The organism is Rhodoplanes sp. (genome assembly GCF_013377085.1).
In the GTDB taxonomy this organism is placed as follows: Bacteria; Pseudomonadota; Alphaproteobacteria; order Rhizobiales; family Xanthobacteraceae; genus Rhodoplanes.
In genome coordinates this window covers 1-56,310 of the sequence record NZ_JACAAX010000025.1, presented here as the reverse complement: position 1 = coordinate 56,310, position 56,310 = coordinate 1, and the positions used below count along the sequence as shown (strand labels likewise).

Here is a 56,310-nt window from a genome sequence, read left to right as displayed (position 1 = left end):
GGTTCTGTCGCTAAAGGAATCGTCAGGCTGAAGACGGCGCCGCCCGAGTCCCGTTCCGTCGCGCTGAGCTCGCCGCCGAAGTCGCGCACGATGCCGACCGAGATCGCCAGCCCGAGACCGAGCCCGGTGCCCGGCGCCTTGGTGGTGAAGAACGGCTCGAAGGCGTGCTGCCGCCAGGCCTCCGAGAGGCCCGGTCCGTTGTCGCAAATGTACAGCCGCGCAAAGCCGTCGGCATAGGCGGCCGCGACGAGGTCGAGCCGGCTGTTGTCGCGACCGTCCATGGCGTCGAGGGCGTTGCCGATCAGGTTGACCAGCACCTGGTCCAATCGGTTCGGATCGCAGCGCACGACGAGATTTGCATCGATATCCTCGACCACCTCGACCTTGCCGTACGCCACCCGGTGGTGCAACAGGAACAACGCGTTGTCGAACGACTTGCGGACCCTGATGGGCCCCGCCTCGCCCGACGATTTGCGGGCGAAGCCTTTCAGCTCGCCGGTCAGCCTGCCCATGCGCTCGACGAGCGGGCGGATGCGCTCCAGATTGCCGCTGGCCGTGGCGATGTCGCCACGCTCGAGGAACTTGACGGCATTGCCGGACAGGGCCGCAATCGCCGCCAGCGGCCGGTTCAACTCGTGCACGATGCCGGTGGAGAACTGTCCGATCGCGGCGAGCTTGCCGGCTTGGATCATCGCCGTTTGGGCGTCGCGCAGCGCCTCCTCGGCACGGCTGCGCTCCTCCACCTCCTCCACGAGGCGGGCATTGGTGGCGGTCAGCTCCGACGTCCGATCGGTGACCTTCTGCTCCAGCTCGTCGTGGGCGCGCTGCAGCGCCGCCCGGGCCGCGACGATCTCCCGGAGGTGATGCTGGCGCTGGACCAGCGCCACCAACGCGCCACTGAGCAGGAGGACCCCGAGGCTGGCGAGCACGGCGCGGGTCCGGGCGAGGTCGACCGCCTCCTTCAGGTCCGAGAAGACGGTGAGCCGCCAGGGCACCTCCGTCAGCATCCGGGCTTGGGCGAGGAAAAGGCCGCTGATCGAAAAGACGCGGCCACCCGTGCCGGCGTGACCGGGAAGACGAACGATCTGGGCCGTATCATCGAGGTTGCGCACCACCTCCATGCCGATCGGGGCGAGCGTGCGGTCGTTGTACTGCTGTGCCTCGGCAATGTCCCGACGAGCGGCCGAGTCGAGCGGCTGCAGCGTTCCGTATTTCCACGCCGGCACCGATGACAGGCTGATGACGCCGTGCTCGTCGGTCAGAATCGCCGGCGACTCGGCCGACGACCACGACAGCTCCAATTGCTCGAGGTCGATCTTGACCACGCCCGTGCCGACGATGACGCCGTTCTCGTGCAGAGCCGTGGCGAGATAGTAGCCCGGCCTGTTGCCGATCGTGCCGATCCCATAGAACCGTTCCACACGGTCGATCACGGCATTGCGGTAATACGGCCGGTAGGACAAATCGAGGCCGACGAAGCTGTCGGGCTCGTTCCAATTGGAGGAGGCGCCGACCCGGCCCTTCCGGTCGAGAATATAGACGACGGCCGTGCCGATTCGATGATTCAACGTCTCGAGATAGATGTTGACCTTGTGCAAGAGCGTGGCATCGGACGGGTCGCGCAAGCGCGCGATGACGTCGGGATGAAAGCCTATCACATAGGGGAACTTGGCATATTTCTCGATCTCGCGCTCGAGGCTGGCCGCGTAGAGATCGAGCCGGTGGTCGGCACTGCCGCGCAACTTGCGGATCGACCCATCGAGCTCCAGGTTGTACACGAGATAAGCGACTGCTGCCGCGGCGGCGACGACAACGACGGCGACTGTCAGCCGACGCCGCATGGCGCCCGGACGGGTGGCGCGCGGCACGCCCAGTGACGAGAACGCTTTCGACATCGCCATCCCGACCCCGCGAACGGCACGTGATTACCTGCGCGGGGGCACCGTCCTTGACGCAGCGCATCCGATCGACACAGGGCCGAGGCCGGCGGGGGCCGACTCCAAGCCGCGCCTGCAGCCGGCCCTGTGCTTCGCCATTTCACTGTACAGGAGCCTGGGCCGCGCGGCTGTTCGTGTTGCTACGGTCCCGCGACGACAGGCGCCCACGACGTTGCGGGCGCGTCTCGCGACGCGCCCGCAACCGCCTCGTCTCCGCTCGTGTGCTGCGGGGGTCCCGAGTTCGGCGTCTCAAAGACCGAGCAGGCCGAAGAACACGTAGCAGAGGAGCGCGCCGACCACCGACATCGAGAAGCCCCAGATGAGCAGCTTGCGGAACAGCTTGCCCTTGTCCTCGTGTGCGGCGGCGCAGGCCAGGCAGACGGCGCCGAACAGCGACAGCGGCGAGGTGTCGACCATGTGCGAGCCGACATTGATCGAGGAGATCATCGCCACGGGATCACCGCCCACGACCTTGACGAGGCCGGGAACCAGCGGCAGGAACATCGGCATGACGACGCCCGACGAGCTCGAATAGGCCGAGATGATGCCGGTGACGAAGCCGAGCACGCCCGTGACCGTGACCGGGCCCGAGACGGTGGCGATGATGTCGACCAGGGCGCCGAGGCCGCCGGCCTTGTCCATGATCTCGATCAGGATGCCCATGCCGCCGACCATGATGATCACCGACCACGGCATCGACCTCACCACCGTCTTGCTGTCGCCGGCGTTGAGGACCAGCAGGACGGTCGCCAGGATGAAGGAGAGGGCGCCGACATTCGGGGCCTTGCCGTTGCCGAGCACGTTCATCACCGTCGGCGTGAAGATCGGCTTCATGATCGACAGACCGGGCAGGATGACCAGCAGGACGAGCAGCAAGACGGCGCCGAGCGTCATCCACTGATGGGTCGTGAAGGGCTCCGGCTTGGCCGCGACCTCGTCGATGCTGAGCGTCGAATGCTTCTGCTGGATCATCCAGGCGGCGCCACCGAGCAGGAAGAAGCCGCCCATGTTGCCGATCATCTGCGCGAGCTCGCAGTCGAGATAGACGCGCCACGCCATCACGTCGAGGTCGCCGAGCGGCTTGCCGATGGCCGCCATCTCCGGCGCCATCTTGGTCACGAAGAACTGCGAGATGATGCCGGTCGGGGCGATCGGCGAGAACGCCGCGCCGTTGGCCGCGCCCACCACGAGGAGAGTCATCAGGAAGGCGGACAGCTTGATCCGGCCGGCGATCGCCATGGCGACCGGCGCCATCAGGGTGACGGTGGCGATGTTACCGGGGCCGATCGTGGTGATGACGGTGATCAGCGCGAAGACGATGAACGGGATCAGCGCGGTGTTGCCGCCGGCGAGCCGTATCGAGTTGGCCGTCACCTTGTCCATGGTTCCGTTGGTCGTCGCGATCCCGAACAGGAAGGTGACGCCGCTCAGGATCATGAACAGGTCGATCGGCCAAGATTGCAGAACCTTGGAGGCCGGGATGCCGGCGAAGACGGCACCGATCAGGATGGCGAAAGCGATCGCCACGACTCCGACATTGAGTTCCTCATTGTACATCGAGATGCCGACCACGATGACAATGCCGAGCAGCGAGACGAACGCTGCAATTGACATTCCTAGTATCACATGACCCTCCTGCCTGTAGGGATTTCGCTGAGCCGAACCGGAAACTGCCGGTGGATCGCATCCGGGCCGGCGGCTGGCGTCGGGGCTTGATCAGGAAGACATCGGCAGGCCGACCAGAGCGCATGCCGGCTCGGAGACCGAGACGGCGCAGGCGACACGCTGTCCGACGCGATGGTCGACGGCGCCGTCGGCACCGGGGACGTCTCGCCAGCGGCGGGATGTGGAAGCTCTGGAAGCGGCGCAAAGCCGTCGGGTGCGTGAGCCGAAGTCAGCACCCGTCGGACGGCGAAGATCGCCGGAGGTCGATGCATTTGTCAGCCCCGTGCGCTGTCGTGCGTTCGTCGCGGCGAATGAGACAGCCTGTACGGGGGCTACGGTTGGTCGTTCGGCGCAGACCTGGTCAGGCACGGAACGTGCCGGTTTCAGTCTCATCGAATTGAACTAATCTGCCGTCGTTTTTCGGCGCTGTTCGCTTGTTTCGTCCGGAATCCCGTATCGGGCGAATGATCGTCGTTCGGAAATCCGAACGAACCCGCCGGCGAACCGGCGCGGCAGATCATCAGCTCGGATGACCGGGTCCGACCTGCCTCCGTCTTCCCGGATCGCTCTTGCTGGAAAGCTCCAGTTCGGCGGCGCCAGCCGTGCGGGCCGCTGCCGGACGATGTCGATCTGGCGCGGCTGCTTCGAGGTGGCGTCGGCGAGCCTGTTCTCGGCCGAGGACCGGAACCGGGCCGAGTTCTGAGCGGAGGCGGCTCCGCCGGCCGTCACGAGTCCGCCCGCCATCGTGAGAGAGACGGTGACGGGCGCGCGGAACGACAGCAGGATCCTCTGCCGATCACGCCGATGTCCTGCTCCCGGCCTGTCCCCCCCGACCCGGAGCCTGTCGATTCAGATCACGTCACAACCTTGGATTTTATCGCAGCCGATTGTGCGCGCCATCGCGCGCGCTACATGCGGGCATGACGATGCTCGCTGACGTTGCGGTCTCGTCGATCTCGGCCATCACGCCGGCGAGCTCGTCGAACGCCGCCGAGAGCGCCCGGACCTGGTCGTCGAGGTTGCGGTCGCGGCCGGCCTTGGCGTCCTGCTCGAGTTGCCGGGCGATCTCGGCCAAGCAGGCGAAGCCGAGCGTCCCGGCCGCCCCCTTCAGGGTATGCGCCTCATGCTCGACGTCGCCGGCCGCGCGCGCCGCGACGTGCTCGCGCAGCGCCGCGACGCGGGCCCGGGAGTCGGACATGAAGGTCGCCAGCACCTGGCGGGCGCCATCGGGGCCGATCTCCTCGCCGAGCAGGGCGAAGGTGCCGCGGTCGAAGGTCGCCGCCACGTCGGCGCCCGTCCCCACGGCAGCCGGCTCGCGGACCCGCAGGCCGAGATAGCGGCGGATCGCGGCCTCCAGCCGGTCGCGGGTGATCGGCTTGCCGACGAAATCATTCATGCCGGCGATCCGACAGGTCTCGGCATCGTGCTTGAAGGCATTGGCCGTCAGGGCGACGACATGCACGCGCCGCTCCGGCTCCGGCAGCGCCCGGATGGCGCGCGTCGCCTGCAGGCCGTCCATGCCCGGCATCATCATGTCCATGAAGACGAGGTCGTAGGGCGCCGCCTTCACGGCCGCCAGCGCGGCAGCACCGTCGGGGACGAGGTCGATCGCGTAGCCCAGCCCCTCGAGCAGCTTCTGGACGACGAGCTGGTTGGTCGGATTGTCCTCGGCGACCAGGATACGCAGCGGGTGGACGGTGCCCAGTGGCGGCTGGCCGACGCCGGCCCGCGTGTCGAATGCCTCGGCCCCGGTGCTGCCCTCGACGATCGCGCCGCGCACCGCGGCGTAGCCGAGCGGCTTGCCGAGCACCGCGTCGAAGGTCTCGTCCGCGCCGGCGACCCGCTCGTGCGCCGCCGCCGAGGTCAGCAACACCAGCCGGGTCGTGGCCATGCAGGGCTCGGCCTGCAGCGAGGCGATGATGTCGCCGCTCGCAACCGTCTCGTCCAAGGCGATGCAGGTGAAAGGCTGCGCCGTGACGGCGGCGTCCCAAGCCATGGAGACGCCGAGATCGCGGGTATCGGCGGCACTCACCTCCGCCCCGAGCAGCGCGAGCTGGCGCACCAGGGCGCTGCGTGACACCCCATTGCGGTCGATCACCAGGACGCGGGGCGCCGTCGTCGCCACGCCGCCGAGCAGCGGCGCCTCCGCGTCCGGAAGGCCGACATCGACGACGACCCGGAACGCCGTGCCACGGCCGACGGCGCTGTCCACCGTGATGGTGCCGCCCATGCGCTCGATCAGCCGCTTGCAGATCGCCAGCCCGAGACCGGTGCCGCCGAACCGCCGCGACACCGAGGAGTCGGCCTGTTGGAACTCGGCGAACAGACCGCCCATCGCCTCCGGCGCGATGCCGATGCCGGAATCGACGACATCGACGGCGATGCCTATACGGCGCGGCGCGCGCGAGGCCACCACGACCACGTCGACCGTGATGCCGCCCGTCTCGGTGAACTTGATTCCGTTCGTGAGCATGTTCAGCAGCACCTGCCGGAGCCGCCCCGGATCGCCGACGACGGTGCGCGGCAACTCGGGTGACAGCACGGCGGCGAGCGCCAGCCCCTTGGCGGCGGCGCGCTGGCCGACGCCCCGCAGCGTACCCTCGACGAGGGCGGCGAGGTCGAACGGAATCTCCTCGAGCACGACACAGCCGGCGTCGAGCTTGGAAAAGTCCAGCACGTCGTCGACGAGGTGCAGGAGATGCTCGGCGGAGTCGCGCAGCGTTCCGGCGAAGCGCGCCTGCTCGCCGGTGAGACCGCTCTCGGTCAACAGCCCGGCCATCCCGATCACGCCGTTGAGCGGCGTGCGGATCTCGTGGCTGATCACGGCGATGAAGTCCGAGCGGGCCCGCACCGCCGCCTCGGCCGCCGCGGCCGCGCGCTGCAGACCGCGCTGATAGCGCTGGATCATCACAATGACGATCACGAGGCCGATGCTCAGCACCAGAGCCCCACCGAGATACATCGCCCGGTTGCGCCCGAAGGTCGCGTAGACCTCCTCGTCGGCGAGACCGACCAGGACGATCAGCGGCAGGTCCTTGACCTTGCGGTAGCTGAAGGTGCGCTGGACTCCGTCGACCGAGCTCTGGGCCTCGACCACGCCGGCCGGCGCCCGCGAGAACGCCGCGAACAGCGGGCTGCCGGCCAGCCGCTTGCCGATCACCTCGGAGCCGTTGCCGACCCGGATGCGCACCACCGCGTCGGTGCCGACCAGCGAGATGATGCCTTTGCGGCCGACATCGATCGAATCGTAGAAGCGCGCCAGATAGGTCGGGTCGACCGACACCACGGCGATGCCGAGCAGCCTGCCGTCCGGCCCCTCGATCCGGCGCGAGATGTTGATCGACCACTTGTTGCTCACCCGTCCCAGCACCGGCTCGCTGATGAACAGGATGTCGTCGTCGCGCCGAAGATGAACCCGGATGTGGTCGCGGTCGCTCAGATCCACCCCGTTGGTGCCGAGCGGATCGAGGCTGCTGGTGACGAGCCGGCCGTTGCGATCGATGACCGAGAGCTGGAAGGCAAAATCGTTGGCGACCTCGCTCGCCCGCGCCCACGGCCGGACATCGAAGCCTTGCGGGTCGCGGCTGTAGATTTCGCGGACATACAGGAGCGTCTGGTCGACGCCGCGCACCGAGCGGATGATGTGCTCCTCGAAGGCGCGGGCCAGGTTCGACGTCGTCTGATGGGCGTCCTGAGCGACGAACCGACGCTCCTCGTGGATCTCGTAGATGGCCCCGGCCCAGATCACGGCGATGCAGGCGAGCCCGAGCAGGATCACCCCGTGCGGACCGAGCGGCCGGCGCACGACGCCGCGGGCCGCCGCAAAAGTCCGCGACAAGGCGTTCGAGAAGGGGATCGACACAGTGGGCATTTCGGGTTCTGCCGGGTCCCGGCCCGAACGGCGGGCGAGGCGCCGAGTTTCTCTCGGCTGATGGCACCCAACATGCGCTCTGCGACGCACACGGCTGGTTAACGGGGCCTCACGCGGGAACGATTCGCTTTTCATAAGATTGACGGCGCGTTGATCTTCGAGCGAGCAACAATCCTCCCCGGGACAATGCTTAATCCAAACGTCTTAGGAAGCGCCGCCGCAGGCCGACGACGTCGGACGCGAGACGCAAAGCTTTGGTTTCACCACCCTCGACTGGGCAGGCGGCGCATCAGTCCAGCCGCTCGACGACCACCCTTGTGCCGGCCGGCACCGACGTGAGCATGCTCACGTCGCCGTCGGCGCGGGCAAACAGGTTGCAGGGCGCGGCGAGCCTCGTCTCGCCGTCCTGGCTGATCGGCGTGCGGCCCCAACCGATGGCGATGGCGGGTCCCTCGGGCCAGTAGACGATCTCGCCCGGCGTGACGACGGCGCGGGCCTGGGGCTCGCGCGGCGTCCGCACCGGCACCTCGAAATAGAGCTCCTCGCCCCAGGTGAGCACCGAGGCGGTAAACGGCAGCGCGGCCAGGACCGCCTCGGCGGTCGGGCCGTCGAGCAACGTGGCATCGAGGGTCAGCAATCCGAAATCGAAGCGGATACGGGCCATGGCGGTTCTCGCTGGCTGCAATGCCACGACCATACCACGCCCGCGCGCTCCCGCACGCGCGACAAGCCCCCGGGCGAACGGCCGGCGCCATGGCCGGCCTCGCTGCGCTGCGGTATGAAAATCCGCCCCTGGCGCACGATTCCTGCATGGCGGGACGACCCCGAACCGGAGAGCCCGATGGCCGACGTCCTGCCGCACCTGCAATCGGCTGCCGGGCTCATGGTCCTGCTCGGCCTCGCCTGGCTGATCGGCGAGGACCGCCGCGCCGTGCGGCCCCGGACCGTGGCGGTGGCGCTCGCCCTGACGATCGCCCTCGCATTGCTGCTCCTCGAAGTGCCGGGCGTCACGGCGGATTTCGCCGGGGCAGCGGCGGCCGTCGATGCGGTCGCGGCCGCGACCCGGGCCGGCACCGCCTTCGTGTTCGGCTATCTGGGCGGCGGCGCCCTGCCCTTCGATCCAAAGATGCCTGGCGGAGCGTTCGTGCTGGCCTTCCAGGCTCTGCCGATCGTGCTGGTGGTGAGCGCCCTGACCACGCTCCTGTTTCATTGGGGCGTGCTGCAGCCGGTGGTGCGGGGCTTTTCGGCCGTGCTGGAGCGCACGCTCGGCATCGGCGGCGCCGTCGGGCTGTCGACCGCCGCGAACATTTTCGTCGGCATGGTCGAGGCGCCGCTGTTCATCCGCCCCTATCTGGCCGGGCTCACCCGCGGCGAGCTGTTCATGGTGATGACGGGCGGCATGGCCGGTATCGCCGGCACGGTCTTCGTCCTCTATGCGACGCTGCTGCGCGACGTGATCCCGGACGTCGCCGGCCATCTCGCCGTCGCCTCGATCCTCGGGGCGCCGGCCGCCATCCTGGTCAGCCACCTGATGGTGCCGGATCGCGTCACCGGCACCACCGCGGCTCCCGCGGTCGCGCCGGCAAGGATCGCCGAAAGCACCATGGACGCCATCGTGCGCGGCACCACGGTCGGGCTCGAGCTGCTGCTCGCCATCGTCGCCATGCTGATCGTGCTGGTGGCGCTGGTCCATCTCGCCAACGCCGTGCTGGGCCTGCTCCCCGACATATGGGGCGCCCCCGTGACGCTGCAGCGGGCTCTGGGCGCCGCCATGGCGCCGGTGTGCTGGCTGATGGGCATCCCGTGGAGCGAGGCGCCGACCGCCGGCGGCCTGATGGGGATCAAGACCGTGCTCAACGAGCTGATCGCCTATGTGGAGCTGTCGAAGCTGCCGCCCGACGCGCTCGCCCCCCGCTCCCGCCTGATCCTCACCTATGCGATGTGCGGCTTCGCCAATTTCGGCAGCCTCGGCATCATGATCGGCGGGCTCTCGGCGATGGCGCCGGAGCGCCGCGACGAGATCGTCGGGCTCGGCCTCAAGTCGGTGGTCTCCGGCACGCTGTCGACCTGCGTGATCGGCGCCGTGGTCGGCATGCTGGTGTGACGGCGTGCCTTCACCCTCGTAGCCTGGATGGCGCCTGCGCCATCCAGGGTTTTATGGGCGCAGGATCCCGGGTTTCGTTTCACTCAACCCGGGCTACGCGATCGGTACTACGCGATCGGTACCGCTCAGTGGAGCTGGAACATCCCGTCGACCGCCTTGATCTCGGCCGGCTTGATCAGCCGCGAATGGGCGACCGTGACCGAGTGCAGGGGCCCTTCGAGCTTCTCCCGCCAGAAGCCGAGAAACTTGTTCAGCTCCGGAAAATGCGGGTGGAGATCGTAGTCCTGCCAGAGATAGGTCTGCAGGAGCCAGGGATGATCGGGCCGCCTATACAGGATATGAGCGGTCGTCAAGCCGTAGCCGTGTAGTTGCTTCAAGAACTCCTGAGAGGCCATGGTGTCCCCCATCCGTGTCGGACCGGAAGTCTTTCATTCCACCTCCAATCATTGCAAGCTCATTTGGTAAACAAAGTGTTCACGGAACAGGCTTGGCAGCCTAGCTCCGACAGTGCTATCAAGCCTCTACCTTTCGCACTGCAGAAAAGCTTGGGCTAAGCTTCGAGGAACGGTCGCGGCCAATCCGGCGCCTGCCGCTCGGCGGCTGGCAGTCGGGATGCCGGAGTGCCAATTATTTTCGGCCCCCCTCTTGAACCCGGTTCCACCGAGCACCAAGTCGCAACCGGGCGCCCGGGGCCCACCGCCCCGCCGGCCGACCTGCATTCCAATTCAGCACTCTGCTTCAAAAACTTAGGAGGACAGCATGAAGTTCCGTCCGCTTCACGACCGCGTCGTCGTCAAGCGCGTCGAGGCCGAGCAAAAAACGGCCGGCGGCATCATCATCCCCGACACCGTCAAGGAGAAGCCCCAGCAGGGCGAGATCATCGCGGTCGGCCCGGGTGGCCGCGACGAGGCCGGCAAGCTGGTCCCGCTCGACGTGAAGGAAGGCGACCGGGTGCTGTTCGGCAAGTGGTCCGGCACCGAGGTCAAGCTCGACGGCGTCGAGTATCTGATCATGAAGGAGAGCGACATCATGGGCGTTCTCACCGACACCGAGGCCAAGAAGAAGGCCGCCTGACCTCACATTTCGGATTCGCCAACCTGATAGGGCCCTGCCGGATTTTTGGATCGGCACCGTGGTCTCGCCGGGTCGGGAGAACGCAACGGTTTCATTCAGGAGCTGACGACAAATGGCTGCCAAGGACGTGAAATTTTCGACGGACGCGCGCGACAAGATGCTGCGCGGCGTCGACGTGCTCGCCAATGCCGTGAAGGTGACGCTCGGCCCCAAGGGCCGCAACGTCGTGCTCGACAAGAGCTACGGCGCGCCGCGCATCACCAAGGACGGCGTGACGGTGGCGAAGGAGATCGAGCTCGAGGACAAGTTCGAGAACATGGGCGCCCAGATGGTGCGCGAAGTGGCCTCGAAGTCGTCCGACATCGCCGGTGACGGCACCACGACGGCCACGGTTCTGGCCCAGGCGATCGTGCGCGAAGGCGCCAAGTCGGTCGCCGCCGGCATGAACCCGATGGACCTCAAGCGCGGCATCGATCTCGCGGTCGAGGCGATCGTCGCCGACCTCAAGAAGAACTCCAAGAAGGTCACCTCGAACGACGAGATCGCCCAGGTCGGCACCATCTCGGCCAACGGCGACTCCGAGATCGGCCGCTTCCTCGCCGAGGCGATGAAGAAGGTCGGCAACGAGGGCGTCATCACGGTCGAGGAGGCCAAGAGCCTGGAGACCGAGCTCGACGTCGTCGAGGGCATGCAGTTCGACCGCGGCTACATCTCGCCCTACTTCATCACCAACGCCGACAAGATGCGGGTCGAGCTCGAGGATCCCTACATCCTCATCTACGAGAAGAAGCTCTCCGGCCTGCAGGAGCTGCTGCCCCTGCTCGAGTCCGTGGTGCAGACCGGCAAGCCCCTCCTCATCGTCGCCGAGGACGTCGAGGGCGAGGCGCTGGCCACGCTCGTCGTCAACAAGCTGCGCGGCGGTCTGAAGGTGGCGGCTGTGAAGGCGCCGGGCTTCGGTGACCGTCGCAAGGCCATGCTGCAGGACATCTCGATCCTGACCGGCGGCCAGGCGATCTCGGAAGACCTCGGCATCAAGCTCGACAGCGTGACGCTGCAAATGCTGGGTCGTGCCAAGAAGGTGACGATCGAGAAGGAGAACACCACGATCGTCGACGGCGCCGGCAAGAAGGAGGAGATCGAGGCCCGGATCTCGCAGATCAAGGCCCAGATCGAGGAGACCACCTCCGACTACGACCGCGAGAAGCTGCAGGAGCGGCTCGCCAAGCTGGCCGGCGGCGTCGCGGTGATCCGCGTCGGCGGCGCCACCGAGATCGAGGTGAAGGAGCGCAAGGACCGCGTCGACGACGCCATGCACGCCACCCGCGCGGCCGTCGAGGAAGGCATCCTGCCGGGCGGCGGCGTCGCCCTGCTGCGCGCCACCGAGTCCCTCAAGGTGCTCAAGCCCGAGAACGACGACCAGAAGACCGGCATCGAGATCGTCCGCAAGGCGCTCTCGGCTCCGGCCCGCCAGATCGTCCTCAATGCGGGCGACGACGGCTCGGTCGTGGTCGGCAAGATCCTGGAGAACGCCGAGTACGCGTTCGGCTACGATGCCCAGAACGGCCAGTACGGCAACCTGGTGAGCAAGGGCATCATCGACCCGACCAAGGTCGTTCGCGCCGCGCTCCAGAACGCCGCCTCGATCGCCGGCCTGCTGATCACCACCGAGGCCATGATCGCCGAGCTGCCGAAGAAGAACCAGCCGGCCATGCCGGGTGGCGGCATGCCGGGCGGCGGCATGGACTTCTGATCGGACTTTTCGGTCGCCGACCCTCGGGTCGGATCAACGTCGCAAACACGAAGGCCCGGGAGCGATCCCGGGCCTTTTTTGCTTGTTCACCCTCCCCTGGAGGGGGAGGGTCGACCGCCGAAGGCGGGCGGGGTGGGGTGAAACCCCACGCACCGGCAGCGCTGTCACCCCACCCCGGCGCGCTACGCGCGCCGACCCTCCCCCTCCAGGGGAGGGTGAACGGGCCTCGATTCGGCGCATGCTTCGCGGCCACCGCTCCCACCTCGCCTGAAGACCCATTAGACTGGTGTCGACGAACGAGGCCGTCATGACCGTTCAGACCCCCGTACAGATGGACAAGTCCGCCTTCCTGACCTGGGCCGAGGGTCAGGAGGAGAATTTTGAACTTGTGCGGGGGCACGTCGTAATAATGACCGGCGGCGTAAGAGCCGAGCGGCAAATCGTCCTCAATCTCTTCAGAGTTCTGGATGCGTGGGTCGATCCGGAGACGTGGGCCGTCCTGCCGAAGTTCGGCGTCGATGTCGGGCCGGCGACCATCCGGTTTCCGGACATCGTCGTCGACGTCCCGGCGCTCGGGATCACGCTGCCGCTCGACGAGATTTATCGACGCGTCGGCGTGGGCTGAGACTCGGCACGGCCGGCATCCCGGCGACACGAGTGCGTGTGCGATCCGCACACACCGACCCCGGATACGAAAAAAGGCCCGGGCATGGGCCCGGGCCTTTCGTCGTCGGCGCCGAAGAAGGCGCCCGTCCCCCAAGCCCGCCCCCGTGCGGGATTAAGTCAACGACCACGCAGTCCACAGTGCGCGTTCATCCGGCGTCACCGTGAGCGCCGTGGTCGTCGGCGCCTGAACGCCTTTGTCCTGATCATGATGCGCCGTCACGGTTAACGACCCGTTAACGCGTAAAAGATTTTCTGAGCGTCGTGATTCGGACCCGGTTACCGCTGTCGCGCCACCGGGCGACGCCACCGCTCGGCGACGTGAGAACGCCACCGCCCTACTCGGCCGGCGCCGCGCCGGGCGCGACCGCGATCCGCGGGCTCGCCAGCGTCACCACCGCGACGAGGCCGAGCACGGCGGCGAGAAACAGCCCTGCCACCACGACCAGCGCCACCAGCACCAGGTCGAAGCCGCCGCGCGCATGCAGCACGGCGATCACGGGCACGGCGACGCCCGACGAGGCGAACGACAAAAAGTACCGCACCGCATAGACGCGGCCGCGCCAGGCATCGGCCGTGTAGCGAGCGATCACCATGTCGCCGACCGTCACCTGCCCGTACAGCGCCGCCATCACCACAGCGAGCGCGGCGATCAGCACCATGCCGTTCGCCTGCACGGCCCAGGCAGCGCCGACGAACAACAGCGCCACCACCAGCGCGAACAGCAGATGCGGCGCCACCCGCTCGGCGATGCGGCCGACCACCAGTTGCGCCACCGCGCCGCACAGGAACACCGTCGTCGCCAGCCCGCCCACCGCGGCGAGCGCGACGCCGCCGCCGAGCCGCTCGTCGACGATCTTGGGCAGCGCCACCACGATGGTGTTGAAGGTGAGCCCGCCGCAGAACGAGATGATCACGTAGAGGCTGAAGAAGGCGATCGCGGCACCGCGCGGCAGCACGATCTCGGCGACGCGCTTGCGGCTGCCGGTCTCGTGGCGATCGTCGGCGACCATCGCCAGATAGGCGATGCCGACCGCGATGCAGACGATCGCCGGGACCCAGAAGGCGCCGCGCCAGCCGAGCCAGGAGGCCAGCACCGCGGTGACGCCGGAGGCGAGCGAGACGCCGAGATTGCCGCACACGCCGTTGAAGGCTAGCGTGCGGCCGCGGGCGCCCGACGCCTCGATCAGCATCGCCATGCCGACCGGGTGATAGATCGCCGCGAACACGCCGAGCATGAACAGCCCGACCGCGAGCATCGGCAGCGTCGGCGCCACGGCGCAGCCGAAGAGCGCAATGCCGCAGCCGACGAAGAACGCCGCCATCATGGCGCGCCGGCTGAAGCGGTCGGCGAGCCAGCCGGCCGGCAGCGAGAACAGCCCGAAGGCGACGAACATCGCGGTGGAGAGGACGATCAGCTCCGAATAGGGCCGCTGGTAGACCGCCTCGAGGCCGATCACCACGGTCGGAAAGATGCCGAGCACGAAGTGGTCGATGCCGTGCGCCGCGTTGAGAAAGGCGATCGAGCGCCGCGTCTGCTGCGCGGCGTCGCCGGCCGCGGGATGAGTGCGCGACGGAATCGGGGGCATGGGATCGTCCTGCACGACGGGAGCCGCGATCCTAGCACGGGCTAGCGCGCCGACTGCAAGATGCGCCGGCTGATGTGGCCTCCACGCCACGCTGCGTTGCCGTCAGACAATGCGCAACCTGTTTTCCGGATTTGTTCGCGTGGACCGGCGACGTGCGGCTCGCTAGATTTACAACTCGGGTGCGGCGAACCTGAGCAGTCCGGTTTCCATAGGATCGTGCCATGAGCCGGTCGGGAATCGGCGCGGTTGCTTTGGCGACCGCGTTGCTCGGTGCCGTCGCGAGCGCATCAGCCGACCCGATGCCGGCCGGACCGGTCTCGGCCGAGATGCTCGCGGCGCTCGAGGCCGATCAGATCATGATGTTCGGCGGCACCGATCTCTGGCGGGCCGGAGGTTTTTTGCACGGCGGCTTCGCCTGGGCGCCCGACGGCCTCGCACAGGACGGTCTCGTCCTCAAGGTGCTGGCCGGCGCCGGTACCTATCAGTACCGCAACGGCACCACGCAGATTTACGCCGCCCACGCCCTCGGCACCGTGGCGCCGGGCTGGATTTTTCGGCACGACCGTTTCATCGCGGTCGCGTATGCCGGGCCGGACATACAATACCACTGGACCCTGCCGGCCGATCTCGGCAATCCGCTGCGCGGCACCCATGCGGGCGTGCGCCTCGGCATCGAGACCTGGTGGGAGCCCCTGCCCGACACCATGGTCAAGGCAGCCGGCTCGTGGTCGTCGGTCGGCGGCAGCTACGCGCTGCAGGCGGCGTTCGGCTGGCGGGTGCTCGAGCCCCTGTTCGGCGGCGTCTATGTCGGCCCCGAGCTGCAGGCCTTCGGCGACGACACCTATCGCCAGCTCCGCGCCGGCGTCCACGTCACGGCGTGGCGGCTCGGTCCGTACGAGTGGTCGGCCGGCATGGGCTGGGTGACCGACTCGGACGATCGCGCCGGCGCCTATGTCCGGCTCGGCGTGCTGACCAAGCAGTGAGGCTGCTGCGACCCGACATCACGGCGCACAGGGCGGCGGCTCGCAGCTCTCCACTGCGCGGGTGCGTTCCCTGAACTGCTGCAGCAGCAGATAGGCGCCGACCGCCCCAGCCAGTCCCGATGCGATCAACGGCAGATGGATCGGCAGGTCCGGACCAGCCGTCCCGCCGCCGCGTCGCATCATCAGGACAAGACCGAGCACCACATTGCCGGCCGACAGCACGCCGGTGGACCACGCCAGCGCCCAGTCCTCCAGCGAGAAGGCGCCGTGCCGGCCCCGCGCCACCGCGGCGAACTTCTCGTAGGCGTGGAAGACACGAAGATCGTCGGACTTGGCGAAGACGTCGAGCGCGTGGATCCGGCAGCTTCCCAGGAAGGCGCCGATCACCACGGTGCGGAGCGCGATGTGATAGCAGAGGCTGTCGACATACAGCGACACCAGCGGCACCAGGGCCAGCAGGCCGAGCAGACTGCTGTTCCAGGTCTTCTCGGTCAGCGGCGACAGGCCGATCGCAGCGGCGCCGAGCGCCGACACGATGATCAGCTTCCACTTGACCAGATCGAGGCGGGCCTTCTGCGCCTCGACGATCTCGTCCCTGAGCTTCTGCATGTCCGCACCCTCGGCCGGAGCGACGCGCGTCCCCGATCGTAGGGCGCCTAGTGCGAGGCCTCAAGGTGCCGCCGACATGCCTCCGGGCGCCGGCGCCGCCGGCGGTCGCGCCGGCCGTCGCGGGAACAGCAGGCGCTGGTAGAGGAGCCCGATGCCGACCAGCACCAGCCCCAGCCCGATGAACGACAGCGCCCGGAAAATGCCGGTGAGGCCGGCCATGTCGTAGAGAAACACTTTTGCGATCGTCAGCGTGACGACGGCGGCGGAGGCGAGCCGCGCCGGCTGCGAGCGCAACAGAATCCCGGCGAGCAGCAGCACCACGCCGAAGGCGAGCCACGCGGCCGAATAGGTGTACTGCTCGACATCCGTGGTCGGCCCGACGGTCAGCACGGCGCCGTGATAGGCCCGCCTGATTTCCAGGCTGAGCCACAGGAGCGACAACCCGACCGCGGCCGTGGCGGCGACGGCCCGGTAGGCCATCGGCCGCGTGTCGCGCGCGACCAGCGCCAGCACGGTGGCGAGCACGGCCGGCAGTCCGTAGCCGAGCAGCACAAGGTTGACCACCGGGCCGCCGACCGCGTCGCCCGTCACCACCGGATTGACGAGCAGCACGAGGCCGACCGCGATGCCGGCGAGCGCCAGCACCGCCATCACCACGGCACCGACATTGTGGACGATCGAGCCGGTCCGCAGCCGCACCCGCTCGAGTCCGATCGCCAGCGCCAGCCAGGCGGAGACCTGCAGGCCGACCTCGGTCAGCGGACTGACCATCCGATAGACGTCGCCGCCCTGGACGGTGTGGCGGATTTCCAGCGACACCAGCAGCACCGTGAACAGGATCGCCAGCGTGTCGACGGTGCGGGCCGAGCCGTCGTCGGCGCGCTTGCGCAACAGATGGCCGCCCGTCCAGAAGGCCAGCGCCGGCACGCCATAACCCCACAGCAGCCAGTTGAAGATCGGCGTCGTGCCGACCGCGTCGCCGACGATGCGCGGCTCCCAGCCGATGCGGGCGAGCACGACCAGGGCGACGCCGGCGGCGAGATACCGCAGCGCCGGCAGCGGCCGGTGCCGCTCGACGAAGGCGATGCCCGCCACCGTCAAGGCGAGCGCGATCGTCAGAAAGCCCTTCTCCAGCGCCATGGTGAGGGCGAGCGCCAGCGCCGCGACGGCGCCGACGGCGAAGATGGCCTGTCCGGCACCGAGACCCGGGCGCGACGGCCGCCGGCCGAGCGTCTCGGTCGCGACGGCGAACAGCGCGGCGAGCAGCAGGGCAAGGCCGGCGAACGGGATCGAGCGGTCGAAGCCGGCGATCCGCCAATACAGCGCGATCAGCACCGCGACCGGGGTCGCGATGGCGCACCACGCCCACACCTGCGGCACCACGGACCGCTCCGATCGTCCTTGCGCGAAGAAGCCGACGAGGCCGAACAGCGCCGCGAAGCCGAAGCCGGCCAGGAGATGCAGCGTGAAGGAGGCGCGCTCCGGCTCCGGCACCACGCCGGCGACCGGGCCGGCCGGCGCGATCAGACTGTCGAGCCGCGTCTCGGTCGCCCATTCGGCCATCACCAGCACGGCGAGACCGGCCGCCACCGGCACGGCGGCGAGCGCCGCCGGCGATCTTTGCGCGATCCCCACCGTGGCGAGGACCAGCAGCACGAAGCCGGTCAGCGCGACCGAGTCGTGGCCGCTCACCGTGGTCAGCAGCGCCGCCGGCACCAGCCAGGCGGCGAGCGCCAGCGACGAGATCTCGTCGATCGTGTCGGGCGTGGCGGCGGGCCCGAACAACAGGCCGGCGACGATCATGGCGGCGGCGAGCGCGAAGCCGATCACGACATAGACGGTGTGGGGCAGCGCCGTCGCGACTGCCGCCTCGGCGATCCCGGGCAGCGTCCACAAGGTGGCGAAGCACAGCGCCGTGACGGCGAGCCAGCGCCACAGTTTTGCGCGCGCCAGCGCGAACGCCGCCGCTGTGACGACGATCAAATAAAGATAAAGCGCCCAAAAACTCGGCTCCTCGGTCGAGACCAGCACGGGCGTCACATAGGCGCCGACCAGACCAAGTCCGGCGAGCGCCGGCCCGTGCAGCAGCGCGGCCGCGAGCGTCGCCAGCGCGACGATGCCGAGCAGCAGGAAGGCCAGCGGTGGCGCCAGGAAGCCGTACAGCGCATAGGCCGCATAGACGGTCGCGTAGGCGACCGTGGTGCCGGCGGCCGTGAGGATGCTCGGGATGTGGGCGGCACCGATCTGGCCGATCCCGCTGCGCAGCTCGTTGCGCCGCGTCCATTCGCCGGCGGCGATCAGCGCGATCGCGAGCAGCGCGCCGAGCATCACCCGCACGCCGGGGCCGATCAGGCCCTGCTCGATCGAGTAGCGCACCAGAAAGATGCCGCCGAGCGCCAGCGCGACACCGCCGACCCAGACCACCCATTGAGTGCCGAAGCGCTCCTCGAAGCCGCGCGCCGGAACCGGCTCGGGCGCCGCCTCGGGCGGGACCAAAGGCGGCGGGGCCTCCGGTATCGCTTCCGACGCGGCCGGCTGGATCGCCCCGACGGAGATCGGTTCCGCAACCGGCTCGGGCGGAGCCGCCGCCTCCGGCGCCCGCTGCGGGGCGGACTCGGGCGACGGCATCGCGGCGTCGCCCGCCGCGATCACGCGAGGGCCCGCGTCGCGCAGCGCCGCGACCTGCTGTTCGAGCCCGATCAGCCGGGCGCGCAGCGCGGCGATGCGGCGCCGCTCGCCCCAGGCGAGGATGATCGCCGCGACGGCGGCCAGCAGCGCCAGGAATTCCATCTTCGCCCCCTAAGTCCCGGCGCGCATGCGGACGCCGATCCGGTGATCACGTTTGCCGATCGCACACCCGCTCGGGTGCCGTGATTCGCCGGGCGCCCTCGCCCGGCCGCAATTGTCGGGGATCGCTCGATCATGTCGAGCGCCGACTTCCGCCTGGTCAGCGATTGGAACCTCGCCGCCCCGCCCGAGCTCGTGTGGGAGGCGCTGATGCGTCCGGCCGAGTGGCCGACATGGTGGCCCGCCGTCACCCGCGCCGAGGTGATCGCGGCGGGCGATCCGAGCGGTGTCGGCTCGTGCCTGCAGTTCGAATGGAAGACGGCCCTGCCCTACAGGCTCGCGTTCGAGGTCCTCACCACCCGGGTCGAGCCTCTCGCGCTGATCGAGGGCGAGGCGCGCGGCGCGCTCGTCGGCACCGGCCGCTGGCTGCTGACGCCGACGAGGTCCGGCACCCGTTTGCGCTACGACTGGACCGTCAGGGTCACGGCACCCGGCCTGCGCCTCGTCGCCCCGATCGCGCGAAAAGCCTTCGTGTGGAACCACGGCATCGTGATGCGGCAGGGCGAGGCCGGCCTCGCCCGCTGGCTCGCCCGACGCTGAACGCGCGCGTCGCGTCACACTTGCGCTCATCCGCCGGCCCGCACCGGGCGCTCGCAGGCCGCCGGCGCGCCGATCGTGGCCGACGCGGCGAACGCGCCGGCGAAGCGATCCGACCGTCCGCGCTGACCGGCGGCCCAGCCGCTCCAGGCGAGCCCGCACAGCACGAGCGCAATCCCGGCGAGGGCAAAGGTGGTGCGTTCGAGGGCAGACATCGGGGGGTCCTGGCGACTTCGGCTCGTGCGTATTGGTGCCGCCGCACCGGGAGGCCGTTCGAGCCGAAAGCGCAGAACGGACGCCCCGAGGCTCCGCTTCGGCCGGCGTGGTTAGCACCGCGTATTCTGGATTCTTGACGTGGCGCATGGCGCGACGGCCGCGTCCGTGCTGCCGTTTTTCCAGGATCTTCAAGCGAGAAGGAGGCTCCCATGGCCGCCCGCTCGACCCTTCCGCCGCTCCCGGCCGGTCCCGGCCGGACCCTCGCGATCACGCTCGCGATCCTGTTCCTGGCCTGCCTGCTGCTCGGCCTGCTGCTCCCGATCCGCGGCGCCCACGGCATCGCCCTCGGCCCCACCGTGCTGACGTACCGGATCGGCTGAGGAGAGCCCGCTTCAAAACCCCGGAAGGAACGAGCGCAGCGTGCGACGACGCCCGCGGCCGGACGGCGGTGGCGCGCCGTGATGGACCGCGAAGCAACCGCGCATGCGGATGATGCCCCAGACCAGCGGGTTCCAGGCGAACCAGCCGCGCTCGACGTCGCGCGCCAGCACGTCCGGCCGCACGTCGGGCGGCGCGCCGAACACCTCGGGCATCGACCGCGACAGCCCAGGATCGTCGAGGATGTTCCACTTCGAGTGGCCGCCCATCATGGGGGAGCGCAACGCATAGACGACGCGGGCGACCCGCGACTCGCGGATTGCGAAAGCACACATCGCGCAGGGCTCGACCGTGGTGTAGAGCGTGCAGCCGGCGAGGCTGCGCCGGCCGAGCACGCGGCGCGCCTGCGCCATGGCGACGATCTCGGCATGGCGCGTGACGTCCTGGTCGCGGCGCACCGCGTTGGTCGACTCGGCGATGACCTCCTCGTCGCGGCAGATCACGCAGGCGAACGGCAGCTCGCGCCGTCCGCCGCCGGCGCCGAGCGAGATCGCCCGCCGCATCATCCGCTCGTCGACCGCCTCGAGACTCGCCGTGTCCATGCCGTCCGTTCCCCCGCCCCCGAAATAGGTGGGATGCGGGGTTCGAACAAGCCGGACGATGTGTCGACGCGCGGCAGGGTCTCGTCGATCGCCGGTGACGGCGCGACTACTTGTAGCCGGCGGCCTCGAAGACGGTGCGGCAATCCGGGCTCAGCCGGCTGATCCGGGCCGCCAGGCAGGCCGTGATGGCGCGCACGTTCGGGATCTCGCCGGCGCAGAGGCGGAACACGTCGGGCCGGCAGGCCCGCTGCTGGGACGGCGTGCCGCGATACTCGCCCTGGGCGCTCGCCGCCGTCACGCCGCCGACTGCCGCGAGCACGACACCCATCGCCAGCAGCCTCGTCTTTCTCGTCCTCGTCGTCATGGCATGTCCTCCTTGTGCTGCTCCACCCGCGCCGGTGCGCGGCCCGCCTTTCGCCGCGGGGCTCTCCCTCGTCCGCAGACCTGCGACCGAGGGTTGGTGCACGGCCCAGCCGCGGCGGTTCGACGCGCCGGTGCGGTCCAGTCCCAATCGCCCACGATCCCACAGCCCCACCGTGCAAGCAGCCCACGATTCCCGCCCCTATGGACAGGCCGGCCCCAGCCAGTTAGGTAGTTGTACCGATCCGCACCGCCGGTCGGCCCGTCGCCGCTTCGTCGCGACGGCCTCGAACCCGGCGAGGGAGAAGACGCTCGAACGTCCGGACGGCCACACAAAGGAGATGCCGAATGACGACACAGGTCGAAGCCATTGCCCGCCGCGCCACCGCCCGTCACTGGTGCCCCGAGGCCGACACCCGCGACAGCATCGTGGCGCGCCGCAATGCGCTCGCCGGGCTGTGGGCCGGGCGTCTCATGCACCTGCGCGACGACACGCTGACGATCTACGCCGCCGAGGTGCACGCCACCGGCACCGTGTGCGGCAGCGACGCGATCGTGCACAAGCTCTGGTACGATCTCAACCGCGCCGGCGTGCCGACGTCGCGCACCACCATCAGCGAGAAGATCGGCGACCTGCATCACGACGCCGTCGGCCAGCTCGGCGCGACCGACTGAACGCCGGCGACGCCGCGGCCGGCTTCGGCGGCGCCTTGTCGCTTCCGAGGCTGCGGACGACCGAGCCTTCGGACGACCGAGCCTTCGGAGGAGAAGCCGATGTCCATCGATCGTCGTCGCGTGCTCGCCGGGGCGGCTGCGCTGGCCGCGCCGGCGGTGGCGGCATCGATCGTCGGAGCGGCGGCCGTCGCGCAGGCGGCCGACAGCAGCCGCGCCAACACCTGGGTGCACGCCTTCGCGCGCCCGAACGGCGAGGACATCCGGCTGATCGCCCATGCGGGCAAGCCGATCCTGATCGTCAACACCGCCTCGCTGTGCGGTTACACGCCGCAATATTCCGGCCTCGAGGCGCTGTGGACGCGCTACGGGCCGCGCGGCCTTCTGGTGATCGGCGTCCCCAGCGACGACTTCGGCAGCCAGGAGCCGGGCGATGCGGCGAGCATCGACCACACGACGCACCGCTACGGCGTGACGTTTCCGATCGGCACCAAGACGGCGGTGCGCGGCCCCGACGCCCATCCGTTCTACCGTTGGGCCGCGATCGAACGGCCGCGCGATACGCCGCGCTGGAACTTTCACAAATATCTGATCGACCGCGACGGCCGCATCGCCGCCGCCTTCGCCTCCGCGGTCGAGCCGACCGATCCACGCATCGTCTCGAGCATCGCGCCGATGCTGACGGCGTGAGATCGCGAGCCGCGCGCTTGCGAGACACGAGCTTGCGGCGCGCATGTTAGCTGGCCGTGACGTCGAGCCGGCGCCGGCGTGCTGCACCGCCACAGCCGCGCCGTGCGCGACATCGACGGAAGACCGCAACAAGAAATTCACCGCGCGATTCGTGACCGCTTGACAAAGCATGACAACAGCGCGACCATCTAATCGTCAGCTTCGACGCGGGTTTGGTGATCCACTGATCCGACGATCCGGGGAAGCAGACAATGAGCCGGGCCACCAGAACACTGATCCGTCAGACACTGGACGACCGGCGCGGAGAGCAGGAGGTGAAATGCCACCGGGCTCGCAAGGCCGCGAAAATCGCTCCGGCCATCGTTGGGGCCTCAGCGTAGCGGCTTCCCCCACAACGGATAAGTCGGAAGCGGTCTCATAGGGCTGCATCAGTGAGGCAAAGCCCAACCTCGACCGCTTCCGCCTTTCTCTGATTTCGATATGTCTGATGTATGAGCGCTCATGCGAAAGCATCGAGCGTTTTTTGTTGTCTGCTGCGCAGCCGATCTGATGCAGCCGATCTGATCACGACACGAGCTGATCACGACCGATCCGACGACGGCGAGAACTGATTGCCTAACGAACTGGTTTCATCACGAACTGATCGCCTCGCGAACCGATCGCCTCGCGAACTGATACCCGCGGGATCTGATACCAGCCTTCATTTGCGCCAACTCACCTCCCTGCTCATGGCAACGCTCGTCCCGGCCATGACGGGTCGGAGGTTCTGGAACTTGGTATGATAATGACTTTCGCCGTCAACGGCATGATCACGGCGTGACGTGATCACGACCACGCACCGCCACGGCGCGTCCGAACCGGATCGTCCGATCACCTCTCTTCGGCGCCGTCGTCCGGCTCGCCCGCTAGGCGCCGCGAGGGGTGCCGCGCGCCGGCTCATCGCTCGTCATCGCCTGCGCCGGCTCCCGATCCGCTCGCGCTGGTTGACGGGCGCCGCGCGCCCCTCCGCCAGCGCGTGAGGGGGCCCCGCCACCCACCATCACGCCGGCGAATGGCCCATCGGACCCGCGCCCCTATCCCCCCTGCGGCCGAGCGCCCCGGCCCGCAACCGCTGCGGCATGCTCGACAGGCACCCGCGTTCCGGCCTATTCGTGTCGCGCATCGATCGCGCGGAACGGACGATCGGTACCTCACCGAACGCGATGGCAGGCCCACGCGTTCGCAACAGGCGCAAAGAGAGCCAGCCGCCATGAAAACACTTCTCGTGCCGACCGAGCCGAACGATTCCATGCGGTCGACCCTGACGACTGCACTCCTGGTGGCCAAGACGTTCGGCAGTCATCTCGAAGGATTTGCCGTGCGGGTGTCGGTGCCGACCGTGGTCGCCATGGACGTCGCGCCCTCCGCCTCGCTCGCCTTCTTCGAGGAGGAGAATGCCGAAGCGGCGCGCCAGTCGCGCGACCTGTTCGAGCAATTCATGCGCGAGAACGCCGTTCCGGCCGCTCCGCCCGCCGGAACGCCGCGTCTGCCCCAGACGGCGCCGAGCTGGGGCTGGCTCGACGACGCCCCCGAGGGCGACAATTTCGTCGGCCATTACGGCCGCATCTTCGACCTGATCGTGATGGGCCGCCCGAGCACCGACCCGCAGGGGCCGCACATGAGCACGTTCGAGGCCGGCCTGTTCGAGAGCGGCCGCCCGGTGCTGCTGGCGCCCTCGAAACCCCCGGCCGCGGTCGGCCGGCACATCCTGGTCGCCTGGAACGGCTCGACCGAGCAGGCCCGCGCCACCGCCTTCGCGATGCCGTTCCTGGCCCGCGCCGAGCATGTCACCATCCTGACGGTCGAGGGTGCCGTGGTGCCGGGCCCGACGGCCGAGCAGCTCGCCGGCAATCTGGCGCTGCACGGCATCAAGCCGAATCTGCTCACCTCCAAGGGCGGCGACAACCGCACCGCCGGACCGACCATCCTGGATCATGCCCAGCGGCTCGGCTGCGACCTCATCGTCAAGGGCGCCTACACCCAGAGCCGCCTGCGCCAGATGATCTTCGGCGGCACCACCCGCCACATCCTCACCCACGCCGAGATCCCGGTGTTCACCGCGCACTGATACCGGCCGTCACCTATTCCGACTCGTCATACGCGGGCTCGACCCGCGTATCCATCTCGAGAAAAGACTTCTTTTCCGTAGCTTGATGGATGGCCGGGTCAAGCCCGGCCATGACGATGAAGGCCGAGGACAGCGACGACCGGTGTCACCGCCAGCGGCGGTGCAGCCACAGCCACTGCTCGGGGTGCTGACGTACCCACTCCTCGATCACGCCGGTGATGCGCTGCATGGTGGCGGCAATGTCGACCTGCCCATCGGCCTCGCGCGGCGGCTCGATCGGCCCGACCAGCTCGAAGCGGAAGCGCTCGTCCGGCAGGCGCACCACGCGCGCCCCATAGATCGGGCAGTCGAACATGCGGGCGAAGCGGGCCAGCATCGGATTGACCTTGCAGGTCCGCCCGAAAAACGTGACGTCGATGCCGCGGGCGTAGTGCTGGTCGACCAGCATGCCGACCAGCCGGTTCTGCCGCAGCGCCTCGCGGATGCGCAGCGGCGTGTCGGGCCCGGCCGCGATCACGTGGCTGCCGCCCGCCTCGCGGGCCCGGATCATCTCGCGCACGAAGGGGCCGATGCGCGGCGCCCGAAACACCACCGAGATGTCGCGCCCGATGGTGCCGGCACCGAGCGGCACCACCTCCCAGTTGGCGAGATGGCCGGTGAACATCAGGGCCGGCCGCGGATCATCGCGCAGCCGCAGCAGGGTCGCTCGCGTCGCCGCGTCGACCTCGATGCGGCCGCCCGGCCGCGGGTCGCGCCAGTCGTAGTCCCACAGCCGGTCGAGATGGGCGTATTCGATGAACAGCCGGCCGAAATTGTCCCACATGCCGTCGAGCGTCGTGGCGCGCTCGGCCGCGGTCATGTCCGGGAACACCATGGCGAGCTGCTCGCCGGCCACGCGGTGTCCCTTCAGGCGCGGCCCGACCTTGCGCAGGAGCCAGCCGGCCGCCGCCGCCGTGCGGCCGAGATCGAGCCGCCGCAGCAGCCGCAGGACGCCGACGCCGGCAAGGCCGACGCCGGTCTCGAGCTTTTCCAACAGGCTCTTATGCTCGCGGTGCGGCAGGCCGGGCCGCAACGCATCGAGCCGCGTCGTCACCGCGTGGATGAAGGGCAGATAGGCGGCCGAGCGATTCTCGACGGAAAACAGCCCGGTCCGATGCGCCGCGCCGAGCTTGAGGCGGCCACCGTCGCGCCCGTACAGCACGCAGGCCCAGTAGGAGGCCGAGGAGCCCGGGATGCGCTCGAGATAGATTTTCACCGCCACGACGTCCGCGAAGGCGAGCGCCCGCGGCCGGCCGCCCTCGGTCCAGGCCAGCCCCTCGGGCTCCAGACGGAAAACTCTCTCGGACGTGAAGGGATGCGCGCGATACGCGTAGGTCGGATCGGTCATGCTGGATCGGTCGGGCCCCGCCCCGCCGTCGGGCGTTTGGGCCGGTCCCTTTTAGGGCGCCGGCCCGGTCTCCGCCAGCGCGCCGGCCAGGCGGCCGCGGCAGGCTTCGAGATTGGCCAGCACGGCGGCGAGCCGTTCGCGGTCGGCCGCCGACAGGCCGGGCGGCGCGGTCGCAACGGCATCGGCGGTTCTGTCGCGCGCCGGCACGGCTTCGCCCGCGGCGGCGGGATCGCCCGCGGCAGCGGGATCGACAACGGGCTCGCGCACGGCCGCACCCGATGCGGCTCCGTGGGATGCGGCGCCGGCGGATGCCGCCGCGAGCGGCGCCGCCCGCCGCGGTCCAGAGGCTGAACCATGTGCCGGACCGAAGGATGGCTCGCGCCGCCCATAGGGGTCGGCATCGAGCTCCGGCTTCGCCTCGCCCCCGGCCGACAAATCCGAATCGCACTCCACCGCGTCGTCGAGATCGGCGGCCGCCGCGATCTCCTCGACGGCGCCCTCGGTCTCGGTGCCGTCGATCTCCGGGATGCGCTCGGGCTGCGGCGCGCCCTCCTGCCAGACGGTCTGCACGAAGCGGCCGCCCTGCTCGCGCAGGATGCGTTGGACGCCGCGAATCGTGTAGCCCTCGCCGTAGAGAAGATGGCGGATGCCGCGCAGCAGGTCGACGTCGTCGGGACGATAATAGCGCCTACCGCCGCCGCGCTTCATCGGGCGGACCTGCGGAAACCGGCTCTCCCAAAATCGCAGAACATGCTGCGGAAGCGCGAGATCCTCCGCCACCTCGCTGATGGTGCGGAACGCTTCGGGCGCCTTGTTCACGGCCGTTCCTCCGCCGCGCGCGCCGTCACGCCTCGGCGCCGTCCGCGTTGATCCGCTGCTTGAGAATGGCCGACGGCTTGAACACCATCACGCGCCGCGGCGAGATCGGCACTTCCTTGCCGGTCTTCGGATTACGTCCGATCCGCTGGCCTTTCTTGCGGACGACGAACGATCCGAACGAGGAGAGCTTCACCGTCTCGCCCCGCTCGAGGCAATCGGTGATCTCCTTGAGCACCAGCTCGACCAATGCGGCCGATTCGGTGCGGGAAAGCCCCAACCTCTGGTAAACGGCCTCGCAAAGGTCCGCCCGAGTTACTGTCTTCGCGCTCATCGTGGCCCCAGCGCCTACCCATAGACTTTTATATGTTACTGAATTTACAACGATATGAGCTTCGGCGCCCGGGGTCAACGGGGCGACAGAAGATTTGAACGGTCATTTCGATGACGGTGGAGGATGTTGCGGCGGCGCGGCACCGGTTCGCCGTCGAGTCGAGCGACCACGCACGACGGCGTCGGCGTGCCTCGCCACTGCAGGACCAGGACCGAACCGTCGGGTCACCAGCGGATCAGCGCGGCGCCCCAGGTGAAGCCGCCGCCCATCGCCTCGATCATCACCAGATCGCCCTGCTTGATGCGGCCGTCGGTGACGGCGGTGTGCAGGGCGAGCGGAATCGAGGCCGCCGAGGTGTTGCCGTGGCGGTCGACCGTGGAGACGATCTTGTCGCGCGACACCCCGAGCCTGTGGGCGCAGCCGTCGATAATCCGCTGATTGGCCTGGTGCGGCACGAACCAGTCGATGTCGGTCGCCTTGGTGCCGGTCTCGGCCAGCACGTCCTCGACCGCGCCCGTGATCATCGTCACGGCGTGGCGGAAGACCTCCTTGCCCTCCATGCGCAGATAGCCGGCCGTGCCGGTGGTCGACGGGCCGCCGTCGACATAGAGCTTGCTCTTGTGGCGCCCGTCCGAGCGCATCTTGGCGCCGAGCACGCCGCGGTCCGCCAGGGTGCCGGCCTGCGGGGCGGCCTCGAGCACCACGGCCCCGGCCCCGTCGCCGAAGATCACGCAGGTGGTGCGGTCCTTCCAGTCGAGGATGCGGGTGAAGGTCTCCGAGCCGATCACCAGCGCGCGCTTGAATCCACCCGTGCGCAGCAGGCTGTCGGCCGTGGCGATCGCGAACACGAAGCCCGAGCACACCGCCTGCAAGTCGAAGGCGGCGCCCTGGGTGATGCCGAGCTGGGCCTGAACCGTCACGGCGCTGGCCGGAAAAGTGTGGTCCGGCGTCGCGGTCGCCAGAATGATCAGGTCGATCGCCTGCGGCTCGAGGCCGGCGGCGGCGAGCGCGTCGCGCGCGGCATGGACGGCGAGATCCGAGGTGAACTCGCCGTCGGCTGCGATATGGCGCTCGCGGATGCCGGTGCGCTGCACGATCCAGTCGTCGCTGGTGTCGACCATGCCGGCCAGCTCGGCATTGGTGAGCGTGCGGGCCGGCAGATAGCTGCCGCAGCCGAGAACGATCGAACGGGTGATACTCACGAAGCCACCTCTCCGGCCACCGCGGTGGGGGCCGTCTGCCCGAGCGTCCTGCGGATCTTCCCCAGCAGCTCGTAGCGCGCCATGTCGTAGCCGAGGTCGACGGCCGCCGCGAACCCTTCCGCGTCGGTGCCGCCGTGGCTCTTGATCACCACGCCGTTGAGGCCGAGGAAGACGCCGCCATTGACCTTGCGCGGGTCCATTTTGTCCCTGAGGGTCTTGAAGGCTTGTCGCGCGAAGAGGTAACCGATCTTGGCCGCGAGGGTGCGGCTCATCGCGCTCTTGAGATACGAGGCAAGCTGTTTAGCCGTCCCCTCGGCGGTCTTCAAGGCGATGTTGCCGGTGAATCCTTCGGTGACGACCACGTCCACGGTTCCGCGGCCGATGTCGTCGCCCTCGACGAACCCCTTGAAGTCCATGTGGCTGCAGGCGGTCTCGCGCAGCACCTGGCTGGCGCCGCGGATCTCCTCGAGCCCCTTGACCTCCTCGACGCCGACATTGAGCAGCCCGACGGTCGGACGCTCGAGGTCGAACACCACGCTCGCCATGGCGCTGCCCATGATGGCGAGCTGCACGAGGTGCTGCACGTCGGCCCCGATCGAGGCGCCGACGTCGAGCACGATCGATTCGCCCCGCGTGGTCGGCCACAGGCAGGCGATCGCCGGCCGCGACACCCCGGGCATCATCCGCAGGTGGAACTTCGACATCGCCATCAGGGCGCCGGTGTTGCCGGCCGAGACGGTGACGTGCGCCTCGCCCTTCTTCACGGCGTCGATGGCGAGCCACATGGACGACCGCCAGCGGCCATGGCGCAGCGCCTGGCTCGGCTTCTCGTCCATCTTGACGGCGACATCGGTGTGGACGACGCGCGACGCCGCCTTCAGCGCCGGCCGGCTGTCGAGCAATGGCCCGATCACGGCCTGGTCGCCGACCAGGATGAAGCTGGTATCCGGATGCCGGCTCAGGGAGATATCGGCGCCCGCGATCACCACCGCGGCTCCGTGGTCCCCCCCCATGGCGTCCAGCGCGATGCAAACCTTCTGAGACATGAACCGACGTTGGCGGGCGGCGCGAAACCGCGCCTTTAGACCGGCCGACGCGGACCAGTCGCTGGGTTACGGAGGCGGCGACAATACCTCGTCCGCGCCCTGTGACAATCGCTTAAATCACCGATGCGCCGTGTATGCTGCGACATGCCTCGGCGGACTAGTCGCCGGGTCCACCGCTGGCTCCACCGCCTTGTCCCCCCTTGGCTTTGAGGGCCGCGAGTGCGGCGAACGGCCCCGGTTCCGGCTGTCCGGCGTCGGGGGCCTCGAACACGACGCCCTGCTTGCGCGGATAGGGATCGACGCCGAGCAGCACGAACTCGGTGGCGATGGCGCCGAGATCGACGACCCCGTTGACGAGCGGCTCGGGCGGGTCGGCGGCCTCGGGATCGCGCGGCGGACCGGCCTCCTCGGCCGGTGCGTCCGGGCTGAAGACGAGGTCGACCGGCTCGGCGATCTCGCTCTCCATCGGCTCCAGCGTGACGACGCAGGTCTGGCCGGCCGTCGCCGTCACGGTGCCGGTCACATGCAGGCCGCGGCCCTGCCGGGCGAGATCGAACGACGCCTCGAAGCGCGGCAGGCCGGTGAGGCCGCCGAGCCGCGCCACCGCCTCGCGCACGCCCGCATCGGCCGACAAGGTCTTGGTGAGGCCCCCCTCCGGAACCTCCTCGATTCGCACCGGCACGCTCCAGGGTCGATCCGGCTTCGACATGGCCAACACTCCTTTTACAGGCGCCTCTCACCACATACAGCGCGATTCGCACGACCACCGAGGCGACGACCGCGCGGCCGGCCGGGCCGCCACGGCATCTGCGATATGGGCCCGAAGCGCTTGATATGCCACGATCGCGCCATAGAGCGCGACAATGGTGCGATGCGTGGCGGGACTCCGCCGGCGGGAACGCCGGCCGATGAGTTTTGCGCGGGGCGCTCGGGGCGCGTCTCATGCTGGTCGCCGTGCACTTGTGTTCTGTGCGTCTGCGCCAGATTGTGTTCTGAGCGCCTGCGCGCTACGCCCGGGGGCGGGCCGAAGGGGGACGTCGTGGGTCAGACCATCAGCCAGCGGACCGGCAAGATTTTGCGCGCCGTCGCGTCGCGGGCCTTCGGCCCGCGTGCTCTCGTCTCCCGCGCTCTCGTCTCGCGCGCCAGGACGGCGCGCGCCGCGGCGGCCGTGCTCGCGCTCGGGTTGCTGCTCGGCGGCTGCCTCACCCAGACCTATCAGCGCGGCTATATCGTGCCCGAGGGTGCGCTCGAGCAGATCCCGCTCGGCGCCTCTCAGGAGCAGGTGCTGATCGTGCTCGGCACCCCCTCGACGGTCGCCACCGTTTCGGGCGAGGTGTTCTATTACATCTCGCAGCGCGCCGAGCAGACCTCGTTCCTGCCCCAGAAGGAGGTCGACCGGCGCGTCATCGCGGTCTATTTCGACCGCAACCGCAAGGTCGAGCGCCTCGCCAATTACGGCATCAAGGACGGCCGCATCTTCGACTTCGTCAGCCGCACCACCCCGGCGGCCGGCCAGGAGCTGAACTACATCGCCTACATGTTCAAGGCGTTGAAGTGGTTCTGAGCCAACGCTGAACTCACCCTCGGTTTGCCTCGACCGGGCCTTCCCTGGTCATGCCCGGGCTTGGCCGGCCACCCACGGTCTCAGGTCTTGCCTTCGATCGGCGTCAAAAACGCGGATGGCCGCGACGAGCGCGGCCATGACGTGGGCTTGAAACCCGTATAAATCCATTATTCGTCAGACCTTTGTCCGCAAGACCTCGTCAATCGCTCAAGCGGTGGCCGCGCCCGTTCACGCCTCCTGTGGGGCCGGCTTGGCGTACTGGGCGTCGCCGTAGCCGAAAGACCAGTTCTCCGCCGCCACCTCGACCAAGTTGATGAAGACGTCCTCGGGCCGCACGCCGGGGTTCTCGCCGAGGCGCTCGACGATTCGCCGGAACAGCGCCTGCTTCTGGGCGAACGTGCGGGTGTTGCTGACCGTGAGCTGGATGATGACGAGGTCGTCGCTGCGGTGAATGCCGAAATAGTCGGGGCCGTAGTCGAAGTCGTCGGCGTCGTGCTCGCTCACGAGCATGAAGCGGTCGCCCTCCGGCACCGTGAAGGTTTCGTGCATGGCGGCGTAGAGGCCGTCCAGGATGGCCTTGCGATAGGCGGCGGGCTTGCCTCGACGGAGGGACACGCGGGTCAGCGGCATGGTGTTGTCTCGCTCTCTGGTTGACGGATGCCGAAACGCTATCGCCTGCACCATGATTTTGGAATACAATGTAAGAAGATTCCTGAGATAACGGATTGAAATGATAATCCCTGCCCTGCTCGACGTGGACAGTGTCCGCACCTTCGTGCTGATCGCCGACCTCAAGAGCTTCACCCGCGCGGCCGAGGCGATGGACACGACCCAGTCGGCCGTCAGCCTCAAGCTCAAGCGCCTGGAGGCGCGGCTCGGCCGCCGGCTGATCGAGCGCACGCCGCGGCTGGTGCGGCTGTCGGCCGACGGCCAGGCGTTTCTCGATCCCGCCCGCGAGCTGGTCGCGGCGCACGAGCGCGCCGTCGGCGCCTTCGTGCCGGCGCACCGCCGTCTGGTGGTCGGCATCAGCCATCATGTGGTCGGCGCCGAGCTGCCCCGGCTGCTCCGCCGCCTCGGCGAGACGGCGCCCGGCGTCGTGCTGGAGATGCGGGTCGACTCGTCGCTCGACCTGCTCGCCGAGCTCGACCGCGGCGCCCTCGACGCCGCCGTGGTGCTGCAGCACGACGACGGCCGCCGCGGCGGCGAGCTGCTGCTCACCGATTCGTTCGGCTGGATCGGCGCCCCCGACTTCGTCCGCCGCGACGGCGAGCCGCTGCGCCTCGCCGCCCAGGCGGAGCCGTGCAGCGTGCGGATCATGGCCATCAAGGCGCTGGCGGCGGCCGGCATCCCATGGACCGAGGTGTTCGTCGGCGGCGGAGTTGCGACCATCGGGGCGGCGGTCGCGGCCGGGCTCGCCGTGGCGGCGCTCGCGCGCCGCGTCGCCCCGCCCGGGACGATCGACCTCGGCCCTGCCCTCGGCCTGCCGCCCCTGCCCCGCCGTGACGTCGTGCTGCACGCGGCCGTCACCGACCGCGCCGGCCGCGACGCGCTCCGGGGGCTCGCCGCGGCGTTCCGGGCGACGGCGTAGGGCGATTATACCGGCCGTCACATATTCCCGACTCGTCATACGCGGGCTCGACCCGCGTATCCATCTCGAAAAAAGGCTTGCTTTTCCGCAGGTTGATGGATGGCCGGGTCAAGCCCGGCCATGACAGGAGGAATGAAAAAAAGCCCCGCGGATTGCTCCGCGGGGCTTCGTCGTGTCAGGCTCGTGCGTGCGTCAGTGGGCGAGGATCGCCAGCAGCAGCAGCGCCACGATGTTGGTGATCTTGATCATCGGGTTCACGGCGGGGCCCGCCGTGTCCTTGTAGGGGTCGCCGACGGTGTCGCCCGTCACCGAGGCCTTGTGGGCCTCCGAGCCCTTGCCGCCGTAATGGCCGTCCTCGATGTACTTCTTGGCATTGTCCCAGGCGCCGCCGCCCGACGTCATCGAGATGGCGACGAACAGGCCGGTGACGATCACGCCCAAGAGCATCGCGCCGACCGTCGAGAAGGCCGCCGACTTGCCGGCCGCCCCACCCCCGGCGATCACGTAGATGGCGAAGTAGACGACGATCGGCGACAGCACCGGCAAGAGCGACGGGATCACCATCTCCTTGATGGCGGCCTTGGTCAGCAGGTCGACGGCGCGGCCGTAGTCCGGACGCTCGGTGCCCAGCATGATGCCGGGATGCTCGTGGAACTGGCGGCGCACCTCCTCGACGATCGCCGAGGCGGCCCGGCCGACAGCCATCATGCCCATGGAGCCGAACAGATAGGGCAGCAGTCCGCCGAACAGGAGGCCGACCGTCACGTAGGGGTTGGTCAGCGCGAAGTCGAGCTTGACCCCGGCGAAGTACGGGTGCTGCGCCGGATTGCCGATGAAGTACTTGAGATCCTCGTTGTAGGCGGCGAACAGCACCAGGGCGCCGAGGCCGGCCGAGCCGATCGCGTAGCCCTTGGTGACCGCCTTGGTGGTGTTGCCGACCGCGTCGAGCGCGTCGGTCGACTTGCGCACCTCCTTGGGCAGACCCGCCATCTCGGCGATGCCGCCGGCATTGTCGGTGACCGGGCCGAAGGCGTCGAGGGCGACCACGAAGCCGGCGAGCGACAGCATGGTGGTGACGCCGACCGCGATGCCGAACAGGCCGGCGAGCCCGTAGGTGACCAGGATGCCGGCGATGATCACGATGGTGGGCAGCGCCGTCGCCTCGAGCGAGACGGCGAGGCCCTGGATGATGTTGGTGCCGTGGCCCGTCACCGAAGCCTTGGCGATGGTCTGCACCGGGCGGAAGTCGGTGCCGGTGTAGTACTCGGTGATCCAGATGATCAGGCCGGTGACGACCAGGCCGGCGATGCCGCAGACATAGAGGTGCCAGCCGGAATAGCCGACGCCCGGCAGCGGGCCGAAGCCGATCAGCAGGGCGACGACGCCGGCGATGCCGATCAGCGACAGGACCGCGGTGGCGATGAAGCCCTTGTAGAGCGCCCCCATGATCGACTCGCTGGGGCCGAGCTTCACGAAGAAGGTGCCGATGATCGAGGTGATGATGCACAGGCCGCCGATGCCGAGCGGCAGGATCATCATCGGCAGCAGCAGGGGCGTGCCGGCGAAGAAGATCGCGGCCAGCACCATGGTGGCGACGGTGGTCACCGCATAGGTCTCGAACAGGTCGGCCGCCATGCCGGCGCAGTCGCCGACATTGTCGCCGACATTATCGGCGATGGTGGCCGGGTTGCGCGGATCATCCTCCGGGATACCGGCCTCGACCTTGCCCACCATGTCGCCGCCGACGTCGGCCCCCTTGGTGAAGATGCCGCCGCCGAGACGGGCGAAGATCGAGATCAGCGAGGCGCCGAAGCCGAGCGCCACCAGGGCGTCGACCACGATGCGGTCGTTGGGGGCGAAGCCCATCGTGCCGGTCAGGAAGCCGAAATAGACCGTCACGCCGAGCAGCGCGAGGCCGGCCACCAGCAGGCCCGTGATGGCGCCCGCCTTGAAGGCCATGTCGAGGCCGCCGGCGAGCGAGGTGATCGCCGCCTGGGCGGTGCGGACGTTCGCCCGTACCGAGACGTTCATGCCGATGAAGCCGGCCGCACCCGACAGGATCGCCCCGATGGCGAAGCCGACGGCGACGAACCAGCCGAGGAACACGCCGAGCAGGCCGAAAATGACGACCCCGACGAGGCTGATATAGGTGTACTGCCGCTTGAGATAGGCCTGCGCGCCCTCGCGCACGGCGCCGGCAATCTCCTGCATCCGGGCCGATCCGGCGTCAGCCGCCATGACGGACCGTATCGCCCAGACCGCGTAGACGATCGATAGCGCCCCGCAAAGGACGATGACCCACAAAGCTGTCATTGAAGACCCTCGATTTGTATCATTGGCAGGGAGCCCCGGGCAGGGCGCATGTCGCAGCCGGCTCCCACGCCGGCCGCCCGAAAATCCGCGGGCGGACATTGCCAAAAAGCTTTTTGCGACGCAATCGAAACTGCCGCCTCGGAGGCGAGCCCGCAGAAGTTTGCAATCAGCCGTCGGAGGCGACCCGCAGCCGGCCCGCCACGGCGATCCAGGCGAGCAGCACCACGGTCGCCAGGACGGCGCCGAGCACGACCTCGTTGACCAGCGGCCAGCCGTGCCGGGCCAGCATGGCGCCGGACGAGAAGGAGCCGACCGCCATCGCGCCGAAGACGAAGAAGTCGTTCACGGCCTGGACCTTGTTGCGCTCGGCCGGGGTATGGCAGACGGTCACCAGCGCGGTCGCGCCGACGAAGGCGAAGTTCCAGCCGACCCCGAGCAGGATCAGGGCGGTCCAGAAATGGGCGAGCGAGGTGCCGGCCCAGCCGACCGCGCCGGCCGCCGCCGTGAGCGCGAGGCCGGCCGCGATCACCCGGCCGGTGCCGAAGCGCCCGATCAGCGAGCCGGTGACGAAGCTCGGTGCGTACATGGCCATCACGTGCCACTGCAGGCCCAGCGCCGCGTCGGTCACCGAATGGTTGCACGCCACCATGGCGACCGGCGCCGCCGTCATCATCAGGTTCATGCTGGCGTAGCTGGCGAGCCCGCAGACCACGGCCGTGATCAGGCGCGGCTGGCGGAAGATCACGACCAGCGGCCGTCCGGTGCCGGCACGCCGCGAGGCCTCGGCGGACGGCGGCGGCGGGAAACGCACCAGCAGCAGGACCAGCGCCGCCACCACGGCGACCACGGCCTGGGCCAGGTAGCTCGCCGCGAAGGCGTATTGGGGCAGCATGTCCTTGGTGGCGATGATGAGCTGCGGCCCGAACACCCCGGCCATGACGCCGCCGGCCAGCACCCAGGACACCGCCTTCGGCTTGAACGCGTCGCTCGCCGTGTCGGCCGCGGCGAACCGGTAGGACTGGTGGGCCGCCGCATAGAGGCCGCCCGACAGCGTGCCGACACAGAACAGCGGAAAGGCGGCATAGATCACGGCGGCGCCGCACAAGAGGCCGGCGACGAGGCCGAACAGCGTTCCGACCTCGAAGGCGGCGAGCCGCCCGAACCGCTTGGCGATCGCCCCGACCGGCAGGGTCCCGATCCACAGGCCGAGCACGAAGGTGCTCACCGGCACGGTGGCGAGCGCCGGGTCGGGCGCCAGCATGGTGCCGACCAGGCCGGCCGTGCCGAACACCACGGCCGAATTGGCGCCGGCGAGCGCCTGCGCGGCGGCCAGAACGAAGGCGTTGCGACGCGCCAGCCGGTCGTCTGTCCCGGCGTGCGGCTCGGCGATGGCGGACATGGAGACCCCGGAGCGAAGAAGCGTGAAGACTATTCTCCTCTGGCGGGGCGCGTCAGCATTGATTTTCTACGGAGCAGGCCGGCGGTCCGGTCAGGCGTCCTCGACCAGCGGGCGCAGGGATCGCAGCACGGCCCTGCGCGTTGTCCGACGGCGCATGATGACGTTCCCCGTAGAAACGCGCATCCTGCGCAAAACCGCTTGATTATTGCGCAGATTGCGCAATTCTAGGGTCGCTAGACAGACTATCGCGTGACACCCCCGACCACTTTGCGCATTTCGGTCATCAGAAGGGGATTACCGTGAAACAAGTGCCCATCAAGCGCGGCATCGAAAGCGTGCCCGGCGGGATGATGATCGTCCCGCTGCTGCTCGGCGCCGTGATCGCGACGCTCGCACCCGACACGCCGAAGTTCTTCGGGTCCTTCACCGGCGCGCTGTTCACCGGCGCGCTGACCATCCTGGCGGTCTTCTATGTCTGCATGGGCGCCAGCATCGACTTCAAGGCGACGCCCTACATCCTCAAGAAGGGCGGCAGCCTGTTCGCCGTGAAGATCGGCATGGGCATCGTCGCCGGCCTGGTGCTCGGCCGGCTGCTGGGCGAGGCGCCGATCAGCGGCGGCGTGTTCGCCGGCCTGTCGACGCTGGCCGTGGTGGCGGCCCTCAACGACACCAATGGCGGGCTCTACATGGCCCTGATGGGCCAATACGGGAAGCCGCGCGACGTCGGCGCCTACACGATCATGTCGCTCGAATCGGGGCCGTTCCTGACCATGGTGACGCTCGGGGTCGCCGGCCTCTCGGCCTTCCCCTGGCAGACCCTGGTGGGCGGCATCCTGCCGCTGGTGATCGGCATGATCCTCGGCAATCTCGACCGCGAGATGCGCGACTTCCTCGCCAAGGCCGTGCCGGTGATGATCCCGTTCTTCGCCTTCGCGCTCGGCACCGGCCTCGACCTCACCAAGGTCTGGCAGGCAGGCCTGCTCGGCGTCGGGCTCGGCGTCGCCGTGGTGGTCGTCACCGGCATCCCGCTGTTCCTGATCGACCGGGCGACCGGCGGCACCGGCGTCGCCGGCGTCGCGGCGGCGTCGACGGCCGGCAACGCGGCCGCCGTTCCGGCCATCATCGCGGCCTCCAACCCGGTCTATGCCGAGGCCGCCAAGTCGGCCACCATCCTGGTCGCCGCCTGCGTCGTCGTGACGGCCATCCTGGTGCCGTTCGTCACCGCCTGGACGGCCCGCGTGGTCGGCGCCCCCGCCGACCTGCCGGACGATCCGGACTCGCCCGACCTCTCCGCGCCCGATCTGATGGGCCGCCGCAAGGAGCCGTGACGTGACCGCCGACACCCCGTCCTGGCTGATCCTCGCCGACGATCTCACCGGCGCGGCCGACACGGCCATCGCCTTCGCCCGTCGTGGCATCGAGACCGTGGTGACCTGGGGCGACGGCGACGTCGGCGACGCGCCGGTGGTCTCGGTCGACGCCGACAGCCGCCGGCTTCCGGCGGCGGAGGCGTCGGCCCGCCAATGCGCCGCGCTGGCCGCCCGCGTCCGGCCCGGCCAGCGGCTCTACAAGAAGATCGACTCGACCCTGCGCGGACAGCCGGCGGCCGAGACCGCCGCGCTGCTCGCCGCGCTGCGCCGGCAGGGCCGCCCGACCCTCGCCTTCGTCGCCCCCGCCTTCCCGGCGACCGGACGCACGATGGAGGGCGGCCGGGTGCTGGTGAACGGACAGCGGCTCGAGGAGACGCCGCTGTGGGCCCGCGACCACACCTATGAGAGCGGCTATCTGCCGGCCGTGCTGAAGTCCGCCGGCCTGCGCGCCGGCGTCATCCCGCTCGACCAGCTCCGGCGCGGCGAAGGCGTGGCGCGCGGCGTCATCACGGCGGCGATCGCCGAGGGCTGCGACGCCGTCGTCTGCGACGCGGCGACCGAGGACGACCTCCGCCTCGCCGCCGCGGCGGCGCTACCGCTCGCCGACAAGCTCTTGTTCGTCGGCACCGGCGGGCTCGCCGGGGCACTCGCCCGCCTGGTGGCGCCCGACGAGCCCCCTGCTCCGTCGCTCGCGGCCGTGCCGGGCCCGGTGCTGGTCCTGGTCGGCAGCGTCGCCGAGGTGTCGCGCGCCGCCGCCGAGCGGCTGTCCGCGGAAGGCCGCGTCACCGCCGTCACCGTTCCCGAGGCCGTGCTGCGCGGCGCCTCCGGCGCCGTGACGGCCGGCCGCGAGCTCACGGCCCGAATCGGCGCGGCGCTCGGCGACGGCGACGTGCTGGTGACCACCGAGTTCGGCCCCGGCAGCGATCTTCGCGAGGGCGGTGACGTCGCCAGACGCCTGGCCGATCTCGTCGCGCCGGCGATCGTCCATCTGGGCGGCCTGGTCGCCACCGGCGGCGACACGGTCTGCGCCCTGCTCGGCCGCCTCGGCGTCACCGGCATCCGCCTCGTCGACGAGGTCGAGCCCGGCGTGCCGCTCGGCGTCACGGTCGGCGCGGTGGCGATGCCGATCGCCACCAAGGCCGGCGGCTTCGGCACCGACGCGACGCTGGCCCACTGCCTCGACCGCCTCCACCAGATCACCGGACAGAAGAGAGATTGAGATGCCGGGTCCCGTCATAGCCATCACCATGGGCGACCCGTCCGGGATCGGCCCGGAGATCGTCGTCAAGGCGCTGGCGCATCAGAGCCTCTACGACATGTGCCGGCCGATCGTGATCGGCGATACGGTCCGCCTGCAGGAGGCAGCGGCCCTGCTCGGCTCCAGCCTCGCCGTCCACACGATCGCGCGGCCGGCGCAGGCCACCTACACCTGCGGCACGATCGATTGCATCGACCTGCAGGCGGTGCCGCCCGGCCACCCCTTCGGCGTCGTGTCGCCGGTCTCGGGCGAGGCGGCGTATCGCTACATCGCGCGGGCCGCCGAGCTCTGCCGCACCGGCGAGACCGACGCCATCTGCACGGCGCCGCTCAGCAAGGAGGCGCTGCACGCCGCCGGGCACAAGTTTCCCGGCCATACCGAGCTGCTCGCCCACCTCACCGGCACGCCCGAGGTGTCGATGATGCTGGTCGGGCCGCGCCTGCGGGTCATCCATGTGACGACCCATACGGGCCTGATCGACGCCGTCGCCAAGATCGAGCCGGGCCTGGTCGAGCGCACGATCCGGCGCGGCCACGACACGCTGGTCGCCGCCGGGATCGCGCAGCCGCGAATCGGGGTGTGCGCCATCAACCCGCATGCCGGCGAGAACGGGCTGTTCGGCCATGGCGAGGAGGCCGAGAAGATCGAGCCGGCCGTCGCGGCCTGCCGGGCGAAGGGCTGGTCCGTCGAGGGGCCGCTGCCCGGCGACGCCCTGTTCTTCCGCGCCTATCGGGGCGATTTCGACCTGGTGGTCGCGATGTATCACGACCAGGGCCACATCCCGATCAAGGTGATGGGGCTCGAGGCCGGGGTGAACATCACGGTCGGCTTGCCTGTGATCCGCACTTCGGTGGATCATGGCACCGCCTTCGACATTGCCGGCCGCGGGATCGCGGACGAAGGCAGCCTGATCGAGGCGCTGCGCCAGGCCGCGGAGCTGGCGGGCCATCGGTAGGGCGGGTTCAACCAAAGTAGAGTTCGATTTTGCCTCGGAACACGCTCTAAGAGTTTAACGAAAAAGCGTTTTCATCGCGCGACCGGGTTTTCGCCTCGCTTGAAAACGCATTCATGGACCAGGAACGACCGGTTCGGGAGACCCATGCGACGACGACGCGAGCGAGAGCAGCAGATCCTCGACCTGATCCGGTCCGGCGACGAGAACGTCGAGGAGCTGGCGCAGCGCCTCGACGTGTCGCTCTCGACCATCCGGCGCGACCTCCAGCGGCTGTCCGATTCGGGCGTCGTCACCCGCACCTATGGCGGCGCGATCCTGTCGCAGCCCGCCCCCGAAGCGAGCCTGAGCAGCCGTGAGCACATCAACCTGCAGGCCAAGCAGGCGATCGCCGCCGCGGCCGCCGGCCTGGTGGAGGACGGCGAACGCGTGCTGCTCGACGTCGGCTCGACCGTCGAGGCCCTCGGCCTGCGGCTGAAGGAGCGCCGGCTCGCCGTGGTGACCAACAATCTGGCGCTGGTGTCGGTCTTCGCCCAGTCGGAGGGGATCGAGCTGACCGTCCTGGGCGGCACCGTGCGGGCGATCAGCATGGGCACGTTCGGCCCGCTGGCCGAGATGAACGTGCGCCGCCTGACCGTCGACAAGCTCTTCCTCGGCGCCGACGGCGTGGTCGCCGGCCGCGGCCTGTGCGAGGCGACGCAGGAGCAGGTCGCCCTCAAGGAGGGCATGGTGCAGCAGGCCGCGGAGGTCTTCCTGCTCGCCGACGCCTCCAAGCTCGGCAACGCCCACCAGCCCGCCTGGCTGCCGCTCAACCGGCCCTGGACCCTGGTGACCGATTCGGGTGCCACCGACGAGCAGCTCGGCCCGTTCCGCACCCTGCCCGGCGTCACCGTGGTGATCGCCCCGATCGAGGCCGCGCGCACCCGCACGGCGCCGAGCCTCGACGACGCGCTGGATTAAAAACGCGTTCGGCCGGAGCGGTTTCCTATCGGCGTGAATCACCGCCCGGCGACGACGGTCGTGGTGGTCCGATGTCCGGTCGCCTGCCGCGGGCCGGCATGCCTACCGGCGAAGCGGAGATCCGCTTCGCCGGTTCTTGTCTGCACCTTGCCTGCGGTCAGGCCGGAACTGTCTCGGCCTCGGTCTCGACCGGAGCGGCACCGGAGAGCGCCCGGTCGAGCGCGGCACGATCGACCGCGCCTTCCCAGTTGGCGACCACGATGGTGGCGAGCGCATTGCCGAGGATGTTGACGGCCACGAAGGCCGAGGACATCAGGCGGTGGACACCGAGGATGATGCCGACGGCCGCGACCGGCACGGTGCCGGTGGCCGCCAGCGTCGAGACCAGCACCACGATGGCCGAACCGGCGACCCCGGCCCCGCCCTTCGAGGTGACGAGCAGGATGCCGAGCAGCCCGAGCTGCTGCCAGATCGACAGGTCGATCCCGCAGGCCTGTGCCAGGAACACCGAGGCGGCGGCGAAATACAGGCAGGTCCCGTCGTGATTGAAGGCGTAGCCGGTCGGCAGCACCAGGCCGACGATCGCCTCGTCGCAACCGGCGCGCTGGAGCTTCTCGACGAGTTGCGGGAACACCGACTCCGACGAACTCGTCCCGATCACGATCAACAGCTCGGTGCGGATGTAGCGGGCGAGCCGCCACAGCGAGATCCCGCTCCACCGGGCGATCGGCCACAGCACGCAGACGATGAACAAGAGGCAGGTGACGTAGAACTCGACCACCATGGCGCCGAGCGACACCAGCGACGCGATCCCGAACTTGCCGACCGTGAAGCCGATCGCCCCCATCGCGCCGATCGGCGCCAGCCACATGACATAGCCGATGATCTTGAAGACGGTCCGCTTGGTGATGTCGATCATCTCGATCATCGGGTCCGCCCGCCGGCCGATCGCCAGCATCCCGAACGCGAACAGCACCGAGGTGAACACCACCTGCAGCACGTTGCCTTCGGTGAAGGCCGAGATGGCGGTGTGCGGCACGATGCCGAGCAGGAAGCCGTTGGCCGTGATCTTGTGCGCGGTCGCCAGATACGGGTCGAGCCCCGCACCCGAGATGGAGTGCAGGTCGATGTTCATGCCGCGGCCCGGGCCGAGCACGTTGATCATGAACAGGCCGATCACCAGCGCGAAGGTGGTCACCACCTCGAAATAGATCAGCGCCCGGATCGCGACGCGGCCGACCTTCTTGGCCTCGCGCACCGTGGCGATGCCGTGCACGACGGCGCAGAAGATGATCAGGCCGACGAACATGGCGATCAGGCGGATGAAGAGGTCGCCCAGCGTGCGCATGACATCGGCCGACTGCGGCCACAGCCATCCGATCAGCGCGCCGGCCGCCATGCCGGCGAAGACCTGCACCGACATGTCCTTGTAGAAGGGCTTGCGGCGCGGCTTGTCGATTGACATCGTAACGGTCGTCATCGTCGTTCTCGGAGGTTCTGGATCAGCGGATCGCGGAGGCGCCGAGGATCTCGGCAGCATCGGCGAACAGCGAATCGACTGTGATGTCGCGGGTCAGCAGGCTCTGCTGCCGGCAATTTTGCAGGACCGTGTCGAGTGCCGGTCCGATCGCGGCGACGCCGATCGGCGTCATGTCGGGGCCTGCGGCCGGCGCTGTCGGCCGGACCCGCTTCAGCACGGCCCACAGCTCCTTCGCCACCGCCGGATTCGCGGCGGCGATGTCCTTGCGCATGACCATCACGTGGTTGACCGGCAGCACCGCGTGCCTCGCGTACCAGGCTCGCGCGGCGGCCTCGGGATTCGGAAACACCGGGACGAAGGCCGGGTCGTCCGGCAGGTCGTTGCCGAGAATGGCGGCGTCGATCTCGCCGGCCCGCAGGAGGTCGACCAGGCTGCGGCCGGCCGGCGCCCGCTCGACCCAGGCCGGATCGGCACATTCGGCGACGTGGGCGCCCTCCTGGGTGACCCAGCGGATTTTCTCCGGATCGACGCCGTGGTCGTTCTGGAGGATGCCGCGGATCCACATCCCGGTGGTCTGGCTGTAGGCCCGCACGCCGATCCGGCGTCCGGCCAGCCCGTCGACCGTCACCAGCGCGTCACGCCGCATGATCAGGCAACGATGCTGGAAGCGCGCCGCCAGCACCACCGGCAGCAGGAGGAGCGGCTTGCCCGCCGCCAGCGCCTGCACGGCGGTGACGATCGCCATCTCGCTCAGGTCGAACTTCTGCTCGCGGACCATCGGCGCGAAGGCACGATGGATCGGCGCGACCTCGGCGAAGGCCAGCGAGAAGGTCTCGGCGCCGGCCTCCGGCCCGGCAAGCGCCGCGCGCCACGGCTTTGCGCCGAGCGCGATCGTCAGCGTGACGGGCGTGGTCATGCCGCGGACCTCTTGGCGGCGTCCAGCGCGGGGTAGAGGCGACGCGCCGTTCCGGCAAAGATCTGGGCGCGGTCGGCGACGCTCAGGCAGGCGAGCGCCCGCTTCGCCTCGTCGACCAGCCGCGACATCGGACCCGCATGGGCCGGGAAGTTGGAGCCCCAGGCGATCCGGTCGGCGCCGAACGCCGCCACCAGCCGCGGGAAGAACGCCTCCGGGGTCGAGGTCCCTTCGGCGGACTGCTCGACGGTCCGGCTGGTCAGCTTGAGGAACAGGTTGGGACGGTCGACCAGATCGAACAGCCAGCTCGCGGCCTTGTAGGGCGGTCCGTCGGACAGCACCGGCCGGGCGAGATGATCGAGCACGATCGGCACGCGCCGGAACCGGTCGAGCAGCCGCTTGAGGTCGGGCACGCCCTCGGGACGCATCTGCAGGCACACCGGCACGCCGGCGGCTTCGGCCCGCTCCCACACCGGGAACGTCTTCGGATCGGCGAGCCAGGCGGCCTGCCCCGGGCTGGTGCTGCCGGTGGTGAACAGCCGCAGGCCGGTCAGCCCGGCGGCGTGCCAGCGGTCGAAGGTCGCGACCGCATCGGCCGCGAACATGTCGATGGAGAACACGCCGGTGAACCGGTCGGGATGGGCGGCCACCGATTCCGCCAGATAGCCGTTGTCGAACCCGTAGGCTGTCGACGCCTGGACGACGGCGGACTTGGCGACACCGGCCGCATCCATGGCGGCGATCAGGTCGTCGGCGCTCGTCGGCCGCGCCCGCGACCAGTCGGACTGCTTTCCGCCGAGCGGCGCCAGGGGGTACCGCACGGTATCCGGGGAGATCACGTGCGTATGGATATCGATGATGTCTCTGATGTCGGCGGCGGGCATGCCGGCCTCTTGTTCTGGTGTAGCCGGGGGGTGCCTGCATATTTCACATTTCGCTGAGATTTCCTGCATTCCAAGGCCGTCCTGCGACATGCATTTTTGCTAAGTCTATTTTGTCCAAAAAGGTATCGCCGGGGTCGGGCCGCAACTCCCGTCGCGGCCGCGCGTGCGCCCGGCGGGCGCGACACGCCGGGTGCCGTTGCCGCCGTGCGGCGAATTCCCTAAGGTCGCTCCCGCATCGAGAGTTGGGGCGACGCCCAACGCCAACCTGCCGACCGGGCAAGGTGGCACTCCCTCGACCAGGGAGGATGTGGCCGAGCCGGCAACCAAACGGATCAAGCCACCGCGTCCGTCCCGAGAAACGAGGACGGACCAATGCCGATCATGATTCCCGACGACCTGCCGGCCCGCCGCACGCTCGAAGCCGAGGGCGTCATGGTCATGCGCGAGACCGACGCGGTGCGTCAGGATATCCGTCCGCTCCGCGTCGGCCTGCTCAACCTGATGCCGAACAAGATCCGCACCGAGACGCAGTTCGCGCGCCTGATCGGCGCGACCCCGCTCCAGGTGGAGCTGACGCTGGTGAGGATCACGGACCACGTGGCGCGCCACGCCGCGGCCGACCACATGGCCGCGTTCTACCGGGCCTGGGCCGACGTCCGTGCCGAACGGTTCGACGGGTTCATCGTAACGGGCGCACCGGTGGAGCTGCTGCCGTTCGAACAGATCACCTACTGGGACGAGATGCGCCGCATCCTCGACTGGATGCAGACCCACGTCCACCGCTGCCTCACGGTCTGCTGGGCCGCGCAGGCCGCCGTCCATCATTTCTACGGCATGCCGAAACACGAGCTCGCCGAGAAGGCCTTCGGAGTGTTCCGGCATCGCGTCCTCGCGCCGGCATCGCCTTACATGAGAGGCTTCTCGGACACGTTCTCGACGCCGGTGTCGCGCCGGACCGAGGTGCGCCGCGAGGACATCCCGGCGGCGGCCGGCCTCGCGGTCCTGGCCGAGAGCCGCGACACCGGCCTGTGCCTGCTCGACGACCCGTCGCACCGGACCCTGCACATGTTCAATCACCTCGAATACGACACGACGTCGCTCGCCGAGGAATACGCCCGCGACGCCGCCGCCGGCGAGGCGGTGGCGATCCCGCGGGACTACTTCCCGGACGACGATCCATCGCAGCCGCCCGCGAACCGCTGGCGCAGCCACGCCCACCTGCTGTTCGGAAACTGGATCAACGAGATCTATCAGACGACGCCGTTCGACATGTCGCAGATCGGTGCGTGACCCGCCGTCAGAAATGGCTGAAGCTGGCGCGGTCGAGCGCGACCGTGGCGCCGTCGGGACCGATCACGCGCGGGGCCCCCTGCCCCGCGACGATCTCGCCGATCTCGGTCGCCGGCACGCCGGCCGCCGCGGCCGCGGCGAGGAACGAGCCGACCCGCTCCGGCGCTACGGCGCAGACGATCTCGTAGTCGTCGCCGCCCGACAGCACGGTGGCCAAAAGCTCCGGCGCCGCCGCCAGCATCCGGTGCGCCGCGTCCGACAGCGGCAGCCGCACCGTCTCGATCCGGGCCGTCACGCCCGAGGCGGCGCAGAGCTTGGCGAGATCGCCGACCAGCCCGTCGGAGACATCCATGGCGGCCGAGGCATGAGTGCGCACCGCCTCGGCGAGCGCATTTCGCGGCCGCGGCACGAGATATCGCGAGATCAGATGATCGCGCCCGGCGGCGTCGAGCCCGAAGTCCTCGGGGGCCGCACGCTCGAGGCGCACCAGCAGGCCGAGCACGGCGTCGCCGATCGTGCCGGTGACCAGGAGCCGGTCGCCCGGCCGCGCCCCGCGCCGCCGCACCAGCGTGCCGGTCGGCACCGCGCCGATCACCGTGATCGAGATCATCACGGGCCCGGGCGACGCCACCGTGTCGCCGCCGAGCAGCGGGCAACCATAGGCCTGCGCGTCCTCGCCGAGGGCGCGGGCGAACGGCGTCAGCCACGCGTCGGTGGCCGGACGGCTCGCCCCCTTGGGCAACGCCAGCGACAGCAGAAAGCCGAGCGGCCGGGCGCCCTTGGCGGCGAGATCCGACAGATTGATGCGCAACGCCTTTTGCGCGACGGATGCCGGCGGATCGTCCGGGAAGAAGTGCATGCCGGAGACGATCGCGTCGGTCTCCAGCACCAGCTCGCAGTGTTCGGGCGGGGTGAGCAGCGCGACATCGTCCAAGAGCCCGAGGGCGCCCGGATGGGTCGCCAGCGGCGCGAAATGCCGGGCGATCAGCCGGTCCTCGCCGGAGCCTTCGGGTTCGCCGCTGCCCGTCATTCCGCCGATCCTCGACTCGCGTGCCGGCCGCCACAGTATCGCAAGGCCCCCCGCGACGTCAGGCTTGTGCACCGCACCCGTCCGACCCGGTTTCGGATCATGGCCGGTGCGCCGCGACGGCAGGACTCGCTCGCGTCTCTGCGAATTGACAGCCCCCCTAATGCACCACCTAGTTACTCCGGCCGTGGTCGCCACGAGAGCGGTCCGGCACCACTTCCCCGGCGGACCATTTTCCGCGGCCCGCCACTCGCGAACAGTCCAGGGAGGACATCGACGTGCGACGCATCCTGATCACGATGGCGACGGCGCTGGCCGTCGTCGCGACGGCCGCAGCGGCACTGGCAGACACGTCCTGGCCGCAGCCCGGCCGCACCATCAAGATCATCGTGCCGTGGCCGGCCGGCGCCGCCAACGACGCGCTCGGACGGTTGATCGCCCAGCGGCTGCAGGAGCGCTACGGCGCCAGCGCGGTGGTCGAGAACCGGACCGGCGGCGCCGGCCTGATCGGCACCACGGCCGTGATCCGGGCCGACCCCGACGGTTACACGCTGCTGGCCAGCGCCTTCAACACCGCCGTCATGCCGATGGTGGTGAAGGGCGCGACCTTCGATCCCGAAGCCGACCTGGAGATGATCGGCCGCACCGCGATCGCGCCGCTGGTCCTCGTCATGTCCAACACGCGGCCGCCGAAGACCCTGCCCGAGCTGATCACGGCCGCCAAGGCCGATCCGCGCGCCTATCTGTTCGCGATCTCGTCGCTCGGATCGGCCGGCCACCTGACGACGATCGCGTTCGCCCGCCGCACCGGCATCCCGTTCGAGATGGTCCCCTATCGCGGCACCTCGCCGGCCCTGACCGACGTGATGGGCGGCAGCGTCCAGATGCTGATCGACCCGACTTTCGCATTGCTGCCCGCCGCCAACCAAGGCACGCATCTGCGTGCCATCGCCATCGCGGCCAAGCAGCGCTCGCCGTTGGCCCCCGACCTGCCGACCATGGCCGAGGGCGGCCTGCCCGGCTTCGAGTTCAATTCCTGGTACGGAATATGGGCCCCGAAAGGCACGCCGCGCGAGATCCAGGAGAAGCTCAACGCGCTGATCCAGGAGACCATGCGGAATCCGGAGATCGTCGCCAAGCTCAACGCGACCATGCTCGAGCCGGTCGCCGAGAGCATCGAGGAGTCGCGGAAGTTCGTCGCCAGCGAGATCGTGCGGGCGCGCGAGCTGCTGCAATCCATCGGCTTCAAGCCGGAATAAGTCCCATGCGACATGCGGTGGTGACGGGAACCAGCTCGGGGATCGGTGCGGCGATCACCCGCCGGCTCCTCGACGACGGTTTTCAGGTGACCGGGCTCGACCGGTCGGCCGCGACGATCGAGGCGGCCGGGTTCACGGCGATCGCGGTCGACCTGGCCGATCCGGCGGCCCGGTCCGCCGCCCTCGACGCGCTGGACGCGCGGGCCGCGTCGGCGCCCGTCACGGCGATCGTGCACGCCGCCGGCATCATGCGCGGAGCGCCGCTCGGCGCCCTCGATCCGGCCACCGGCGAGCTCCTGTGGCGCATCCATGTCGATGCCGCGATCGCGCTGGCCGACCGCCTGGTGCCGCGCATGGGTGCGGGCGGCCGCGTCGTGCTGATCGGCAGCCGGGCGGCCCGCGGCGTCGTGCAGAAGAGCCAGTACGGGGCCGCCAAGGCCGCCCTGGTGGGCTTGGCGAAGTCGTGGGCCAAAGAGGTGGCACCGCGCGGCATCACCATCAACGTCGTCGCCCCGGCCGCCACCGACACCGGCATGCTGGCCGATCCGGCGCGCGCCGTGATTCCGCCCGAGACGCCACCGTTCGGCCGCCTGATCCGGCCCCAGGAGATCGCCGCCCTGGTCGCCTTCCTGCTGTCCGACGAAGCGGCCGCGATCACGGGCCAGGAGATCGCCATCTGCGGCGGGGCGTCGCTGTAGATCTCACCGGACGGCCGCGGGCTGCCCGCCCCGACCGAACCGGCGGAGCCGAGGCCCTCACGCCGCGTCGGCGGCGTAGTCGCTGCTCGGCGGCGCCGAACCGCCCGGCTTGCCGCGGTGGTCGGCTGCGGCGATCTCGACCCGGTTGCGGCCGCGCTCCTTGGCCCTGTACAGCGCCTGGTCGGCGTGGCGCAACAGCTTCGGCACGTCGAGCGCCGGGTCGTCGGACAGCACCATGCCGATCGAGACCGTGGCGCTGACCGGGCGACCCTCGACCAGGCTCGCGCCCTCGGCGAAGCGCGAACGGATGTCCTCGGCCATCAGCAGCGCGCGCTCGCGGCCGATGTCGTAGAGCACCGCGGCGAACTCCTCGCCGCCGAGCCGGCCGATCACGTCGGAGGGGCGGATGGTGCGGCCGGCGGTGTCGGCGAATACCTGCAGCACCTTGTCGCCGACGGCATGGCCGAAGCGATCGTTGATCGACTTGAACTTGTCGAGGTCGGCGAGCAGCACGGCGGTGAGCCGCGGCTCCTCGGCCTGGCGGCGGGTGACCTCCTCGCACTCGATCAGGAAGCCACGCCGGTTGGCGATGTCGGTGAGCTGATCGACCATCGAGGCGGTCTTGTGCCGGTACTCGGTGCGCTCCTTGGCCATCGCCAGCAGGATGAAGGCGATCGAGATCGAGAACAGCAGGGCCTCGGAGCTCAGCACGGTCAGCCACACGCTGCCGAACACCTGGTTGGTCGGCGACCACGGCAACAGCGCGGAAAGCGGCGTGCGCAGCAGGAACAGCGAGCCATGGGCGAACAGCAGGAAGGTCGCCGGCAGCCGCGACACCAGCGGCTCGGCGCGACCGCGCCAGAACTCGGCGGCGGTCGCCCAGGTGTAGCCGGCGATGATGCCGGCGCTCACCAGGGCGCGCAGCTCCATCTTGTCAGACGTGAAGGCGAAGTGGGTACCGAGCAGCCAGAGCACGGCACCGGCGATCATCGCGACCGGCAACGGGCGACGTCCGTCGAACACCCGCGCACCCGTCCAGGTGACGGCGAAGGAGGTCAGCAGAATCGCGTTGGCGAGATCGATCGTGAGCATGTCCGGCCAAGTGCCGTACATGCCGAACAGCGTGATGGAGCCGGCGCGCAGGAGATGCGCTCCGCCCCACCAGGCGACCGCCTGGATGGCCGAGTTCTGGATCCAGACGAACAGCAGCAACAGGCCGAGAATCGCCTCGACATAGATCGTGACGAGAAACAGCGTGTTGACGTCGATATTCATGGGTCGCGATCCGGACGCCGAACGGGGGCTCGGCCGTCTCCCACAGTTACCGAGCCCGGCCAAACAACTGGTGAAAGTCCGGGCCAATACCGTCGAGACGGCACGACAGGGTAAGCGAAGCGTTACGCCGACTTGCGTTTAGTCGATCTCCGCGGCGCCGAGGTTCAGCCACGATGGCGCCGGCTGGATACCGTGCGGTCGGGCCGGTACCGTGGCGTGTCGAATCCGGGAGGCTTTTCAGGGCATGCCGACCCCCACTCTCGCCCCGATCGTCGTCTGGCTCCGCGACGACCTGCGCGTGTCCGACAATCCGGCGCTCGCGGCCGCCGCCGGCTCCGGGCGGCCGGTCGCGGTCGTCTACGTGCTCGACCAGGAGAGCCCCGGTCTGCGTCCGCCCGGCGCCGCCAGCCTCTGGTGGCTCGCCGGGTCCTTGCGGGCACTCGCCCGTGGGCTCGGCGAGCGCGGCGCGTCGCTGACGCTGCGGCGCGGACCGGCCGCCCGGGCGATCGCCGAGGTCGTCGCGCAGGCCGGCGCCGCCGAGGTTATGTGGAACCGGCGCTACGAGCCGGCCGCTGTTGCAATCGACCGGGCCATCGAGGCCGACCTTTTCGCCCGCGGCGTCGCGGTGAGGACCTTTCAGGCTGCACTGCTGGCCGAGCCGGACCGGGTCCGCACCAAGGCGGGAAAGCCGTTCGGCGTGTTCACGCCGTTCCTGCGCCATCTCCTGGCGCTGTCCGCGCCGCGCGCGCCGCTGCCCGCCCCCGGACCGATGCGCGGCGTCGACGGCCTCGCATCGGACACGCTCGACGACTGGGGGCTCGAACCGAACGCACCCGACTGGGCGGCAGGCTTCGGCGCCGTCTGGACCCGCGGCGAAGCAGGAGCGCAGCAAAAGCTCGGCGACTTCGTCGACGGTGCGCTCGGCGGCTACGCGGCGGCGCGCGACCGGCCCGACGTGGTCGGCACGTCGCGGCTGTCGCCGCATCTGCGCTTCGGCGAGATCAGCCCGTTCCAGGTTTTTCACGCGGCCCTGCTGGCGCGCGAGGCCGGCCGCGGCCGTGCGACGGCGCAGGACGTCGACAAGTTCATCGCCGAGCTGGTGTGGCGGGAGTTCTCGTATCACCTGTTGGCGCACCATCCGGATCTCGCGACCAAAAACTATCAGCCCCGATTCGATGCCTTCCCGTGGCGCGACGACCCGGACGCGCTGCGTGCTTGGCAACACGGAAAAACCGGCTACCCGATCGTCGACGCCGGCATGCGCGAGCTGTGGACGACGGGCTACATGCACAACCGCGTCCGCATGGTGGTGGCGTCGTTCCTGATCAAGCACCTGCTGATCGACTGGCGCGCCGGCGAGCGCTGGTTCTGGGACACGCTCCTCGACGCCGATCCGGCCAGCAACGCGGCGAGCTGGCAGTGGGTGGCGGGCTCGGGTGCCGATGCGGCGCCCTATTTCCGCATCTTCAATCCGATGCTGCAGGGAGAAAAATTCGATCCCGACGGCGCCTATGTGAAGAGGTTCGTTCCAGAGCTCGCCGGCCTGCCAGCAAAGATCGTCCACAAGCCGTTCGACGCGACGCCGATCGAGCTGAGATCCGCCGGCGTGACGCTCGGAAAGGACTATCCTGTGCCGCTGGTCGATCATAAGGTCGCCCGCGAGCGGGCGCTGGCCGCGCTCGCGCAAACCAGAAGCTGACCCTTCGGGGCCGGTGCTCATCGTCTCACGATACGGACCCACCATGACGTTTCACGACGGAGTCACGCGCGCCATCGGCAACACGCCGCTGATCAAGCTGAAGCGCGCGTCGGAGCAGACCGGCTGCACCATTCTGGGCAAGGCCGAGTTCATGAATCCCGGACAGTCCGTCAAGGACCGCGCCGCGCTGTTCATCATCGAGGACGCGATCGCGCGCGGCGCGCTGCGCCCCGGCGGCGTCATCGTCGAGGGCACGGCCGGCAACACCGGCATCGGCCTCGCGATGGTGGCCGACGCGCTCGGCTTCCGCACCGTGATCGTCATCCCGGAGACGCAGAGCCAAGAGAAGAAGGACACGCTGCGTGCCTACGGGGCCGAGCTGGTCGAGGTGCCGGCCGTGCCCTACGCCAACCCGAACAACTACGTGAAGGTGTCGGGCCGGCTCGCCGCCGAGCTCGCCGCGAGCGAGCCGAACGGCGCCGTGTGGGCGAACCAGTTCGACAATGTGGCAAACCGCGAGGGCCACGCCCGCACCACCGGCCCGGAGATCTGGGAGCAGACGCAGGGCCGCGTCGACGGCTTCGTCTGCGCGGTCGGCACCGGCGGCACGCTGGCCGGCATCGGCCTGGCGCTGAAGGCGCGCAACACGAACGTCAAGATCGCACTCGCCGACCCGAGGGGCGCGGCGCTGTACAGCTACTACACGACCGGCGTGCTGAAGTCCGAGGGATCGTCCATCACCGAGGGGATCGGCCAGGGCCGCATCACCAAGAATCTCGAGGGAGCGCCCGTCGACCTCGCCTTCCAGATCCCCGACGAGGAGGCGATCCCGCTGGTGTTCGACCTGATCCAGCACGAGGGCCTGTGCCTCGGCGGCTCCTCGGGCGTCAATGTCGCGGGCGCGATCCGGCTGGCGAAAGAGCTGGGGCCCGGCAAGACCATCGTCACGATCCTGTGCGACTGCGGCACCCGCTACCAGTCGCGGCTGTTCAATCCGGAGTTCTTGCGCAGCAAGGGCATTCCCGTCCCGGAATGGCTGATCCGCCCGTCGTCCGTGACGGTACCGTTCGTGAATGCGTGAGGGGGGCAGCCCGTAGGGCGCAATGAGCGCAGGCGAATTGCGCCGGCCAGAACCCCTTCACGGTGCAATTCGCTTGCGCTCATTGCACCCTACGGTGCCGTGCCGCCTCACTTGATGAAATGATAAATCCCGTTCAGCCCGACCAGGCCGACGACGATCAGGTAGATGGCGACGATGAAGCTGAGCAGTCGCGGCATGATCAGGATGAGAACGCCGGCGAGCAGCGCGACCAGCGGAGAAATATGGGCGGCCGTGAACGTCATGAGGTGCTCCAGGGCATGAACGGCGGGAACGCGCGGGGTGCCGTCCCGACAACGCGATACCACCGACCGTGTTCATTCGATTCCGCATAAATTGAGGCCGCGGCCGACCTCGCCGGGCCGCAAGCGGCCGGCGGGCCGGCGCATCGGCGCCGCGGCCGCCGGCTCGACGGCCGGGCCGAATGGGGCTAGGACGGCAGGCCGCTCCTCGCCACGCGGGACCCCGTCCCGGAGAGACCGAGCCGATGCCGACCGACTGCCTGTTCCGTGACGATTCGTATCTGCGCGACTGCGCCGCGACCGTGCTGAGCCTCACGCCCGAGGGCGGCATCGTGCTCGACCGCACGGTGTTCTATGCCGCCTCGGGCGGCCAGCCCGGCGACTGCGGCGTGCTGACCACGGCGGCCGGCGAAAAGATAGCGATCGAGACGGCCGTCTACACCGACGCGATGAAGACCGAGATCGCCCATCGGCCGGCGAAAGACACCGGCGGCGCCGCCGTTCCGGCGCTCGCGGTCGGCGAGCCCGTGACGATCGCCATCGACTGGGCGCTGCGCCACCGCCGCATGCGTATCCACACGGCGCTGCATCTCCTCTCGGCGGTGCTGCCCTATGCCGTGACGGGCGGCTCGGTCGGCGACCAGGACGGACGGCTCGACTTCGACATCCCGGACGCCGGGCTCGACAAGGACGAGATCACCCGAAAACTCGCGGCCATGATCGCCACCGACGCCGCCGTCACCAGCCGGTGGATCACCGACGACGAGTTGGCCGCCAATCCGGCCCTGGTCAAGACCATGTCGGTGAAGCCGCCGATGGGCACCGGACGCGTGCGCCTGATCGAGATCGAAAACCTCGACCTGCAGCCGTGCGGCGGCACCCATGTGGCGCGCACCGGAGAAATCGGCGCCGTGCGGGTCACCCAGATCGAGAAGAAGGGCAAGCTGAACCGCCGCGTCCGCATCGCCTTCGCCTGAGCGGCCGCTTGCGGCACCGAACCGGCGCCGCGCTCTCCCCGTTTGCGTCCACCTCGTCATCCGACAGGATCCGCCATGACCGCTCGTCCGTCCCCGTTCGTCTCCACGCAATGGCTCGCCGAAAAGCTCGGCGAGGAAAACCTCGTCGTGCTCGACGCCTCCTACTATCTGCCGACCCAGAAGCGCGATGCCGCGGCCGAGTATCTGGCCGGCCATGTGCCGGGCGCGCTGCGCTTCGACGTCAACGCGGTCGCCGACCAGACGACGACGCTGCCGCACATGCTGCCGACCGCGCAGGAGTTCGCGGCGGCGGTCGGCGCCATGGGCATCTCCGAGCACGACACCATCGTGGTCTACGACGGCGTCGGCCTGTTCTCGGCCCCGCGCGTCTGGTGGACTTTTGGGCTGTTCGGCGCCGCGAACGTTTTTGTCCTCGAGGGCGGTTTTCCGCGCTGGGTCGCCGAGGGCCGGCCGGTCGAGAAGGGTCCGGTGACGCGCCCGGCCGAGACTTTTGCGGTCAAGACCCCGCCCGACATCGTCGCCGACGTCGCCCGCGTCCAGAGGACGATCGCCGAGGGGAGCGCCCAGGTGGTCGATGCCCGCGCCGCCGACCGCTTCACCGGGGAAGCCCCGGAGCCACGCGAAAACCTGCCGTCCGGCCACATCCCGGGCTCGCTCAACGTGCCGCACGCCGCCCTCGTCCACAACGGTACGCTCAAGCCAGCGGCGGAGCTGCGCGCGGCGTTCGAAGCCGGCGGCGTCGATCTGGACAAGCCGGTGCTCACCACCTGCGGGTCCGGCGTCTCGGCCGCCGTGCTGTGGCTCGCGCTGCACACCCTCGGCCGCGATCCGGTCGCGCTCTACGACGGCTCCTGGACCGAATGGGCCGGCCGCGGCGACCTGCCGATCGCGACCGGGGCGAAGTGACGGCGAGAACAGGCGCTCGTTCCGCTCGGGACTGTCCAAACCTGATCACTTGCGCGTCCAGCGTTCTCTCCCCCCTTGTGGGGGAGGGACAGGGAGGGGGGACAGCGCCGGCGTCGTGCCGTGTGGCTCACCCCCCTCTCCACCTCTCCCCCACAAGGGGGGAGAGAGCAGGCCGTGCACGCGGCAGCTCTGCAATCCACCCGCCGCGCTAGCCCAGAATCTGCCCCAAGAACAGCTTCGTCCGCTCGTGGCGCGGGTTGGTGAAGAACTCGGCCGGCGTGTTGACCTCGACGATCTGGCCGGCGTCCATGAACACGACGCGGTCGGCGACCTGGCGGGCGAAGCCCATCTCGTGGGTGACGCACAGCATGGTCATGCCGTCCTGGGCGAGCGACACCATGGTGTCGAGCACCTCCTTGACCATCTCGGGATCGAGCGCCGAGGTCGGCTCGTCGAACATCATGATCTTGGGGCTCATGCACAGGGCGCGGGCGATGGCGACGCGCTGCTGCTGGCCGCCCGAGAGCTGCGCCGGATATTTTTGCGCCTGCTCGGGGATGCGCACCCGCGCCAGGTAGCGCATGGCGATCTCATCGGCCTGCTTGCGCGGCATCTTGCGCACATGGATGGGCGCCAACGTGCAGTTCTCCAGGACGGTGAGATGCGGGAACAGGTTGAACTGCTGGAACACCATGCCGACCTCGCGGCGCACCTCGTCGATGCGCTTGAGGTCGTCGGTGACGCTCACCCCGTCGACCACGATGGCGCCGCGCTGGAACGGCTCCAGCGCGTTGACGCAGCGGATCAGGGTCGACTTGCCCGAGCCGGACGGCCCGCAGATGACGATCCGCTCGCCGCGCGCCACCTCGAGATTGACGTCGGCCAGCACCTGGAACTCGCCGAACCATTTGTACACGCCGCTGATCGACACGGCGGGACCGTCGCCGCTCGCCGCCTGCACGTCCTGTCGCTTCTCGACGAGCACGGCCATGTTGATCCCTCTCAGCGCCGGTCGCCGGCGGCGAGCCGCCGCTCGATGCCGGTCGCGTAGCGCGACATGAAGTGGCAGGCGACGAAGTAGCACAGCGCCGCGAAGGCGTAGCCGGTCGTGCTGGTGACCGGCGTCGCCCAGTTGGGGTCGACGCGGGCGATCTCGATGGTGCGCAGGAAATCGAAGATGCCGACGAAGAACACCAGCGTCGTGTCCTTGAACAGCGCGATCGTGTTGTTGACGATGTTCGGGATGGTCACCCGCAGGGCCTGCGGCAGCACCACCAGGGCGAGCATGCGCCAGTAGCCGAGCCCGAGCGCACGGGCCGCCTCGTACTGACCTTTCGGGATCGACTGCAGGCCGGCCCGCACCACCTCGGCCATGTAGGCGGAGGCGAAGATGGCGATGCCGACGAGCGCGCGGATCAGCTTGTCGGGCGACCAGGCCGGCGGCACGAACAGCGGCAGCATCACGCTCGCCATGAACAGCACCGTGATCAGCGGCACGCCGCGCACCAGCTCGATGAAGCCGATCGACAGGATCCGTACGGCCGGCATGGCGGAGCGCCGCCCGAGCGCCAGCAGGATGCCGATCGGCAGCGACGCGACGATGCCGACCGAGGCGACCACCAGGGTCACCAAGAGGCCGCCCCACGCCGACGTGTCGACGACGGACAGGCCGAGCAGCGGCACGCCGTGCAGCAGCA

The 56,310-nt window shown here is 69.4% G+C and carries 52 protein-coding genes and 1 riboswitch (1 of these 53 only partly in view); of the genes, 24 read left to right on the top strand and 28 right to left on the bottom strand.

Going from position 1 to position 56,310, the window contains the following annotated elements:
- Together HXX10_RS17595 and HXX10_RS17590 are read right to left on the bottom strand one after the other, a co-directional pair.
- On the bottom strand, positions 1-1,895 hold the 5' portion of the coding sequence (locus tag HXX10_RS17595) for an ATP-binding protein (protein ID WP_296524096.1). Its footprint begins 10 nt before the window's first position; the window shows 1,895 of its 1,905 coding nt (coding positions 1-1,895); it begins with the start codon at positions 1,893-1,895; its stop codon lies beyond the left edge, outside the window.
- Positions 1,896-2,186: 291 nt separating this feature from the next.
- Positions 2,187-3,551, bottom strand: a complete 1,365-nt coding sequence (locus tag HXX10_RS17590) for an SLC13 family permease (protein WP_296524095.1) — start codon at positions 3,549-3,551, stop codon at positions 2,187-2,189.
- Between the two features lie 580 nt (positions 3,552-4,131).
- On the opposite strand from HXX10_RS17590, the gene HXX10_RS17585 reads away from it, so the two are divergent.
- On the top strand, positions 4,132-4,305 hold the full coding sequence (locus HXX10_RS17585; RefSeq protein WP_296524094.1) for a hypothetical protein: 174 nt from the start codon (positions 4,132-4,134) through the stop codon (positions 4,303-4,305).
- A gap of 171 nt (positions 4,306-4,476) precedes the next feature.
- On the opposite strand, the gene HXX10_RS17580 is transcribed toward HXX10_RS17585, so the two are convergent.
- Positions 4,477-7,473 carry a hybrid sensor histidine kinase/response regulator gene (locus tag HXX10_RS17580; RefSeq protein ID WP_296524093.1) on the bottom strand — a complete coding sequence of 999 codons (2,997 nt, stop codon included), beginning with the start codon at positions 7,471-7,473 and terminating at the stop codon, positions 4,477-4,479.
- A 289-nt stretch (positions 7,474-7,762) separates the two neighbouring features.
- Positions 7,763-8,137, bottom strand: coding sequence for a cyclophilin-like fold protein (locus tag HXX10_RS17575; protein WP_296524092.1), 375 nt, complete (start codon positions 8,135-8,137; stop codon positions 7,763-7,765).
- A 189-nt stretch (positions 8,138-8,326) separates the two neighbouring features.
- Between HXX10_RS17575 and HXX10_RS17570 the strand changes: the two genes are divergently transcribed.
- Complete coding sequence (locus HXX10_RS17570; RefSeq protein WP_296524126.1) at positions 8,327-9,577, top strand: nucleoside transporter C-terminal domain-containing protein; 1,251 nt, start codon at positions 8,327-8,329, stop codon at positions 9,575-9,577.
- A gap of 125 nt (positions 9,578-9,702) precedes the next feature.
- Here the strand turns inward: HXX10_RS17570 and HXX10_RS17565 are convergent, their stop codons facing one another.
- On the bottom strand, positions 9,703-9,972 hold the full coding sequence (locus HXX10_RS17565) for an usg protein (protein WP_296524091.1): 270 nt from the start codon (positions 9,970-9,972) through the stop codon (positions 9,703-9,705).
- A gap of 364 nt (positions 9,973-10,336) precedes the next feature.
- Between HXX10_RS17565 and groES the strand changes: the two genes are divergently transcribed.
- The 3 genes from groES (at position 10,337) to HXX10_RS17550 (ending at position 13,026) form a co-directional block, all read left to right on the top strand.
- Entirely contained in the window at positions 10,337-10,651 is a 315-nt protein-coding gene (groES, locus tag HXX10_RS17560) for a co-chaperone GroES (RefSeq protein WP_296524090.1), read from the top strand.
- Between the two features lie 112 nt (positions 10,652-10,763).
- A complete protein-coding gene (groL, locus tag HXX10_RS17555; protein WP_296524089.1) occupies positions 10,764-12,401 on the top strand; it encodes a chaperonin GroEL in 1,638 nt (545 codons plus the stop codon).
- Positions 12,402-12,732: 331 nt separating this feature from the next.
- Positions 12,733-13,026, top strand: coding sequence for a Uma2 family endonuclease (locus tag HXX10_RS17550; protein ID WP_296524088.1), 294 nt, complete (start codon positions 12,733-12,735; stop codon positions 13,024-13,026).
- Positions 13,027-13,402: 376 nt separating this feature from the next.
- Here HXX10_RS17550 and HXX10_RS17545 read toward each other — a convergent pair whose 3' ends face one another.
- Positions 13,403-14,653 carry an MFS transporter gene (locus tag HXX10_RS17545; RefSeq protein ID WP_296524087.1) on the bottom strand — a complete coding sequence of 417 codons (1,251 nt, stop codon included), beginning with the start codon at positions 14,651-14,653 and terminating at the stop codon, positions 13,403-13,405.
- A 221-nt stretch (positions 14,654-14,874) separates the two neighbouring features.
- Here HXX10_RS17545 and bcsS point away from each other — a divergent pair, with 221 nt between their 5' ends.
- Positions 14,875-15,636 (top strand): cellulose biosynthesis protein BcsS, encoded by a 762-nt coding sequence (bcsS, locus tag HXX10_RS17540; protein ID WP_296524086.1) that lies wholly within the window; start codon positions 14,875-14,877, stop codon positions 15,634-15,636.
- Between the two features lie 18 nt (positions 15,637-15,654).
- Here the strand turns inward: bcsS and HXX10_RS17535 are convergent, their stop codons facing one another.
- Positions 15,655-16,245: a hypothetical protein gene (locus tag HXX10_RS17535; protein ID WP_296524085.1), complete on the bottom strand. Its 591-nt coding sequence runs from the start codon at positions 16,243-16,245 to the stop codon at positions 15,655-15,657.
- A 60-nt stretch (positions 16,246-16,305) separates the two neighbouring features.
- A complete protein-coding gene (locus tag HXX10_RS17530; protein ID WP_296524084.1) occupies positions 16,306-19,035 on the bottom strand; it encodes a DUF2339 domain-containing protein in 2,730 nt (909 codons plus the stop codon).
- 132 nt (positions 19,036-19,167) lie between these two features.
- Between HXX10_RS17530 and HXX10_RS17525 the strand changes: the two genes are divergently transcribed.
- Positions 19,168-19,632, top strand: a complete 465-nt coding sequence (locus HXX10_RS17525; protein WP_296524083.1) for an SRPBCC family protein — start codon at positions 19,168-19,170, stop codon at positions 19,630-19,632.
- Positions 19,633-19,658: 26 nt separating this feature from the next.
- Here HXX10_RS17525 and HXX10_RS17520 read toward each other — a convergent pair whose 3' ends face one another.
- The gene (locus HXX10_RS17520) at positions 19,659-19,844 is read right to left on the bottom strand and encodes a hypothetical protein (RefSeq protein WP_296524082.1); all 186 of its coding nucleotides are present in this window, start codon (positions 19,842-19,844) and stop codon (positions 19,659-19,661) included.
- A gap of 210 nt (positions 19,845-20,054) precedes the next feature.
- Between HXX10_RS17520 and HXX10_RS17515 the strand changes: the two genes are divergently transcribed.
- Positions 20,055-20,225: a hypothetical protein gene (locus HXX10_RS17515; protein ID WP_296524081.1), complete on the top strand. Its 171-nt coding sequence runs from the start codon at positions 20,055-20,057 to the stop codon at positions 20,223-20,225.
- A gap of 12 nt (positions 20,226-20,237) precedes the next feature.
- Here HXX10_RS17515 and HXX10_RS17510 read toward each other — a convergent pair whose 3' ends face one another.
- Positions 20,238-20,825 (bottom strand): nucleoside deaminase, encoded by a 588-nt coding sequence (locus HXX10_RS17510; RefSeq protein WP_296524080.1) that lies wholly within the window; start codon positions 20,823-20,825, stop codon positions 20,238-20,240.
- A gap of 106 nt (positions 20,826-20,931) precedes the next feature.
- A complete protein-coding gene (locus tag HXX10_RS17505; RefSeq protein ID WP_367141996.1) occupies positions 20,932-21,153 on the bottom strand; it encodes a hypothetical protein in 222 nt (73 codons plus the stop codon).
- A 380-nt stretch (positions 21,154-21,533) separates the two neighbouring features.
- On the opposite strand from HXX10_RS17505, the gene HXX10_RS17500 reads away from it, so the two are divergent.
- The 3 genes from HXX10_RS17500 (at position 21,534) to HXX10_RS17490 (ending at position 24,654) form a co-directional block, all read left to right on the top strand.
- Positions 21,534-21,860 (top strand): ATPase inhibitor subunit zeta, encoded by a 327-nt coding sequence (locus tag HXX10_RS17500; protein WP_296524078.1) that lies wholly within the window; start codon positions 21,534-21,536, stop codon positions 21,858-21,860.
- A gap of 99 nt (positions 21,861-21,959) precedes the next feature.
- A complete protein-coding gene (locus tag HXX10_RS17495) occupies positions 21,960-22,547 on the top strand; it encodes a glutathione peroxidase (protein WP_296524077.1) in 588 nt (195 codons plus the stop codon).
- A gap of 1,249 nt (positions 22,548-23,796) precedes the next feature.
- Entirely contained in the window at positions 23,797-24,654 is an 858-nt protein-coding gene (locus tag HXX10_RS17490) for a universal stress protein (protein WP_296524076.1), read from the top strand.
- A gap of 145 nt (positions 24,655-24,799) precedes the next feature.
- Here HXX10_RS17490 and HXX10_RS17485 read toward each other — a convergent pair whose 3' ends face one another.
- The 6 genes from HXX10_RS17485 to HXX10_RS17460 form a co-directional block, all read right to left on the bottom strand.
- A complete protein-coding gene (locus HXX10_RS17485; protein ID WP_296524075.1) occupies positions 24,800-26,041 on the bottom strand; it encodes a lipid A biosynthesis lauroyl acyltransferase in 1,242 nt (413 codons plus the stop codon).
- A gap of 51 nt (positions 26,042-26,092) precedes the next feature.
- Positions 26,093-26,860: a MerR family transcriptional regulator gene (locus tag HXX10_RS17480; protein WP_296524074.1), complete on the bottom strand. Its 768-nt coding sequence runs from the start codon at positions 26,858-26,860 to the stop codon at positions 26,093-26,095.
- 25 nt (positions 26,861-26,885) lie between these two features.
- Positions 26,886-27,191: an integration host factor subunit alpha gene (locus HXX10_RS17475; protein ID WP_296524073.1), complete on the bottom strand. Its 306-nt coding sequence runs from the start codon at positions 27,189-27,191 to the stop codon at positions 26,886-26,888.
- Positions 27,192-27,415: 224 nt separating this feature from the next.
- Positions 27,416-28,393, bottom strand: coding sequence for a beta-ketoacyl-ACP synthase III (locus HXX10_RS17470; protein WP_296524072.1), 978 nt, complete (start codon positions 28,391-28,393; stop codon positions 27,416-27,418).
- On the bottom strand, positions 28,390-29,439 hold the full coding sequence (gene plsX, locus HXX10_RS17465) for a phosphate acyltransferase PlsX (protein WP_296524071.1): 1,050 nt from the start codon (positions 29,437-29,439) through the stop codon (positions 28,390-28,392). The genes HXX10_RS17470 and plsX overlap by 4 nt, the downstream gene beginning before the upstream one ends.
- A gap of 157 nt (positions 29,440-29,596) precedes the next feature.
- Positions 29,597-30,148, bottom strand: a complete 552-nt coding sequence (locus HXX10_RS17460; RefSeq protein WP_296524070.1) for a DUF177 domain-containing protein — start codon at positions 30,146-30,148, stop codon at positions 29,597-29,599.
- Between the two features lie 366 nt (positions 30,149-30,514).
- Between HXX10_RS17460 and HXX10_RS17455 the strand changes: the two genes are divergently transcribed.
- Complete coding sequence (locus HXX10_RS17455) at positions 30,515-31,003, top strand: outer membrane protein assembly factor BamE (protein WP_296524125.1); 489 nt, start codon at positions 30,515-30,517, stop codon at positions 31,001-31,003.
- Between the two features lie 228 nt (positions 31,004-31,231).
- On the opposite strand, the gene HXX10_RS17450 is transcribed toward HXX10_RS17455, so the two are convergent.
- Positions 31,232-31,633 (bottom strand): tautomerase family protein, encoded by a 402-nt coding sequence (locus HXX10_RS17450; protein WP_296524069.1) that lies wholly within the window; start codon positions 31,631-31,633, stop codon positions 31,232-31,234.
- Positions 31,634-31,733: 100 nt separating this feature from the next.
- Between HXX10_RS17450 and HXX10_RS17445 the strand changes: the two genes are divergently transcribed.
- Complete coding sequence (locus HXX10_RS17445) at positions 31,734-32,591, top strand: LysR family transcriptional regulator (RefSeq protein WP_296524068.1); 858 nt, start codon at positions 31,734-31,736, stop codon at positions 32,589-32,591.
- A 192-nt stretch (positions 32,592-32,783) separates the two neighbouring features.
- Here HXX10_RS17445 and HXX10_RS17440 read toward each other — a convergent pair whose 3' ends face one another.
- On the bottom strand, positions 32,784-34,904 hold the full coding sequence (locus HXX10_RS17440) for a sodium-translocating pyrophosphatase (protein ID WP_296524067.1): 2,121 nt from the start codon (positions 34,902-34,904) through the stop codon (positions 32,784-32,786).
- Positions 34,905-35,070: 166 nt separating this feature from the next.
- Entirely contained in the window at positions 35,071-36,303 is a 1,233-nt protein-coding gene (locus tag HXX10_RS17435; protein ID WP_296524066.1) for an MFS transporter, read from the bottom strand.
- 299 nt (positions 36,304-36,602) lie between these two features.
- Here HXX10_RS17435 and HXX10_RS17430 point away from each other — a divergent pair, with 299 nt between their 5' ends.
- From HXX10_RS17430 to HXX10_RS17415, 4 genes are all read left to right on the top strand, one after another.
- Positions 36,603-37,631 (top strand): 2-keto-3-deoxygluconate permease, encoded by a 1,029-nt coding sequence (locus HXX10_RS17430; RefSeq protein WP_296524065.1) that lies wholly within the window; start codon positions 36,603-36,605, stop codon positions 37,629-37,631.
- 1 nt (position 37,632) lies between these two features.
- Complete coding sequence (locus HXX10_RS17425) at positions 37,633-38,892, top strand: four-carbon acid sugar kinase family protein (protein ID WP_296524064.1); 1,260 nt, start codon at positions 37,633-37,635, stop codon at positions 38,890-38,892.
- Position 38,893: 1 nt separating this feature from the next.
- Complete coding sequence (gene pdxA, locus HXX10_RS17420) at positions 38,894-39,886, top strand: 4-hydroxythreonine-4-phosphate dehydrogenase PdxA (protein ID WP_296524063.1); 993 nt, start codon at positions 38,894-38,896, stop codon at positions 39,884-39,886.
- 144 nt (positions 39,887-40,030) lie between these two features.
- The gene (locus HXX10_RS17415) at positions 40,031-40,843 is read left to right on the top strand and encodes a DeoR/GlpR family DNA-binding transcription regulator (RefSeq protein ID WP_296524062.1); all 813 of its coding nucleotides are present in this window, start codon (positions 40,031-40,033) and stop codon (positions 40,841-40,843) included.
- 157 nt (positions 40,844-41,000) lie between these two features.
- On the opposite strand, the gene HXX10_RS17410 is transcribed toward HXX10_RS17415, so the two are convergent.
- From HXX10_RS17410 to HXX10_RS17400, 3 genes are read right to left on the bottom strand one after another with little or no spacing between them, the layout of a single operon-like run.
- Complete coding sequence (locus tag HXX10_RS17410) at positions 41,001-42,308, bottom strand: cation:dicarboxylase symporter family transporter (protein WP_296524061.1); 1,308 nt, start codon at positions 42,306-42,308, stop codon at positions 41,001-41,003.
- Between the two features lie 37 nt (positions 42,309-42,345).
- Positions 42,346-43,239, bottom strand: coding sequence for a phosphate ABC transporter substrate-binding protein (locus HXX10_RS17405; protein ID WP_296524060.1), 894 nt, complete (start codon positions 43,237-43,239; stop codon positions 42,346-42,348).
- On the bottom strand, positions 43,236-44,120 hold the full coding sequence (locus HXX10_RS17400) for an amidohydrolase (RefSeq protein WP_296524059.1): 885 nt from the start codon (positions 44,118-44,120) through the stop codon (positions 43,236-43,238). Before HXX10_RS17400 ends, HXX10_RS17405 begins: the two co-directional genes overlap by 4 nt.
- Positions 44,121-44,347: 227 nt before the next feature.
- A riboswitch (SAM-I-IV-variant riboswitch) is annotated at positions 44,348-44,457 on the top strand.
- A gap of 35 nt (positions 44,458-44,492) precedes the next feature.
- Here HXX10_RS17400 and metA point away from each other — a divergent pair.
- On the top strand, positions 44,493-45,410 hold the full coding sequence (gene metA / locus HXX10_RS17395) for a homoserine O-succinyltransferase (protein WP_296524058.1): 918 nt from the start codon (positions 44,493-44,495) through the stop codon (positions 45,408-45,410).
- Between the two features lie 7 nt (positions 45,411-45,417).
- On the opposite strand, the gene thiL is transcribed toward metA, so the two are convergent.
- Entirely contained in the window at positions 45,418-46,440 is a 1,023-nt protein-coding gene (gene thiL / locus HXX10_RS17390; protein ID WP_296524057.1) for a thiamine-phosphate kinase, read from the bottom strand.
- Between the two features lie 275 nt (positions 46,441-46,715).
- On the opposite strand from thiL, the gene HXX10_RS17385 reads away from it, so the two are divergent.
- Positions 46,716-47,696, top strand: a complete 981-nt coding sequence (locus tag HXX10_RS17385) for a tripartite tricarboxylate transporter substrate binding protein (RefSeq protein ID WP_296524056.1) — start codon at positions 46,716-46,718, stop codon at positions 47,694-47,696.
- Between the two features lie 5 nt (positions 47,697-47,701).
- A complete protein-coding gene (locus HXX10_RS17380) occupies positions 47,702-48,394 on the top strand; it encodes an SDR family oxidoreductase (RefSeq protein WP_296524055.1) in 693 nt (230 codons plus the stop codon).
- A gap of 57 nt (positions 48,395-48,451) precedes the next feature.
- On the opposite strand, the gene HXX10_RS17375 is transcribed toward HXX10_RS17380, so the two are convergent.
- Positions 48,452-49,669 (bottom strand): diguanylate cyclase, encoded by a 1,218-nt coding sequence (locus HXX10_RS17375; RefSeq protein WP_296524054.1) that lies wholly within the window; start codon positions 49,667-49,669, stop codon positions 48,452-48,454.
- Positions 49,670-49,913: 244 nt separating this feature from the next.
- On the opposite strand from HXX10_RS17375, the gene HXX10_RS17370 reads away from it, so the two are divergent.
- Positions 49,914-51,368: a deoxyribodipyrimidine photo-lyase gene (locus HXX10_RS17370; RefSeq protein WP_296524053.1), complete on the top strand. Its 1,455-nt coding sequence runs from the start codon at positions 49,914-49,916 to the stop codon at positions 51,366-51,368.
- Between the two features lie 43 nt (positions 51,369-51,411).
- Entirely contained in the window at positions 51,412-52,449 is a 1,038-nt protein-coding gene (locus HXX10_RS17365) for a cysteine synthase A (protein WP_296524052.1), read from the top strand.
- 107 nt (positions 52,450-52,556) lie between these two features.
- Here the strand turns inward: HXX10_RS17365 and HXX10_RS17360 are convergent, their stop codons facing one another.
- Positions 52,557-52,712 carry a DUF3096 domain-containing protein gene (locus tag HXX10_RS17360; RefSeq protein WP_296524051.1) on the bottom strand — a complete coding sequence of 52 codons (156 nt, stop codon included), beginning with the start codon at positions 52,710-52,712 and terminating at the stop codon, positions 52,557-52,559.
- A gap of 242 nt (positions 52,713-52,954) precedes the next feature.
- Here HXX10_RS17360 and HXX10_RS17355 point away from each other — a divergent pair, with 242 nt between their 5' ends.
- Both HXX10_RS17355 and sseA read left to right on the top strand, forming a co-directional pair.
- A complete protein-coding gene (locus HXX10_RS17355) occupies positions 52,955-53,686 on the top strand; it encodes an alanyl-tRNA editing protein (RefSeq protein WP_296524050.1) in 732 nt (243 codons plus the stop codon).
- Positions 53,687-53,761: 75 nt separating this feature from the next.
- Positions 53,762-54,613: a 3-mercaptopyruvate sulfurtransferase gene (gene sseA / locus HXX10_RS17350; RefSeq protein WP_296524048.1), complete on the top strand. Its 852-nt coding sequence runs from the start codon at positions 53,762-53,764 to the stop codon at positions 54,611-54,613.
- Positions 54,614-54,821: 208 nt separating this feature from the next.
- Here sseA and HXX10_RS17345 read toward each other — a convergent pair whose 3' ends face one another.
- Positions 54,822-55,604 (bottom strand): amino acid ABC transporter ATP-binding protein, encoded by a 783-nt coding sequence (locus tag HXX10_RS17345; RefSeq protein WP_296524045.1) that lies wholly within the window; start codon positions 55,602-55,604, stop codon positions 54,822-54,824.
- 11 nt (positions 55,605-55,615) lie between these two features.
- Positions 55,616-56,310 (bottom strand): amino acid ABC transporter permease (locus HXX10_RS17340; RefSeq protein WP_296524044.1); only part of this gene is annotated, 695 nt, incomplete at its 5' end.

Excerpts from the sequence above, each read along its gene's own strand:
- plsX (WP_296524071.1), bottom strand. The coding sequence starts at position 29,439 with ATGTCTCAGAAGGTTTGCATCGCGCTGGACGCCATGGGGGGGGACCAC.
- HXX10_RS17400 (WP_296524059.1), bottom strand. The coding sequence starts at position 44,120 with ATGCCCGCCGCCGACATCAGAGACATCATCGATATCCATACGCACGTG.
- HXX10_RS17525 (WP_296524083.1), top strand. The coding sequence starts at position 19,168 with ATGTCGAGCGCCGACTTCCGCCTGGTCAGCGATTGGAACCTCGCCGCC.
- pdxA (WP_296524063.1), top strand. The coding sequence starts at position 38,894 with ATGCCGGGTCCCGTCATAGCCATCACCATGGGCGACCCGTCCGGGATC.
- HXX10_RS17590 (WP_296524095.1), bottom strand. The coding sequence starts at position 3,551 with ATGTCAATTGCAGCGTTCGTCTCGCTGCTCGGCATTGTCATCGTGGTC.
- HXX10_RS17500 (WP_296524078.1), top strand. The coding sequence starts at position 21,534 with ATGACGACACAGGTCGAAGCCATTGCCCGCCGCGCCACCGCCCGTCAC.
- HXX10_RS17360 (WP_296524051.1), bottom strand. The coding sequence starts at position 52,712 with ATGACGTTCACGGCCGCCCATATTTCTCCGCTGGTCGCGCTGCTCGCC.
- HXX10_RS17370 (WP_296524053.1), top strand. The coding sequence starts at position 49,914 with ATGCCGACCCCCACTCTCGCCCCGATCGTCGTCTGGCTCCGCGACGAC.
- bcsS (WP_296524086.1), top strand. The coding sequence starts at position 14,875 with ATGAGCCGGTCGGGAATCGGCGCGGTTGCTTTGGCGACCGCGTTGCTC.
- HXX10_RS17585 (WP_296524094.1), top strand. The coding sequence starts at position 4,132 with ATGACCGGGTCCGACCTGCCTCCGTCTTCCCGGATCGCTCTTGCTGGA.
- HXX10_RS17520 (WP_296524082.1), bottom strand. The coding sequence starts at position 19,844 with ATGTCTGCCCTCGAACGCACCACCTTTGCCCTCGCCGGGATTGCGCTC.
- HXX10_RS17440 (WP_296524067.1), bottom strand. The coding sequence starts at position 34,904 with ATGACAGCTTTGTGGGTCATCGTCCTTTGCGGGGCGCTATCGATCGTC.
- HXX10_RS17505 (WP_367141996.1), bottom strand. The coding sequence starts at position 21,153 with ATGGGTGTCGTGCTCGCGGCAGTCGGCGGCGTGACGGCGGCGAGCGCC.
- HXX10_RS17530 (WP_296524084.1), bottom strand. The coding sequence starts at position 19,035 with ATGGAATTCCTGGCGCTGCTGGCCGCCGTCGCGGCGATCATCCTCGCC.
- HXX10_RS17435 (WP_296524066.1), bottom strand. The coding sequence starts at position 36,303 with ATGTCCGCCATCGCCGAGCCGCACGCCGGGACAGACGACCGGCTGGCG.
- HXX10_RS17580 (WP_296524093.1), bottom strand. The coding sequence starts at position 7,473 with ATGCCCACTGTGTCGATCCCCTTCTCGAACGCCTTGTCGCGGACTTTT.
- HXX10_RS17450 (WP_296524069.1), bottom strand. The coding sequence starts at position 31,633 with ATGCCGCTGACCCGCGTGTCCCTCCGTCGAGGCAAGCCCGCCGCCTAT.
- HXX10_RS17545 (WP_296524087.1), bottom strand. The coding sequence starts at position 14,653 with ATGCCCCCGATTCCGTCGCGCACTCATCCCGCGGCCGGCGACGCCGCG.
- HXX10_RS17345 (WP_296524045.1), bottom strand. The coding sequence starts at position 55,604 with ATGGCCGTGCTCGTCGAGAAGCGACAGGACGTGCAGGCGGCGAGCGGC.
- HXX10_RS17475 (WP_296524073.1), bottom strand. The coding sequence starts at position 27,191 with ATGAGCGCGAAGACAGTAACTCGGGCGGACCTTTGCGAGGCCGTTTAC.
- HXX10_RS17405 (WP_296524060.1), bottom strand. The coding sequence starts at position 43,239 with ATGACCACGCCCGTCACGCTGACGATCGCGCTCGGCGCAAAGCCGTGG.
- HXX10_RS17445 (WP_296524068.1), top strand. The coding sequence starts at position 31,734 with ATGATAATCCCTGCCCTGCTCGACGTGGACAGTGTCCGCACCTTCGTG.
- HXX10_RS17355 (WP_296524050.1), top strand. The coding sequence starts at position 52,955 with ATGCCGACCGACTGCCTGTTCCGTGACGATTCGTATCTGCGCGACTGC.
- HXX10_RS17490 (WP_296524076.1), top strand. The coding sequence starts at position 23,797 with ATGAAAACACTTCTCGTGCCGACCGAGCCGAACGATTCCATGCGGTCG.
- HXX10_RS17575 (WP_296524092.1), bottom strand. The coding sequence starts at position 8,137 with ATGGCCCGTATCCGCTTCGATTTCGGATTGCTGACCCTCGATGCCACG.
- HXX10_RS17535 (WP_296524085.1), bottom strand. The coding sequence starts at position 16,245 with ATGCAGAAGCTCAGGGACGAGATCGTCGAGGCGCAGAAGGCCCGCCTC.
- HXX10_RS17515 (WP_296524081.1), top strand. The coding sequence starts at position 20,055 with ATGGCCGCCCGCTCGACCCTTCCGCCGCTCCCGGCCGGTCCCGGCCGG.
- HXX10_RS17565 (WP_296524091.1), bottom strand. The coding sequence starts at position 9,972 with ATGGCCTCTCAGGAGTTCTTGAAGCAACTACACGGCTACGGCTTGACG.
- sseA (WP_296524048.1), top strand. The coding sequence starts at position 53,762 with ATGACCGCTCGTCCGTCCCCGTTCGTCTCCACGCAATGGCTCGCCGAA.
- HXX10_RS17375 (WP_296524054.1), bottom strand. The coding sequence starts at position 49,669 with ATGAATATCGACGTCAACACGCTGTTTCTCGTCACGATCTATGTCGAG.
- HXX10_RS17495 (WP_296524077.1), top strand. The coding sequence starts at position 21,960 with ATGTCCATCGATCGTCGTCGCGTGCTCGCCGGGGCGGCTGCGCTGGCC.
- HXX10_RS17460 (WP_296524070.1), bottom strand. The coding sequence starts at position 30,148 with ATGTCGAAGCCGGATCGACCCTGGAGCGTGCCGGTGCGAATCGAGGAG.
- HXX10_RS17415 (WP_296524062.1), top strand. The coding sequence starts at position 40,031 with ATGCGACGACGACGCGAGCGAGAGCAGCAGATCCTCGACCTGATCCGG.
- HXX10_RS17510 (WP_296524080.1), bottom strand. The coding sequence starts at position 20,825 with ATGGACACGGCGAGTCTCGAGGCGGTCGACGAGCGGATGATGCGGCGG.
- HXX10_RS17365 (WP_296524052.1), top strand. The coding sequence starts at position 51,412 with ATGACGTTTCACGACGGAGTCACGCGCGCCATCGGCAACACGCCGCTG.
- groES (WP_296524090.1), top strand. The coding sequence starts at position 10,337 with ATGAAGTTCCGTCCGCTTCACGACCGCGTCGTCGTCAAGCGCGTCGAG.
- groL (WP_296524089.1), top strand. The coding sequence starts at position 10,764 with ATGGCTGCCAAGGACGTGAAATTTTCGACGGACGCGCGCGACAAGATG.
- metA (WP_296524058.1), top strand. The coding sequence starts at position 44,493 with ATGCCGATCATGATTCCCGACGACCTGCCGGCCCGCCGCACGCTCGAA.
- HXX10_RS17485 (WP_296524075.1), bottom strand. The coding sequence starts at position 26,041 with ATGACCGATCCGACCTACGCGTATCGCGCGCATCCCTTCACGTCCGAG.
- thiL (WP_296524057.1), bottom strand. The coding sequence starts at position 46,440 with ATGACGGGCAGCGGCGAACCCGAAGGCTCCGGCGAGGACCGGCTGATC.
- HXX10_RS17410 (WP_296524061.1), bottom strand. The coding sequence starts at position 42,308 with ATGTCAATCGACAAGCCGCGCCGCAAGCCCTTCTACAAGGACATGTCG.
- HXX10_RS17380 (WP_296524055.1), top strand. The coding sequence starts at position 47,702 with ATGCGACATGCGGTGGTGACGGGAACCAGCTCGGGGATCGGTGCGGCG.
- HXX10_RS17550 (WP_296524088.1), top strand. The coding sequence starts at position 12,733 with ATGGACAAGTCCGCCTTCCTGACCTGGGCCGAGGGTCAGGAGGAGAAT.